This is a genomic window from Streptomyces sp. NPDC030021 (assembly GCF_055574035.1).
This window is the reverse complement of the sequence record NZ_JBVIAH010000008.1, coordinates 1-50,323: the sequence shown is the minus strand read 5'-3', so window position 1 is coordinate 50,323 and position 50,323 is coordinate 1. Positions and strand designations below refer to the sequence as shown.

The following is a 50,323-nucleotide window of genomic DNA, read 5'->3' as shown; positions in this document are numbered from 1 at the left end:
GGGGTCGCTGTCGTGCATGACGACCTTGGGGCCCTTGGGGGACATGGTCAGGTCGGCCTGCAGTCCGGCGCCCAGGTCGACCTGCTTGACCTCGGAGGTGCAGTCGGTCGGGCCGGTCGCTGCCGCCGGCAGCGGGAAGGACTTGGTCGCGCCGCCCTTGGTCGCGGTGAGGGCGTGGCTCTTGCCGCTCTTGACCAGCTTCAGCTCCAGCCCGTTGGCCGAGATGGAGGGCCCGCCCGGGGTCAGCACCCCGAGGGAGCGGGTCGGGAAGGTGTCCGGTTCCCCCGAACCGAGGGCCAGGATCTCGGCCTCCGGGCCGTCGGCGGTGTGCCGCACCATCGCGGCGAACCCGGGCGTGATGTCGATCCGCGTGCCCGCTTCGCGGTCGTTGCCCGAGACGGACGCGGCCGGGACGGCCTGCGGGGCGGCCGCGTACGCGGTGCCCGCGACCGGGGCGAGGAGGGCACCGGCGAGGGCGGCGGTGGAGATGGAGGCACGGAGGGCGGTACGCATAACGACTCCTTGAAGCGTTGTCTCAGGAAAGTGGGGGAGAGTCGCATGCCGCGGTTTTCTCTGTCGGTGAGAGCCGGGTGAGTGTCTGGCGGGCTGCTGAGAACAAAGTTGCGGATCTTGTTCGCGCGGACGATCTTGCTCCTGTCATGGGCTTGTAACGGAGAGTGGAGGTGTCGATTCCATAGCGGATTCCGGGGCGGGGGTGACAGGTCGCTACGCGCGTAGATATGCTCATCTGGTGACCATGCCCACCACCCTCACCGCATTCGCTGACGTGACGACGTCCGACAGTGCGCTGCGCCGCTTCCTGCACGGGCTGCCCGGCGTCGACGCTGTCGGCCTGGAGGCCCGCGCGGCCTCCCTCGGCACCCGTTCGATCAAGACGACGGCCAAGGCGTACGCCATCGACCTGGCCATCTCGATGATCGACCTGACGACGCTGGAAGGCGCGGACACCCCGGGCAAGGTCCGGGCGCTCTCCGCCAAGGCCGTCAATCCCGATCCGACCGACCGTACGACCCCGATGACGGCCGCCGTCTGTGTCTACCCCGACATGGTGGCCACGGCGAAGGCCGCGCTGAACGGCGCCGACGTCAAGATCGCCTCGGTCGCGACCGCCTTCCCGGCCGGCCGCGCCGCCCTGCCCGTCAAGCTCGCGGACACCCGTGACGCCGTCGCCGCCGGCGCCGACGAGATCGACATGGTCATCGACCGTGGCGCCTTCCTCGCCGGCCGCTACCTGGAGACGTACGAGCTGATCAGGACCATCAAGGAGGCCTGCGTCCGCGAGGACGGCAGCGCCGCACGCCTGAAGGTCATCTTCGAGACCGGCGAGCTGTCGACCTACGACAACATCCGCCGTGCCTCCTGGATCGGCATGCTGGCGGGCGCCGACTTCATCAAGACGTCGACCGGCAAGGTCGGGGTCAACGCCACTCCGGCGAACACCCTGCTCATGCTCGAAGCCGTCCGCGACTTCCGCGCGCAGACTGGAATCCAGATCGGCGTGAAGCCGGCCGGCGGCATCCGCACCACCAAGGACGCGATCAAGTTCCTGGTCCTGGTCAACGAGACCGTGGGCGAGGACTGGCTGAGCAACCACTGGTTCCGCTTCGGCGCCTCCAGCCTGCTCAACGACCTGTTGATGCAGCGCCAGAAGCTGAGCACCGGCCGTTACTCCGGTCCCGACTACGTGACGGTGGACTGATCACCATGGCATCTGTATTCGAGTACGCACCGGCTCCCGAGTCCCGCTCGGTCGTCGACATCGCCCCCTCCTACGGGCTCTTCATCGACGGTGAGTTCACCGACGCCGCCGACGGCAAGGTCTTCAAGACCGTCTCGCCGAGCAGCGAGGAGGTCCTCGCCGAGGTCGCCCAGGCGGGCGCCGCCGACGTGGACCGCGCCGTCAAGGCCGCCCGCAGGGCCTTCGCCTCCTGGTCCGCGCTGCCGGGCTCCGAGCGCGCCAAGTACCTCTTCCGCATCGCCCGGATCATCCAGGAGCGCAGCCGCGAGCTCGCCGTCCTGGAGACCCTGGACAACGGCAAGCCGATCAAGGAGACCCGCGACGCGGACCTCCCCCTGGTCGCCGCGCACTTCTTCTACTACGCGGGCTGGGCCGACAAGCTCGACCACGCGGGCTACGGTCCGAACCCGCGCCCGCTCGGCGTGGCCGGCCAGGTCATCCCGTGGAACTTCCCGCTGCTGATGCTGGCCTGGAAGATCGCCCCGGCGCTCGCCACCGGCAACACCGTCGTGCTGAAGCCCGCCGAGACGACCCCCCTCTCCGCGCTGTTCTTCGCGGACATCTGCCGCCAGGCGGGCCTGCCCAAGGGTGTCGTCAACATCCTCACCGGATACGGCGACGCGGGCGCGGCCCTCGTCGAGCACCCGGACGTCAACAAGGTCGCCTTCACCGGCTCGACCGCCGTGGGCAAGAAGATCGCCCGCCACGTAGCCGGCACCGACAAGAAGGTCACCCTGGAGCTGGGCGGCAAGGGCGCCAACATCGTCTTCGACGACGCCCCCATCGACCAGGCCGTCGAGGGCATCGTCAACGGCATCTTCTTCAACCAGGGCCAGGTCTGCTGCGCGGGCTCGCGCCTGCTGGTCCAGGAGTCGATCCACGACGAGCTGCTGGACTCCCTCAAGCGCCGCCTCTCCACGCTGCGCCTGGGCGACCCGCTCGACAAGAACACCGACATCGGCGCGATCAACTCCGCCGAGCAGCTCGCCCGGATCACCGCGCTCGCGGAGACCGGCGAGGCCGAGGGCGCCGAGCGCTGGTCCCCGGCGTGCGAGCTGCCGTCCTCCGGTTACTGGTTCGCGCCGACGCTCTTCACGAACGTCACCCAGGCGCACACCGTCGCCCGCGACGAGATCTTCGGCCCGGTGCTGTCCGTGCTGACCTTCCGTACGCCCGACGAGGCCGTCGCCAAGGCCAACAACAGCCAGTACGGCCTGTCCGCCGGCATCTGGACGGAGAAGGGCTCGCGCATCCTGGCGGTTGCGAACCAGCTCCGCGCCGGAGTCGTCTGGGCCAACACGTTCAACAAGTTCGACCCGACCTCGCCCTTCGGCGGCTACAAGGAGTCGGGCTTCGGCCGCGAGGGCGGCCGCCACGGCCTGGAGGGCTACCTCGATGTCTGAGTCGTCGACCCGTCTGAACGTCTTCAAGACCTACAAGCTGTACGTCGGGGGCAAGTTCCCCCGCTCCGAGAGCGGCCGGGTGTACGAAGTGACGGACTCCAAGGGCAAGTGGCTGGCCAACGCCCCCCTGTCCTCCCGCAAGGACGCGCGTGACGCCGTCGTCGCGGCCCGCAAGGCCTTCGGCGGCTGGTCCGGCGCGACCGCGTACAACCGCGGCCAGATCCTCTACCGCATCGCCGAGATGCTGGAGGGCCGCCGCGAGCAGTTCGTCCGCGAGGTCGGCGAGGCCGAGGGCCTGTCCAAGTCGAAGGCTGGCGCGGTCGTCGACGCGGCCATCGACCGCTGGGTCTGGTACGCGGGCTGGACCGACAAGATCGGCCAGATCGTGGGCGGGGCCAACCCGGTCGCGGGCCCGTTCTTCAACCTCTCCACCCCGGAGCCGACCGGTGTCGTCACGGTCGTCGCCCCGCAGGAGTCGTCCTTCCTGGGCCTGGTCTCGGTGATCGCCCCGGTGATCGCGACGGGCAACACCGCCGTCGTCATCGCCAGCGAGAACGCCCCGCTGCCGGCCCTCTCCCTGGGCGAGGTGCTCGCCACCTCCGACCTGCCCGGCGGCGTGGTCAACATCCTGTCCGGCAAGGCCGGCGAGATGGGCCCGCACCTGGCGTCCCACCAGGACGTCAACGCGATCGACCTGGCCGGAGCCGATACGGCGCTGGCCAAGGAGCTGGAGATCGCGGCGGCCGACAACCTCAAGCGCGTCCTGCGTCCACAGCCTGTGGACGACTGGAGCGCCGACCCGGGCACCTCCCGCATGACGGCGTTCCTGGAGACCAAGACCGTCTGGCACCCCACCGGGTCGCTGGGCGCGGGCGGCTCGTCGTACTAGTCCTCCTGGGACAGGCCCCCGTACGAGACCGGCCCCGGCAGCGTCCCCCGCGCTGCCGGGGCCGGTCTCGCGCCCTTCGCCGTGCCTACTTCTTCGGGAGCACCGGTCCGAGCAGCGAGGAGGCGGCGGCGGTCGGCAGCTCGCCGACCGAGGGCCCCTGCGTCAGGATGCCGGTGACCATCCCGGTCCCCACGGACGGGAAGTCGGCGACCTTCGTGGCGACGCCGTTGTCCAGCGGGTCCACGCCGGTGTGGGCGAGCGGGTTCACCTTGAGGTTCGCGATCGGGTCGGTGACCCCGGCCAGGGCCGCCGGAACGTCGAGCTCACCGGCCTGCGCCCCGCCCGCGGCCAGCGCCAGGGCCGCACCGGCCATCGAGACGGTCAGTCCGGCGCTGCGGAGCCGGTTCGGAAGGGAAGGGGCTGCGTGACGTGCCATGGAGATCCCGCCTGAGGTCGTGGTCGCGTGCGCACGCAGCGTAGTTGAGGTGTGTTCCTGGACACCAACCGGCCACCGGGAGGATCCCCTACCCGGGGGAATGGTTCAGACTGGTGTCCCGTGAGCTCCCCCTCTACTTCGCCGACCCGTGTCGTCCTGCTGACCGGTCCGTCGGGCTCAGGAAAATCCTCGCTGGCCGCCCGCTCAGGGCTGCCCGTGCTGCGCCTCGACGACTTCTACAAGGAGGGCGTCGACCCCACCCTCCCGCTCGTCGACGGCAGTTCCGACATCGACTGGGACTCCCCGCTGTCCTGGGACGCGGACGCGGCGGTCGCCGCGATCGCCGAACTGTGCGCGGCGGGGCGGACCGACGTCCCCGTCTACGACATCGCGACGAGCTCCCGCACGGGCACCGAGAGCCTCGACATCGCCCGCACCCCGCTGTTCATCGCGGAGGGCATCTTCGCCGCCGACGTGGCCGCCCGCTGCCAGGAACTCGGCCTCCTCGCGGACGCCATCTGCCTGCGGGGGCGCCCCTCGACGACCTTCCGCCGCAGGCTGGCCCGTGACCTGCGGGAGGGCCGCAAGTCGGTGCCGTTCCTGCTGCGCAGGGGCCTGCGGCTGATGCGCGCCGAACGCGGCATCGTGGCCCGCCACGTGGCGCTGGGCGCGCACGCCTGCGCCGGCGACGAGGCGCTCGGCCGCCTGGCGGCGGCCGCGGCGGGCCGCCACCGCGCGACGACCCCGGCGTAGGCCCAGCCGCCGGGACCCCTACCGGCGGGACCAGCGGTCCGTCAGGGTGGTGATCGCGGCCGCGGCCCGGTCGAGGCCGCGGTCGTCGCCGCGGAGCGTCTTGTTCAGTTCGACGTGAAGGAACCCGGACTGCCGGTCGGCGGCGGTCCGGCCCTGTTCGTTCTCCCGGCCGGCGAGCTTGCAGCGCGCGGAGTACGCCGTGCAGACCTCCAGGCCGTCGCGGCGCAGCGCGGCGGTCAGCTGTTCCGCGTCCGCCAGGGCGCTGTCGCCGGCTCCGGTGGAGACCACCGCGTCGCGCCCGCGGAACGACTCGTCGGCGAACCCGTGCAGCTGGACCCCCGGCAGGTTCCGCCGTGCCAGCTCCTCCACCACGGCGTGGAAGACCGAGTCGTCGCGGTGTGCGACGTCCGCCGCCCCGTCCTCGCCCGCATCGCGGTGGGCGCCCGCGAGCACCAGCACCCCGCCGGGTGCGCCGCGCAGCACCCGTGCCCCGAGGAGTTCGGTGCGGCTGTCGGCGACGGGGTGGGGGACCTGGACCGACCAGCGTGCGGGCCGGTCCAGGTCGACGTAGAAGCGGCCCCAGCCGCGGCTGGTGTGGCCCGATTCACTCACCCCGTCCGCCACCTCGGCGTACCGGCGTCCGCCGGTGCCGTCCGTGACGGTGCGGAGGGTGAAGTCGATCTCGGAGAAGCCGGTCCGCGCCGCTTCCGGATCGCCGTCGAGCAGGTGGGCGAACGCCCTGGTGAACGCCAGTCGTTCCTGGTCCGTGGGGGTGCGGTACCCGCCGCGTTCGCTGAAGCCGGCGGTGAAGCCGGCGATCCGCCGCTCCAGGCCGGGGTCGGCGGAGCGCTGGGGAGCGGGGCCGGCCGGGCGGGCCGGCGGTGCGCTTCCCGAGCTCGTCGGCCGAAGCATCAAAACGGCACAAAGGGCGATGAAAACGCCGCACAGAACCGCAATCGTTATTCGCCTGGTCGGTGGAGCGCTCATAGTCATACGAAAATAACGGAGTGATGCACTCCGGTTTCCGTCCCTCCGCTCTTCGTCCTGGCCAGCCCGCCACCCGGCGCCGCCGGCGGACCGGCCCGCGCTGACCGGACGCCCCGAGGCCCTCGCGGCACCCGCCGCGCCCCGTAAGCCCAGATCATCACACTCCCTAGGCCGCACCGGCTCCAGGACAGAACGAAGAGGAGCCCGCGTTGGCCGCGTCGCGACCGAAGCGGCGGCACCGGAACCGCCTTCGGGCCGACATGTCGCTGCTGGGCGGCATCCGTCCGCCCATCGCGGCCCTGTCCGCCCTGCTGCTGGCCCTCGCCGCCCTCACCGCGTTCCAACTCGGACACGTGGGCAGGGAGACCGTACCGCCTGCCGTTCTCACCTCCCAGCAGTACTTCGCGGAGGACGGCGCCATCGCCCTGCGCGCCTCCCTGGACGAGAGCATCACGGACATCGGCAGGACCGCCTCCCTGTTCAGCTCCGGCGAACCGGTCTCGCCCGACTCCGTGCTCGACAAGCTCGGCAGCGTCTACCAGAAGTGGCGCGGCACGGCCGTGATCGAGATCAAGTCGGGCCGTCTGGAGGCGCAGCGCGGTGAGAACCTCCCGCTGACCGCCCTCGACCTGACCGCGCTCGACGGGGAGTCCGGCCTCGCCCCCCGCATGGTCCGGCTGGAGAACGGCGAGACCCGCCTGCTCACCCTCGCCCTGCTGTCCTGGCCCGACCGCCCCCAGCAGCTCCTGGTCGCCTCCAGCAGCCTGAAGGTCCCGGGCGTCAGCCTGGGCAGGTCCCGCGCCATCGCCGTCCTCGACTCCTCCGGCCAGGTCCTCGGCAGCGATGGTGTCGGTGGTTCCGGGCAGGAGAAGAAGCAGCTCGCGAAGTTCGCGAAGACCGTCGCCCAGAAGGCCGCGCAGCACCCCCTCCAGGCCAAGGAACCCGGCTCCGGCGGTTTCGCGGGCGTCAGCGGCAGCCTCCTCGGGGACTCCAGGGACGGTCACCGCTCGGTGGCCGGCTATGCGAAGCTCACCGGTTCGCAGCCCGGTGTGGGCACCGACGCGACCGCCCTCGGCCTGACCGTCGTCTCGTTCGTCGGCGTCGCGGAGGAACGTTCCACCGCCGTCGACTCCTTCTTCTGGATCGCCGCGTCCGCCGCCCTGCTCGTGCTCGGAGCACTGGCCGTGGCCCTGCTCGTGACCACCGTGCAGCGCCCGCTGCTCCGGCTGTTCCTGGAGAGCCGCCGGATCGGCCGCGGCGACCTGAACCGGCCCGTCACCGTGCCGAAGTACGGCGAGGCCGCCCGCATCGGCGCCGCCCTCGACCGGCTGCGCCGGCAGCTCCTCGGCGAGCCCGCAGCGGCGACCGAGGGCCCTCGCGGGGGCCGCCGCTCCCGGATCGGGACCCGCGCCCTCCTCGCGGTGTGCGGGATCCTGCTCCTGGTCTGGTCGGCGCCGCTCCTGCTGACGCTCAACCGCGCGGGGGCCTCCGTCGCCGTCCCCAGGACGATCGTCGACGACCAGCGCGAACGCACCGACACCCTGGCCGACCGGGTACGCCGCGCCCTCAACGAAGGACACGCCGACCTCACCTCCGCCGCCTCCGTCATCAGCGACAAGACCACCCCCGCCGACCTGACCAAGCTGCTGGAGCGCACCCGGAACCAGCACGGACGCTACGAATCCCTCTACGTCCTGAACGCCGACGGCACCGTCCTGGCCCGCGCCGGCGGCAAGCCCCACCACCCCGCCGGCCAGGGCCCCTCGAAGCAGCCCGTGACCCTGGTCGACAGCGGCAACCGGCCCGTCATCACCGAGTACGCCGAGGCGACCGGCCTGGCCGGCGCCGCCGTGGTCGGCGAGCTGCGCATCGACTTCCTCAACGCCCTGCTCAAGCGGCCCGGCCTGGGCGAGGTCCGCGTCGTCGACGCCGAACACCGGGTGATCGGCGGCAACAACGGCTACCTGGCCTTCGCACCGCTGTCGGACGCCGAGCTCGACGCCCTGGTGAGCTCCGCCAACGACAAGACCGGCGCGGACGGGAAGAGCGGCGCCGACGAGAAGCCGGACAAGGGCCCGCGCGCCAAGAGCGCCCTGCTCCGCGACGGCGGCGTCGCCATCGCCGCCGCGGCGCCGATGACCGGCGGAGGCGTGGCCCAGCCCCTGGACTGGACCGTCGTCACCCGGCAGCCGGCCAAGGGCCTGGAGATCGCCGCGTACACCGCGCAGAACCGCACCGTCCTGGCCGGACTGCTCGGCCTCACGGGCGCCGTGGCCTGCCTCGGCTGGATCCACATCATCGTGGTGCGGCCGCTGCGCGACCTCGCCCGGCGTGCGGAGGCCTTGGCCGACGGCGACCGCCGCACCGTCGTCTACCCGACCCACCACGACGAGGTCGGCGCCGTCACCCGCAGCCTCGAAGTCATCCGACTGCAGCTGCTGGAGCAGCGCAAACGGGACGCCGCCGGCGGCAGCACCGGCCGGACGCCCGGCCCTGCCACCCCGGCCGGAAGGAACTGATCCGCCGTGCTCTTCCTCTACTGCGTGCTTCTCTTCTGCTGCCTGGTCATGCTCGTCGCGGGCGTCGTCGAGCAGCGCCGGCACTACGCCAACCTCGCGCACATACCGAACCGGGTGCTGGTCAACGGAATCCGCGGCAAGAGCTCCATCACCCGGCTGTGCGCGGGCGCCCTGCGCGGCGGCGGGCTGGTGACGGTCGCCAAGACCACCGGCACCGCGGCCCGCTTCATCCACCCGGACGCCACCGAGGAGCCCGTCTACCGGAAGTTCGGCATCGCCAACGTCGTCGAACAGATCGGCATCGTCCGGCGCGCCGCCGCCTACCGGCCGCACGCCCTGGTCATGGAGTGCATGGCGGTCATGCCCGCACTCCAGGAGATCAACCAGTCCAAGCTGATCCAGTCGACCATCGGCGTGCTGTGCAACGTCCGGGAGGACCACGTCGCCGAGATGGGCCCCACCCTCGACGACATCGCGCGCTCCCTGTCGCGCTCGATGCCGCACGGCGGAATCTGTGTCACCGCCGAGAAGGAGCGCTTCCACGTGCTCCAGGAGGAGGCCGACGCGAGGAACTGCACGCTCGTCTACGCCGACCCCGACACGGTCAGCGACGACGAGCTGCGCGGCTTCAGCTGGTTCACCTTCAAGGAGAACGTCGCCATCGCGCTCACCGTCGCCGAGCTCCTCGGCGTCGACCGCGAGACCGCCCTCCAGGGGATGTACGACGCCCCGCCGGACCCCGGCGTGCTCTCCGTCGAGCGGTACGTGGCCCCCGGCGGCAAGCGGGTGCGCTTCGCCAACGTCTTCGCCGCGAACGACCCCGAGTCGACGCTGATGAACATCAACCAGCTCCTCGACCTCGGCGCCGTCGACCGCCCCCTCAACGTCGTGATCAACTGCCGGCCTGACCGTGTCGAGCGCAACGGCCAGATGGGCGCGATCGTCCCGGACCTGATGCCCGACAAGGTCTTCGTGATCGGGCACCCGGCCAAGAGCGCCATCGACGCGATCCCGGCCGAGTGGCGCGGACGCGCCGTCGACCTCGGCGGCGACCAGCGCGACGGCGAGGAGTTCATGAACGAGCTGCTCGGCCACCTGGGCGAGAGCTCCTCGCTGGTCGCCATCGGCAACATCCACGGCCAGGGCGAGATCCTCCTGGAGCACCTGGCGGAACTCCCCGGCTTCGAGGACGAGCCCGACGGGGAAGAGCACCACGCGGTGGCCCCGGACCGCGAGCCCGCCGTACCCCGGCAGGCCGCCCCCGTCCAGCCGCGCTACGTCCCGCACCTCGACCCGTACGCCGACCTCACCGCCGCCCAGGAAGCCAGGTTCGCGCAGCCCCCCGTGCCGCGGCAGTACGTCCACCCGCCGCAGCAGCACACTCTGCCCGCCCCCCAGGGCCGGCCGCCGTACCAGGCGCAGGGCCCGTACCAGGCGCAGAGCCCGTACCAGGCGCAGGGCCCGTACCAGGGGCAGGGCCCGTACCCGCAGCAGCCGGACGGACCGTGGCACCAGGGCCCCCACCCGCAGCAGCCGCAACCGCACGGGCAGCCCTGGCCGCCCCACCCGTACGAGCCCCACCCGTACGAGCCCGACCCGAACCCGCAGTGGCAGAGCCCAGGAGACCCCCGTTGATCCCCGCAGTCCTCACCCCCGAGATCGCCGCGATCGGCATCGCGCTGGGCCTGCTGTTCTCCCTGCTCTGCTACCTGACGACGAACCTCTCGCCCGGCGGCATGATCACCCCCGGCTGGCTCGCGCTCACCCTCATCGAGGACCTGCAGCGCGCCGCGCTCGTCGTCGGCATCACCGCCCTGACGTACGCGCTCACCCTCGTCACCCAGAAGTTCGTCATCCTCTACGGCAAGCGCCTGTTCGCCGCCGTCGTCCTCATCGGAGTGCTCCTCCAGGCCACGGTGGTGATCGTGCTCCAGATGAAGTTCCCCCTGCTGTACGCGAACCAGACCCTCGGCTTCATCGTCCCCGGACTGATCGCCTATCAGCTCGTCCGCCAGCCCAAGGGCGCCACCCTGCTCGCCACCGGCTCCGCGACCCTCATGACGTACGTCGTCCTGACCTCGGGCATCCTCCTCGGCTTCATGCCACACGCCTGACCGACGCCTGACCGACGCCGGCCCGACCACCCGCACCGCCCGGAGCAAACCGATGACCGCCAAGCCCGCCCGCCGCACCCGCCCCGTCCTGCACGCCGCCGTCGTGGGGATCCTGCTGGCCGGCAGCGCGTACTTCACCTACGAGCTGCGCAAAGAGGAACAGGCCAAGGCCCCCGAGGTGCTGCGCGTCACCGACCAGGCGCAGCAGGCCGGTGCCCAGCAGGGCGCCCAGAAGTGGGAGCGGCTGAAGAACCCGGAGCGCTCGGTCCTGCGCGGCGCGGACGGCGCCGTCCTCGCCACCTTCACGGACGGCGCGCGCACGGCGTCGCTCACCGGCAAGAGCCGTACCTTCACCGAGCCGGCCACCACCAAGACCCGTGTCGTGACCGACAACTGGGTCCGCCTGCTCCCCGAGAGCTGGCGCAGCGGCGCGGAGCGCGAGCAGTGGTTCCAGGACTGGTTCAAGAAGTACTACGGGAGCGAGGAGGACGACCTCTTCGCCATCGCCTTCCAGTACGGGGACCAGGCACCGGTCAAGAAGGACGCGGCCGGCGTCCAGTACGCGGGCGACGCGGCCTTCGGACCGCTCAACCCGAAGGGCTCCGAGGGCAACGACCTCCGCCTGGAGCAGTCGGACTTCTACGACTACCTCGGCATCCCGTACACCTTCCGCAACGGCACCACGGAACAGCCGGAGAAGGCCAAGCACCGGGCCCTGGACTGCTCCGGCTTCATCCGCACGGTCTTCGGCTACCGCGGCCGCTTCCCCCTGATGGCCTCCGACACCGGCGGCAACGGACTCCCGCGCACCGCCAACGGAATGGCCCGCTCGAAGGCCGGCGTGGACATCCTGGCCCTGGGGGGCGTCGGACCGCAGGACCGGCCGGCCTCCGTCGACGTCCTCCAGCCGGGCGACCTGGTCTTCTTCAAGCTCGACGCGCGCACCGGCGACCGGCTGGACCACACCGGCATGTACCTCGGCAACGACACCGACGGGCACAAGATCTTCATATCGAGCCGGGAAGAGGCCAACGGCCCCACCATCGGCGACAAGGGCGGCGCCTCCCGGCTCGACGGCAACGGCTACTACGCCGCCGCCCTGCGCAGCGCCAAGCGCCTGTGACCCGCCCGTCCGCGCGGCCCGCGGGCGCACCGGACATATGAAAAGGCGGGATCAGGCGGACCCCCGTCCGCTCGATCCCGCCTTTTCCCCCCGCGGCCCCCGCCCCACCCCCGTAGGACGGGCCCCCTGGCCCGATGGCTTCTGTGTGTGCCGCGTTACGCGACGAGCTCCTCGAAGGACTCCGCCTCGTCACGGCCGAAGCTGAGCGCCTCGTCCTCCCGCAGGCGGCGCAGCGAACGCCAGATGCTCGACTTCACCGTGCCGACGCTGATGCCGAGGATCTCCGCGATCTCCGGGTCCGTGCGGCCCTCGTAGTAACGGAGCACCAGCATCGTGCGCTGCGGCTCCGGGATACGGGTCAGGGCCTGCCACAGCACCGAGCGCAGCTCCGTACCGCGCATCGCGTCCGTGTCGGAGGCCGTCTCCGGCAGCTCCTCCGTCGGGTACTCGTTCAGCTTCCGCCGACGCCACGCGCTGATGTGCAGGTTCGTCATCGTGCGGCGCAGGTAGCCGCCGACGGCCGCCTTGTCGCTGATCCGGTCCCAGGCGCGGTACGTGGAGAACAGCGCGCTCTGCAGCAGGTCCTCGGCCTCGTACCGGTCGCCGGTGAGGTGGAAGGCCGTCGCGTACAGGGCGGCACGCCGCTCCTGGACGTACGCCGTGAACTCCGCCTCCGAGGTGGAGGAAGGAGTCTGCTCGGCGGCGGGAACCGCCTGGTACTGGTTTGCGTCAATGGCTACGACGTGGGCCGGCCGGGGACGGGCGACCGCCACCGTACGGACACCCGCCCGGCGGTTCACATCGTGCAGCCGCGTGACAACCGCGCTGGTCGTGGTGCTGTGCAGCGTGTTCATCTCGCGCCCCCCGTCGTGGAGTGTGTCTGCTTCGGTCCGTTGTGCGTTGATAGAAGATTGCCCCGCCGACTTAACCGGGGTGTCCGTCGACTGTCACAGCCGTGTCACAGCGACTTCTGACAGGGCCGCGACAGGATCACGTCGCGCGACGGTCGAACTCCCGACTGCCGATGGGACAGAATGAGCCCGTGCCTTTCCTGTTGCTGATCGAGGACGACGACGCCATCCGCACGGCCCTCGAACTCTCCCTGTCTCGCCAGGGCCACCGTGTGGCCACCGCGGCGACGGGCGAGGACGGCCTGAAACTGCTGCGCGAGCAGCGGCCGGATCTGATCGTGCTGGACGTGATGCTGCCCGGGATCGACGGCTTCGAGGTGTGCCGGCGGATCCGCCGCACCGACCAGCTGCCGATCATCCTGCTCACCGCGCGCAGCGACGACATCGACGTGGTCGTCGGCCTGGAGTCCGGAGCCGACGACTACGTGGTCAAGCCCGTCCAGGGCCGGGTCCTCGACGCCCGGATCCGGGCCGTACTGCGCCGCGGCGAGCGCGAGTCGAGCGACTCGGCGAGCTTCGGCTCCCTGGTCATCGACCGGGCCGCCATGACCGTGACGAAGAACGGCGAGGACCTGCAGCTCACGCCGACCGAGCTGCGGCTGCTGCTCGAACTGAGCCGCCGGCCCGGGCAGGCGCTCTCCCGCCAGCAGCTGCTGCGGCTGGTCTGGGAGCACGACTACCTGGGTGACTCGCGCCTCGTCGACGCCTGCGTTCAGCGGCTGCGCGCCAAGGTCGAGGACGTGCCGTCCTCGCCCACCCTGATCCGTACCGTCCGGGGCGTCGGCTACCGCCTGGACTCACCGCAGTGATCCGCGCGTTGCTCGCGGGCCGGCGCTGGACCAGCCTGCGGCTGCGGCTCCTCATGGTGTTCTGCCTGGTCGCGCTGACGGCCGCGGTCTCGGCCTCCGGGATCGCCTACTGGCTCAACCGCGAGGCCGTCCTCACCCGCGTCCAGGACGCGGCCCTCGGCGACTTCCGGCAGGAGATGCAGAACCGGGCCGCCGCGCTGCCCGCCGATCCCACCGCCGAGGAGCTGCAGCGCACCGCCGAACTGATGGCGGGCAGCAGCCCCGGATACAGCGTCCTGCTGGTGCAGGTGGGCAAGGACAACCGGCAGATCTTCGGCGCGGCGGGACCCGACTCCTTCGGGCTGGCCAACGTACCGAAGTCCCTGCAGAACGCGGTGAACGACCGGCAGAAGACCACCGCCGCGAACGACTCCGAGTACCACGTGTACTGGCAGCGGACGAAGCCGCACGGCAATCCGTACCTGGTCGGCGGGACGCGGATCGTGGGCGGCGGGCTCACCGGTTACATGTCCAAGTCCCTCGCGCAGGAGCGGGACGACCTGAACGCGCTCGGCTGGTCGCTGACCATCGCCACCGGTCTCGCGCTGCTCGGCTCCGCCCTGCTGGCGCAGGCCGCGGCCCGTACCGTGCTCAAGCCCGTGCAGCGGCTCGGGGACGCGGCGCGGCGGCTCGGCGAGGGCGAGCTCGACCACCGCCTCGACGTGTCGGGCACGGACGAACTCGCCGACCTGTCGCACACCTTCAACAAGACGGCCGAGGCGCTGGAGAAGAAGGTCGCCGACATGAGCGCGCGGGAGGAGTCGAGCCGGCGCTTCGTCGCGGACATGTCGCACGAGCTGCGGACGCCGCTGACCGCGCTGACGGCGGTGGCCGAGGTGCTGGAGGAGGAGGTCGACGACCTCGATCCGATGATCGCACCGGCCGTGGCGCTCGTCGTCAGCGAGACGCGCCGACTCAACAACCTGGTGGAGAACCTGATGGAGGTCACCCGCTTCGACGCGGGTACGGCCAAGCTGGTGCTGGACGACGTGAACGTCGCCGACCAGGTCACGGCCTGCATCGACGCCCGGGCCTGGCTCGACGCGGTCGAACTCGACGCCGAGCGGGGCATCGTGGCCCGCCTCGACCCGCGCCGCCTCGACGTCATCCTCGCCAACCTGATCGGCAACGCGCTCAAGCACGGCGGCTCGCCGGTCCGGGTGTCGGTCACGGTGGAGGGGGAGTGGCTGGTGATCGCGGTGCAGGACAACGGTCCGGGCATCCCCGAGGAGGTCCTGCCGCACGTCTTCGACCGGTTCTACAAGGCGAGCGCGTCGCGGCCGAAGTCGGACGGCAGCGGGCTCGGCCTGTCGATCGCCATGGAGAACGCGCACATCCACGGCGGCGACATCACGGCCGCCAACGTGGCGGGCGGTGGGGCGCTGTTCACGCTGCGGCTGCCGGTGGACGTGGGAAAGGTGATCGCGGGTGACGAGGATGCGTAGGACTCTGCCGGTGGTACCGGCGGTGCTGGTCCCGTTCGTCGGGGCCCTGCTGCTCGCGACGTCGGCCTGCGGGATCCGGGCGACGACCGTACCGGTGGACGTGGGCGCGGCGCCGTCCCGGGTGTCGTGCGACACGCAGGAGCAGCCGAGCGGGGTGCAGGGCTTCCGGGCCACGGTGGAACTGGTCTGCGGATCGCAGCTGGTGGGCGTGGAGCGAGTGGTTCCGGTGCCCGAGAAGAAGCCCGTACGGGACCCCCTGGCGCTGGTCGCGCAGGCGCTGCTGGAAGCGCTGGAGCGGACGCCGACCACGGAGGAGCGGGACGCCGGCTTCACGAGCGAGGTCCCGGTCGGGCTGTCGGCGGGAGCGCCGAGGGCGGGCGACCCGGCGGGCACGGTGCGGCTCAGCCGCAAGCCGGAGGACCTGCCGCCGGTGGCGCTCTCGCAGATCGTGTGCACGCTGGCGGGCAGCGAGGCCCTGAAGGCGACCCCGGGCCCGGTGACCCTGGGCGGGCCGGACGCCGATCCGCCGCGGACGTGGGAATGCACGGATGCGGTCCGCTCCCGCCCGGAGTCGGTACCGACCCTGGGCGAACTGGTCCGCCCGACGCCCACTCCTTCCTGACGCGCCGCTCGCGCGGCTCGGCGCCGGGGCGCCTCCCCGGCTTCACGCCGCTGCGCCGGCCTCCGGCCGGCGTGCGTCCGGCCCCCGCATACGCCACCGGCCCCCCGAGCCGGAGCTCAAGGGGCCGAGAGGAGTTGATGGCCCGGTCCCGCCGGACGGGGCGGGACCGGGCCGGTGCGGGGAGGGTCAGATTCCCATCGCGGCGGAGAGGTCCTTCTTGATCGCGTCCAGGACCTCCTGGCCGCGGACGCGGGCCGCCGCCAGGTCGGAGGCCTCGGCCACCGGGACCACGACCTCCAGGTAGCACTTCAGCTTGGGCTCGGTACCCGACGGGCGGGCGATGACCCGGGCCTTGTACTCGCCGTCCAGGTAGTAGCGCAGGCCGTCCGTGGGCGGGAGCGCCTCCGTGCCCTTGGACAGGTCCTCCGCTGAGACCACCCGCAGACCCGCCAGCGCCACCGGCGGCTGCGCGCGCAGCGCCGCCATCGCGTCGGCGATGACCGACAGGTCCGAGACGCGCACCGACAGCTGGTCCGTGGCGTGCAGCCCGTGGGCCATCGCCAGGTCGTCCAGCAGGTCCGTCAGGGTGCGGCCCTGCTCCTTGAGCACCGAGGCCAGCTCCGCCACCAGCAGGGCGGCGGTGACGCCGTCCTTGTCGCGGACGCCCTCGGGGTCCACGCAGTAGCCGAGCGCCTCCTCGTAGCCGTAGCGCAGGCCCTCGACGCGGGCGATCCACTTGAAGCCGGTGAGGGTCTCCTCGTAGCCGACGCCCGCAGCCTCCGCGATCCGGCCCAGGAGGCTGGAGGAGACGATGGACTCGGCGAAGACGCCGCGGGCCCCCTTGTGCACCAGGTGGGCCGCCAGCAGCGCGCCGACCTCGTCGCCGCGCAGCATCCGCCAGCCGTCCACGGTGGGCACGGCCACGGCGCAGCGGTCCGCGTCCGGGTCGTTGGCGATCACGATGTCGGGCTGGACCTCGGCGGCCTTCGCGAAGGCCAGGTCCATCGCGCCCGGCTCCTCCGGGTTCGGGAACGCCACGGTCGGGAAGGCCGGGTCGGGCTCGGCCTGCTCGGCGACGAGCACCGGCTCCGGGAAGCCGTGCCGGGCGAAGGCCGCCATGACGACGTCCTTGCCGACGCCGTGCATGGCCGTGTAGACGGTCCGCACGCCCCGGGGGGAGCCGGGGGTCAGGACGGCGTCCGTGCGCGCCAGGTAGGCCTCCAGGACCTCGTCGCCGAGCTCCTGCCAGCCCGCCTCGGGGCGCGGTACGTCGGCCAGCTTCTCGACCGCCGCGATCTGCGCCGCGATCTCGGTGTCGGCCGGGGAGACGATCTGCGAGCCGTCGCCGAGGTAGACCTTGTAGCCGTTGTCCCGGGGCGGGTTGTGGCTCGCGGTCACCTCGACGCCGGCGACGGCGCCGAGGTGCCTTATCGCGTACGCGAGGACGGGCGTCGGCAGTGGGCGGGGCAGGAGGGCCGCGCGCAGCCCGGCGCCGGTCATGACGGCCGCGGTGTCGCGGGCGAAGTCCGCCGACTTGTAGCGGGCGTCGTAGCCGACGACGACCAGGCCGCCGTCGTGGCCCTGGGCCTTCAGGTAGGCCGCGAGGCCCGCCGCGGCCCGGATGACCACGCCGCGGTTCATCCGCATCGGGCCGGCGCCGATCTCACCGCGCAGTCCGGCGGTGCCGAACTGCAGGGTGCCCGAGAAACGGTCCGCGAGCTCCGCGGTGTCGCCGGCCTCGATGAGAGCGGCCAGTTCCGCGGCCGTCTCCGGGTCCGGGTCCTCGGCCAGCCAGGCCTGCGCCCGGATGATCAGGTCGTCCTGTGCCTGTGCCTGTTCCTGCACTGCTTCCGCCTTAGCTCTCGTACGTCGATCAGATGCGGGCGAGGACCTGCGTCAGCAGCGTGCCCATGCGGGCGGCCGAGTCGCGGCCGGCCTGGAGGACCTCTTCGTGGTTCAGCGGCTCGCCGGACAGGCCCGCCGCCAGGTTGGTGACCAGGGAGATGCCGAGCACCTCGGCGCCGGCCTCACGGGCGGCGATGGCCTCCAGGACGGTGGACATGCCGACCAGGTCGGCGCCCATGACGCGGATCATGTTGATCTCGGCCGGGGTCTCGTAGTGCGGGCCGGGGAACTGGACGTAGACGCCCTCTTCGAGGCTGGCGTCGATCTCCTTGCACATCGCGCGCAGGCGCGGCGAGTACAGGTCGGTGAGGTCGACGAAGTTCGCGCCGACGATCGGCGAGGTGGCCGTCAGGTTGAGGTGGTCGCTGATCAGGACGGGCTGGCCGGGCTTCATGCCCTCGCGCAGACCGCCGCAGCCGTTGGTCAGGACGACGGTCTTGCAGCCGGCGGCGACGGCGGTGCGCACGCCGTGGGCGACGGCGGCGACGCCGCGGCCCTCGTAGTAGTGGGTCCGGCCGAGGAAGACCAGGGCGCGCTTGTCGCCGATCTTGTACGAGCGGATCTTGCCGCCGTGGCCCTCGACGGCGGCGGGCGGGAAGCCGGGCAGCTCGGTGACGAGGAACTCGGCCTCGGGGGCGCCGAGCGCCTCTGCGGCGGGGGCCCATCCGGAGCCCATGACGAGGGCGACATCGTGGGTGTCCACGCCGGTCAGCTCACGCAGGCGGGCGGCTGCGGCGTCGGCGGCGGCGAAGGGGTCGGTAACAGATGCGTTCACGCGGACGAGCGTAACTCCTTCGGGCCTACGCGCGTAGATGGCACAGCTCACGGTGTTCGGATCGTTGCCTTGTCGTTTCCGCCGAAACGTCCCCGAGGGGGTGGCCGGGCCGAAGGGCCGGGGCTCCGCCCCGCACCCCGCGCCTCAAACGCCGGCGGGGCTGAAAGAACGCCTCAAACGCCGGCGGGGCTGGAAAAGGTCAGCAGGGGCGTTTGCGGATTTCCATCACGTAGTCGTGGGGGGCGCCTGCCGACTCGGCGGCATCTGCGATCTCGCCGAGGTAGCGCGCCGAGGGCAGGCCGCCCTCGTAGCCGTTCAGGACGTACACCCAGGCCGCCTCCTCGCCGTCCAGCGTGTGCACCCGCACCCGCATCCGGCGGTAGATGTCGAGTCCGACACCCTCCCAGCGGTCCATCGAGTCCTCGTCCAGCGGCGCGATGTCGTACAGCGCGACAAATACCTGGTGGCGCGGGGCTTCGACGATCGTGGCGAGAGCGCCCTCCCAGCCCATCTGCTCGCCGCCGAAGGTCAGCCGCCAGTCGTTGATCCAGCCCGTGCCGCGCAGCGGCGAATGCGGAGCGCGGCGCGTCATCAGCCGCGGGTCGAGGTTGCCGGCGTACGCGGCGTAGAGCGACATGTGGTCGAGAGTACGGGAGGGGTGCCGGTGCACGCGTGCCCGGATGGCGGGACCGGGCGCGAAGCACCTTGAAGCGTGCGGGACAATGGAGCACGGAATGCATCCCCCGGGGAGACCCCCCGGAACACCGGCCGGGGCGGCAGCCGGCCGGGTAGACGTGAGGCGGACTTTTCGTGACCCGGATCGTGATCATCGGCGGCGGACCCGGCGGGTATGAGGCAGCCCTGGTGGGGGCCCAGCTCGGCGCGGAGGTGACCGTCGTCGACTGCGACGGTCTGGGCGGGGCCTCGGTCCTGACCGACTGCGTACCTTCCAAGACTCTGATCGCGACCGCCGAGGTGATGACGACCTTCGACTCCTCGTACGAGGAGCTCGGCATCGTCGTCGCGGACGACACCCCGCACATCGAGCAGGCCGCGCGCGTCGTCGGCGTGGACCTCGGCAAGGTGAACCGGCGTGTCAAGCGTCTCGCGCTCGCCCAGTCGCACGACATCACCGCCTCCGTCACCCGGGCCGGCGCCCGCGTGGTGCGCGGCCGCGGCAAGCTCGGCGGGCCGCAGGGCATCGACGGCACCCGGGACGTCATCGTCACCGCCGCCGACGGGTCCGAGACGATCCTGACCGCGGACGCCGTCCTGATCGCGACCGGCGGCACCCCGCGCGAGATCCCCGACGCCATGCCCGACGGCGAGCGGATCCTGAACTGGACCCAGGTCTACGACCTCGACGAGCTCCCCGAGGAGCTCATCGTGGTGGGCTCCGGTGTGACCGGCGCCGAGTTCGCCGGCGCGTACCAGGCCCTCGGCTCCCGGGTGACCCTCGTGTCCTCCCGCGACCGCGTGCTGCCCGGCGAGGACCCGGACGCCGCCGCCGTGCTGGAGGACGTCTTCCGGCGCCGCGGCATGAACGTCGTGGGGCGCTCGCGCGCCGAATCCGCCAAGCGGGTGGGCGACCGGGTCGAGGTCACCCTCTCCGACGGCCGCGTGCTGACCGGTACGCACTGCCTGATGGCAGTCGGCGCGATCCCCAACACCAAGAACATGAACCTGGAGGAGTCCGGGGTCCGGCTCAAGGACTCCGGGCACATCTGGACCGACAAGGTCTCGCGTACCTCCGCCCCCGGCGTGTACGCCGCCGGTGACGTCACGGGCGTCTTCGCGCTCGCGTCGGTCGCGGCGATGCAGGGCCGCATCGCGATGTACCACTTCCTCGGTGACGCGGTGGCCCCGCTGAACCTCAAGACGGTCTCCTCGAACGTCTTCACCGACCCCGAGATCGCCACCGTCGGCTACACCCAGGCGGACGTGGACGCCGGCAAGATCGACGCCCGCGTGGTGAAGCTCCCGCTGCTGCGCAACCCGCGCGCCAAGATGCAGGGCATCCGGGACGGCTTCGTGAAGCTGTTCTGCCGTCCGGGCACCGGCATCGTCGTCGGCGGTGTGGTCGTCTCCCCGCGTGCGAGCGAGCTGATCCACCCCATCTCGATCGCTGTCGACAACAACCTGACGGTCGAGCAGATCGCAAAAGCGTTCACCGTGTACCCCTCGCTCTCTGGCTCGATCGCCGAGGTGGCCCGCCAGCTGCACACGCGGAAGGCCGCCGGGGAGGCCTGATCCCGGCTAACCGCCGCATACCGTAAGGGGTTTGGGGCGGGGCGCGGATTCGTGGCGAGAAGTTCACACAACTCTCGGGCTGCGTATACCACTAGTCGCCCCGCCTTACGGACAACTTCGGTATTCCGGCGTAAAGAGCTGAAAGCAGACGGTCGTTGGGGTTACTGTCAGTTTCGTGTTCGCTGCAGAACGTCGCCAATTGATCCTCGAAATGGTGCGGGCCAACGGAGCGGTATCGCTCCGGGAGCTCGCCCGCGTCGTCCAGACCTCCGAAGTGACCGTACGGCGGGACGTGCGGGCACTGGAGGCAGAAGGACTCCTCGACCGCCGGCACGGCGGTGCGGTCTTGCCGGGCGGTTTCACGCGGGAGTCCGGCTTTCCGCAAAAGTCCCATCTCGCGACGGCGGAGAAGACCGCCATTGCCGATGTCGCGGCCTCCCTCGTGGAAGAGGGCGAGGCCGTCGTCGTCGGCGCGGGCACCACGACCCAGGAGCTGGCCCGCCGGCTCGCCCGCGTGCCCGGTCTGACCGTCGTCACCAACTCGCTGCTCGTCGCCCAGGCCCTGGCCCACGCGAACCGGGTGGAGGTGGTCATGACCGGCGGCACCCTGCGCGGGTCCAACTACGCCCTCGTGGGCAGCGGAGCCGAACAGTCCCTCCAGGGGCTGCGGGTCTCCCGGGCCTTCCTGTCGGGCAGCGGTCTGACCGCCGAGCGCGGGCTGTCCACGTCCAACATGCTGTCCGCCAGCGTGGACCGGGCGCTGGTGCAGGCGGCGGCGGAGGTGGTGGTGCTGGCCGACCACACGAAGCTCGGTACCGACACCATGTTCCAGACCGTGCCCACCGATGTGATGACGCGGCTGGTGACGGACGAGCCGCCACCGCACGACGACCGGGCGGGTACGGAGCTGCAGGCGCTGGCGGACCAGGGCGTGCAGATCACCGTGGCCGGCGGGGCCGTGGCCTCCGGCGGTGTCGACGGGATGCAGGGGCGGCGGCCGCGCCGCGAGTCGCCGCTGCCGGTGCAGCGGCGGGGCGGGCCGACGGCGCAGCTGCGGAGTGCGGCCGGCGGGATGCTGGAGCCGCAGGCGGAGCGGGCCCGCGTGGCGGACATGCGGCGCCGCTAGCCGCTGCGGGCCATGTGCCGGGGCTCCGCCCCGGACCCCGCACCTCAAACGCCGGCGGGGCTGATCTTTCAGCCCCGCCGACGTTTGAGACGCGGGGGCCCGGGGGCAGAGCCCACGGAGCGCCGCCGCACATGCGAAACGGGGCCCCCGGGGCAGATGCCCCGGGAACCCCGTTCGTCGGACGTCAGTCCTTGATCTCGCAGATCGTGGCGCCCGAGGTGACGGACGCGCCGACCTCGGCGCTGAGGCCGACCACGGTGCCGGAGCGGTGCGCGTTCAGCGGCTGCTCCATCTTCATGGCTTCGAGCACGACGACCAGGTCGCCCTCGTTGACCTGCTGGCCCTCCTCGACCGCGACCTTGACGATCGTGCCCTGCATCGGGGAGGCGAGGGTGTCGCCGGAGGCGGCCGGGCCGGACTTCTTGGCCGCGCGGCGCTTCGGCTTCGCGCCACCGGCGGCGGCGGTGCGGGCCAGGGTCATGCCCAGGGACGACGGGAGCGAGACCTCAAGGCGCTTGCCGCCGACCTCGACGACCACCGTCTCGCGGCCCGGCTCGTCCTCGGTGTCCTCCGCGGCCGGGGCCGTGAACGCCGGGATCTCGTTGACGAACTCGGTCTCGATCCACCGGGTGAAGACGGTGAAGGGGCTGCCGTCCGTGGGGGCGAACGCCGGATCGGCGACGACCGCACGGTGGAAGGGGATGGCCGTGGCCATGCCCTCGATCTCGAACTCGGCGAGCGCGCGGGCGGCGCGCTGCAGGGCCTGCTCGCGGGTGGCACCCGTGACGATCAGCTTGGCCAGGAGCGAGTCCCAGGCCGGGCCGATCACGGAGCCGGACTCGACGCCCGCGTCGAGGCGGACGCCCGGGCCCGACGGCGCGGCGAACTTCGTCACCGTGCCGGGCGCCGGGAGGAAGCCGCGGCCCGGGTCCTCGCCGTTGATGCGGAACTCGATGGAGTGACCGCGCAGGACCGGGTCGCCGTAGCCGAGCTCCTCGCCGTCGGCGATGCGGAACATCTCGCGGACCAGGTCGATGCCGGAGACCTCTTCGGTGACCGGGTGCTCGACCTGGAGGCGGGTGTTGACCTCCAGGAAGGAGATCAGGCCGTCGGCGGAGACGAGGAATTCGACGGTGCCGGCGCCGACGTAGCCGGCTTCCTTCAGGATGGCCTTGGAGGCGGCGTACAGCTCCGCGTTCTGAGCCTCGGTCAGGAACGGCGCCGGGGCCTCCTCCACGAGCTTCTGGTGGCGGCGCTGGAGGGAGCAGTCACGGGTCGACACGACGACGACGTTGCCGTGCGAGTCGGCCAGGCACTGGGTCTCGACGTGGCGGGGCTTGTCGAGGTAGCGCTCGACGAAGCACTCGCCGCGGCCGAAGGCGGCGACGGCCTCACGGACGGCGGAGTCGTAGAGCTCCGGCACCTCTTCGAGGGTGCGGGCGACCTTCAGACCGCGACCGCCACCGCCGAAGGCCGCCTTGATGGCGATCGGCAGGCCGTGCTCCTTGGCGAAGGCGACGACCTCCTCGGACCCGGAGACCGGGTCCGGCGTACCGGCGACCAGCGGCGCCCCGGCGCGCTGGGCGATGTGACGGGCGGCCACCTTGTCGCCGAGGTCACGGATGGCCTGCGGCGGCGGACCGATCCAGGTCAGGCCCGCGTCGATCACGGCCTGGGCGAAGTCGGCGTTCTCGGAGAGGAAGCCGTATCCGGGATGGATGGCGTCCGCACCGGAGTCGGCTGCGGCCTGGAGGACCTTGGAGATGTCCAGGTAGCTGGCGGCCGGGGTGTCACCGCCCAACGCGAAAGCTTCGTCGGCCGCGCGGACGTGCAGAGCGTCCCGGTCCGGATCGGCGTAGACGGCTACGCTCCCGATCCCGGCGTCCCGGCAGGCCCGAGCAACGCGGACAGCGATTTCGCCACGGTTGGCGATGAGCACCTTGCGCACGATGGCTCCCTCCTTGAAACAAGCTGAGTTTAGGGACAGCCCACACGGCCTTTCGACCCTTCCCCGGTGGTGACCTTGCCCACACAGAGTGTGATGCGAGGGCCGATCCGCCGGGGAACCCTTGTGGCGCCCCAGGTCAGGGGGATCCCCGACTGCACAGTAACCCCGTCATGTATCCAAGGTCTCTGTCCCCCTGGTCAGCCGCCCCGGGTGATTCTTTGTCGAGTCCCTACGAACGGCCCACAGTTTCTTTGCGGTCGTGAGAGGAGTTGTCCCCTTGTTTACTGATTGGTAGCCCGGTCGTCCCGCAGGGCGAACAGGGACAACACCGTACCCACAGCGATGCGGCCCGCACGGGCCCGGGCGGGCGGCAGCGCGCCGGGCGTGTCCTACGGATGGACGACATCGGGACCCGCGACGGCGCGGCGGCGGTGATACCGGCGAGTTGACAACCCGGGCGGGCCGAACGGCGTCTTACGGACGGCGTGCAAACGGCGCGCGAACGGCGGCGACGAGACCACGGCGAGACGACGGCGAGACGACGGCGAGACGAGGGCGAGGCACATGGCGTTACAGGACTCCTTCCCGGAGCCCGTTCCCACCCGGTCCGACGCGGCAGAGGCCGGGTGCTGCTCACCGGCCGCCGAAGCGTGAGCGCCGGGACGAAGGCGCCCGCGGATCCGGCCGGGCGCCGGGTCCTGTCGGCGGCGCTGTTCGCGAGCGCCCCGGCGGAGGTGCTCGATTTCCTGCTGCCGCTGTGGGCGGGGTCGACGCTGGGCGCCGGGGCCTCCGTGGTCGGCGCGCTGATCGCCTTCGAGGCGGTGCTGTCGCTGATCGTGCGCCCGCTGGCCGGGGAGCTGGCCGACCGCTTCGACCAGCGGCGGGTGGCCGCGGCCGGTGCGGGTCTGTACGCCCTGTCGTTCGCGGGATACGCGCTCGCCGACTCGCTGGTGGTGGCCTTCGTCGCGGCGGGCCTGGGCGGCGCCGGCGGTGCTCTGTTCTGGGTCGCGCTGCGGGCCTGGACCGGGCAGCGGGCGCAGGACGGTGACGGCACCTCCGCGTACAGCAAGTTGCTGTCGGCGGAGGGTCAGGGCGCCTTCGTCGGCTACCTGGTGGCGTTCTCCCTGCTGGAACGCGGCGGCTACCCGCTGCTGTTCTGGCTGGGCAGCGCCGCCTGCGCGGTGGCCATGGCCTCGCTGCTGCGCGGACCCCGCCGGGAGCGGGCGGGCGCCGCGACCGGGCGCGGTGAGCGGCGGGGTGCGGCGGAGCGCCGGCTGCTGCCGCTGATGGTGGTGTCCGCGGTGACGGCCGCCGCCGAGGCGGGGCTGTGGATGCTCCTGCTGCTCCGGCTGCAGGCGGACCTGGGGCTGTCCCCGAACGAGATCGCGCTGGTCTTCGCCCCCGGCTTCGTGGTGTTCGTCCTGCTGCCGGCGCACGCGCACCACCTCACCGACCGGCTGGGCCGTACACCGGCCATGGTGGCCTCGTTCGCGGCGAGCGCGCTGTTCGCCGCGGGGCTCGCGGTGCTCTCCACACCGTCGGCCATCGCCGTCCTGTGGACCGTGGCCGCCGCCTGTTTCGCCGCGCAGATCCCGGTGGAGCAGGCGACCGTGGCCGCCGCCTCCGGGGGGCGGATCGGCCGGGCCATGGGCTTGTACGAGAGCGCCCGCCTGGCCGGTGTGGTGGCCGGTCCCCTGGTGATGGGCCTGCTCTACGAGGAGGCCGGCTGGGCGGCCGCCTGCGGGGCTGCCGCGGCCACCTCGGTCGTGGGGGCGCTCGTGGTGCCGTACGCGGTCCGCACCCTGGGCCTGGCGGAGGAGAGGAAGAAGGCCGGGCCGCGGACCGGCGGCGCGGCAGAGGACCGAGCGGACCGAGAGGGCATCGACATCGACATGGGCGGGGAGGCGGAAACGGACATGGACACGGACACGGACATGAGCGAGCGGGAAGCGGTGCGGCAGCCGTCGGCGGAGACCGTCCCCGGGCCGAAGGCCCACGCCCGCAAGGAGCGGCGGGACTGGTACGTCCACACGGCCGCGTTCGCGCTGGGGCAGCTGGTCCTGTGGGCCCTGGACTCCAGCTGGCTCGTGTGGCAGATCACGGACGGCGGCGTGCCCGACGGACAGCGCGGACCGCTGGTCTGGGTCGGCCGGATCTGGCTGACGATCTGGGTGATCGACACCATCTGGTCCTGGTCGTACACCGTCTGGCCGCGGGAGAAGAAGCCGAAGCCGTCGTCGTAGTACGGCCGTACGGCGTGCCGTGGGGCGGGAGGCGTCCGCAAGCCGGGTGTGCGGATGTCTTGCCCGCCGGGCTACCCGTTAGTAGCCTCCAGGGCGTCGAACGGGCTTGTGACACGTGGGGGGTGGGGCATCGTGCTGCGAAGACTCGTGGCCGGACTGGCTGCGATCGTGCTCGTCGTGGAAGCGGCGGCGCTCATACTCGTCCACATCGTGCTGGGCCGGACCACGGCGAACCAGTCGATGTCGATCGCGGGCAGCGATCCGGATGTCATGTCCAAGGCGACTTACGCCATGGGGGCGGGCATGGGCGCCTTCCTCGTCCTGTGCGCCGTGCTCGCCGCCGTCACCGCGCTCCGCGACCGCTCCCCGGGCCGCTTCGGCCGCGTCGTGCTCATCAGCGCCGCCGTCACCCACGGGGTGCTCGGCATCCTCTGCGTCGCCCTGGTCGGCTGGGCCGCCTTCGCGACGATGATGCTGATCCTGTGTCTCCTCGTACTGACCCTGACGTCCTACGCCGCCCGGCCCGCCCGGACCGGCGGCGGCGAGGGCGATGCGGGCGGGGACACCCCACCCCTGCCGCCACCGCCGCCGTACGGGGAGCTCAAGCCCACAAGTCCGTGATGGACACGTCCAGTTCGCCCAGCAGGGAACGCAGCAGCGGCAGCGACAGTCCGATGACGTTGCCGTGATCCCCGTCGATGCCGTCGATGAACGGCGCCGACAGACCGTCCAGGGTGAACGCCCCCGCCACGTGCAGGGGCTCCCCGCTCGCCACGTACGCCGCCACCTCCGCGTCCGTGGGCTCACCGAACCGGACCGTCGTCGACGCCGTGGCCGAGACCTGACGGCCGTCCGCCGTGTCGATCACGCAGTGCCCGGTGCGCAGCACGCCCGACCGTCCGCGCATCGACTTCCAGCGCGCGGTGGCCTCCTCGGCGTCCGCCGGCTTGCCCAGCGCCTCGCCGTCCAGCTCCAGTACCGAGTCGCAGCCGATCACCAGGGCGCCGGCGGCCTCGTCCAGCCCCGCCACGACGGCGGCCTTCGCCTCGGCCAGGGCCAGCGCCAGGGCGGCCGGCTCGTCGTGGTTCAGGGTGTCCTCGTCGAACCCGCTGACGATCACGTGCGGGGCGAGCCCAGCCTGCCGCAGCAGGTTCAGCCGGGCGGGGGAGGCGGAGGCGAGGACGAGCTTGCGCCCGGTCGTCGAGGGCTCAGGTGTCGCAGTCATGGGGGCCATCGTAGGCGCGGCCCGCACCCCCGTCACAGGGCCTAGAAGTGGCCCACACCCAGGACGTACACCACCACGAGCATGGCGATGGCGAGCACCAGGGTCAGCCGCCGGATCATCGCCTGCGCGTCGCGCATGTCCTTGGGCGGCTCGTTCTTCGGGTCGGACCAGAGCATGTCTCGATCCTGGCCCGGGAACGGGTGCGGCGCCTGAGTACGGGTACTCAGGCGCCACCGTCCGTTCACATCAAGTCGGGCTACGCGGGCCAGTACGTACGGCCCCAGGCCCGCGGCCCCGGATGCGGAACCCGGCGCCGGGCCACCCGGGCCGGCGCCGACCACTCGTCCGCGACCGGCGGAGCGCCCGACGGAGCCATGGCCAGCACCGCCGCGCGCGCTTGGACCACCGCCAGTGCGGCGGCCAGCTCCTCCGGGGTCGGGTTGCCCTTGACGACCTTGATCACCACAGAGTCCTCCTGGAGCGGCTAGAGCGGGATGTTGCCGTGCTTCTTCGGGGGCAGGGACTCCCGCTTGGTACGCAGCTGCCGCAGCCCCTTCACCACGTGCGCCCGGGTCTCGGACGGCATGGTCACCGCGTCGATGTACCCGCGCTCGGCCGCCGTGTACGGGTTGAGCAGCGCGTCCTCGTACTCGGCGATGAGCCGGGCCCGGGTCTCCTCCACATTCTCCGCCTCCGCGATGGTCCGGCGGTGCAGGATGTTCACGGCCCCCTGCGCGCCCATGACGGCGATCTGCGCGGTCGGCCAGGCCAGGTTCAGGTCCGCGCCGAGGTGCTTGGAGCCCATGACGTCGTACGCACCGCCGAAGGCCTTGCGGGTGATGACGGTGATCAGCGGAACGGTGGCCTCGGCGTACGCGTAGATCAGCTTCGCGCCGCGCCGGATGATTCCGTTGTACTCCTGGTCGGTGCCCGGAAGGAAGCCCGGGACGTCCACGAAGGTCAGCACCGGGATGTTGAAGGCGTCGCAGGTCCGCACGAACCGCGCCGCCTTCTCGGAGGCGTCGATGTCCAGGCAGCCGGCGAACTGCATCGGCTGGTTGGCGACGACACCCACCGGGTGGCCCTCGACGCGGCCGAAGCCGGTCAGGATGTTCGGCGCGAAGAGCGACTGCGTCTCCAGGAACTCCGCGTCGTCGAGCACGTGCTCGATCACGGTGTGCATGTCGTACGGCTGGTTGGCGCTGTCCGGGATCAGTGCGTCGAGCTCGCGGTCGGCGTCGGAGACCTCGGTGTCCGCCTCCTCCGGGAAGGCGGGCGGCTCGGAGAGGTTGTTCGACGGCAGGTACGCGAGCAGTGACTTCACGTACTCGATGGCGTCCTTCTCGTCGCCCGCCATGTGGTGCGCGACGCCGGACGTGCTGTTGTGCGTGCGCGCCCCGCCCAGCTCCTCGAAGCCGACGTCCTCGCCGGTGACCGTCTTGATGACGTCCGGGCCGGTGATGAACATGTGCGAGGTCTGGTCGACCATGACCGTGAAGTCGGTGATGGCCGGCGAGTACACGGCGCCGCCCGCACAGGGCCCGACGACAAGGCTGATCTGCGGGATCACGCCGGACGCGTGGACGTTGCGGCGGAAGATCTCCCCGTACATGCCCAGCGCGCTGACGCCCTCCTGGATCCGGGCGCCGCCGGAGTCGTTGATGCCGACGAGCGGGCATCCGGTCTTCAGCGCGAAGTCCATGACCTTCATGATCTTCTGGCCGTAGGTCTCGCCGAGGGCCCCGCCGAAGACGGTGAAGTCCTGCGAGAACACGGCCACCGGGCGGCCGTCCACCGTGCCGTAGCCGGTGACGACGCCGTCGCCGTAGGGCCGGGTCTTCTCCAGCCCGAAGCTGGTGGAACGGTGCCGGGCGAACTCGTCGAGCTCGACGAAGGATCCCTCGTCCAGCAGCAGGGCAACCCGCTCACGCGCCGTCAGCTTGCCCTTGGCGTGCTGCTTCTCCACGGCACGCGCGGACCCGGCGTGGGTGGCTTCGTCGATGCGGCGCTGCAGATCCGCGATCTTGCCCGCGGTGGTGTGCATGTCGATCGGCTCTGACGGATGTGACATCGGGGTCGCGGCTCCCTGCGTGGTGTCAACTGCCTGGTCAATTGATTGACTACTGCTGGCTACTGGTGCGTAGCGTATCGGCGGGCATGGCGCTCGGCAGTGCGGCGTTTGACACACCTACATTGGGTTGCATGACGCCATCAGATGCCTCAGCAGGAGCTTCCTCCGGTCGCTGGTCGAGCCTGGACCGCCCGCCCCTCAATGCCGCCGCCCTCACGCGGGCGCTCGTCACCGGGGACGGGCTGTGGACCTCCGTGGAGGTCGTCGCCAGTACCGGGTCCACCAATACCGACCTTGCCACCCGGGCGGCCGAGCTGCCCGAGGGGGCCGTGCTCGTCGCCGAGGAGCAGAGTGCCGGGCGCGGGCGGCTGGACCGGAGCTGGGTCGCGCCCGCACGGTCGGGGCTGTTCTTCTCCGTCCTGCTCAAGCCGGGCGACGCGGTCCCGCAGGAGCGGTGGGGGTGGCTGACCCTGCTGGCCGGCGTGGCCACCGCGACCGGGCTGTCCCGGGCGGCCGGCGTGGACACCGCCCTCAAGTGGCCCAACGACCTGCTGGTCAGCGTGGACGGCGAGGAGCGCAAGACCGGCGGGATCCTCGCCGAGCGGGTCGAGGACGGCGTGGTCCTCGGGATCGGGCTCAACGTCAGCCTGACCGAGGACGAGCTGCCGGTACCGGCAGCGGGGTCGCTGGCGCTGGCCAAGGCCTCCGTGACCGACCGTGACCCGCTGCTGCGGGCCGTCCTGCGGTCCCTGGAGGAGTGGTACGGGAACTGGCGCGCGGCCGGCGGCGACCCCGCCGCCAGCGGCCTCCAGGAGACCTACGCGGCGGGCTGCGCGACCCTCGGCCGCCACGTCCGCGCGGAACTGCCCGGCGGGCGCACCCTCACCGGAACGGCCGAAGCGGTGGACACCGATGGCCGCCTGGTGATCCGTACGGCCGAGGACCGGCACGAGACGGTGGGCGCGGGCGACGTCATCCACCTGCGTTCCGTGCACTGACAGGGGCGCGGGTGCCGGGTGCGGTGCCGCCCCGGGGCCGCGGCCCCGGACCCCGCACCCAGGTCGCGGGCCGGCCGGAAGTGGGGAGGGGGAGTGAGCTACGGCACACCTGCCGTATGGTTTAGGCGATCCCGGTGCTCGTGGTGATCAACCGGTTCGCAGGGCAGTGCGCACGGAATGGACAGGAGGCGGCCCTTGACCGTCGACGACCCTACGTCCAGCGCGTCCGCCGGTGGCGGCTCCGCGTCCGGCCCGGGCACCCCGATCGGCCGTGATCAGCACACTCCGCACCACGAGGTCGATCACACGGCCCAGCCGACGGCGGATCCGCTCGCCATCCGGCTGGAGCAGCTGATCCTCGGTGCCGAGCGCCGGTACACGCCCTTCCAGGCCGCCCGGAGCGCGGGCGTGTCCATGGAGCTGGCCTCGCGCTTCTGGCGGGCCATGGGCTTCGCCGACATCGGGCAGGCCCGGGCGCTCACCGAGGCCGACGTGCTGGCCCTGCGCCGGCTGGCGGGTCTGGTGGAGGCCGGGCTGCTGTCCGAGCCGATGGCCGTGCAGGTGGCGCGGTCCACCGGGCAGACCACGGCCCGGCTGGCGGAATGGCAGATCGACTCGTTCCTGGAGGGGCTGACGGAGCCGCCGGAGCCGGGCATGACCCGTACGGAGGTCACGTACCCCCTGGTGGAGCTGCTGCTCCCCGAGTTGGAGGAGTTCCTCGTCTACGTGTGGCGGCGCCAGCTGGCGGCCGCGACCGGGCGCGTGGTGCAGGTGGCCGACGACGACGAGATGGTCGACCGGCGGCTCGCGGTGGGCTTCGCCGACCTGGTGGGCTTCACGCGCCTGACGCGGCGGCTGGAGGAGGAGGAGCTCGGCGAGCTGGTCGAGTCCTTCGAGACGACCGCGGCGGACCTGGTGGCCGCGCACGGCGGCCGGCTGATCAAGACCCTCGGTGACGAGGTGCTGTACTGCGCCGACGACGCGGCGACCGCCGCGGAGATCGCGCTGCGGCTGATCGAGACGATGGAGCTCGACGCGCAGATGCCCGAGCTGCGGGTCGGGATCGCCTTCGGCACGGTCACCACCCGGATGGGCGATGTCTTCGGGACCACGGTGAACCTGGCCAGCCGGCTCACGTCCATAGCCCCCAAGGACGCGGTGCTGGTGGACGGGGCGATGGCCGAGGAGCTCTCCCGGACCGGGGCCGCTCCGGTGTCGGAGAAGGAGGCCGAGACGGCCCCCGACGAGGGGGCGTCCTACCGGTTCGCGCTGCAGCCGATGTGGCAGCGGCCGGTGCGCGGGCTCGGCGTCGTGGAGCCCTGGTCGCTGACGCGCAGGAAGCCCAAGAACCCCGCCTGACGCGACTGCGGGCCCTAGGGGGTGTCTTGCCGATCATGCCGGGCTCGCGGGGTCTGGCACCGCACCTCGCCGCGTTGTCCTCGGTCGTCGATGCTCCGCATGGACTCCCTCGTCCGCCTTGCGATGCACAGCACCAGACCCCGCTCCCTGATCCGGCCTGATCGGCAAGACACCCCCGAGCGGACGGGCGGCCCCGTGCCTCCTGCCGGCGGGCCGGGGCGCAGCCGTGCCCCGCAGCGGCTCAGCCTTGACCCGGTGGCCTCCCCGCGCACTAGAGTGCGGCGATAACGCTCGTTAACCGGGAGGGTCGCAAGCATGTCTGAGCAGCGCTTCGGAGAGTTCGTCGCGGTACGTCGGGAGGGCGACGGGCACGTCGCGGAGCTGGCGATGGACCGCCCCAAGGCGATGAACGCGGTGTCGACGGAGATGGCCCGGTCGATCGGCGCCGCCTGCGCGGCGCTCGCGGCGGACCCGTCGGTGCGGGTGGTGGTGCTGTCCTCCACCGCGGAGCGGGCCTTCTGCGTCGGGGCGGACCTCAAGGAGCGGAACTCGCTGTCGGACGCCGAGCTGGTGCGGCAGCGGCCGACCACGCGGGGGGCGTACGGGGGCGTGCTGGAGCTTCCGGTGCCGACGGTCGCGGCCGTGCACGGTTTCGCGCTGGGCGGCGGCTTCGAGCTGGCCCTGGCCTGCGACGTGATCGTCGCCGACGAGACCGCGGTGGTGGGCCTGCCCGAGGTGTCGGTGGGCGTGATCCCCGGCGGCGGAGGTACGCAGCTGCTGCCGCGCCGGGTGGGTGCGGCGCGGGCCGCCGAGCTGATCTTCACGGCGCGCCGGGTCGAGGCGGCCGAGGCGCTGTCCCTGGGGCTGGTGGACTCGTTGGTCCCGGCCGGCCAGGACAGGACCGAGGCGCTGGCGCTGGCGTCCCGGATGGCGGCGAACTCCCCGGTGGGTCTGCGGGCGGCCAAGCGTGCGCTGCGGCTGGGGCACGGGATGGACCTGGCGGCCGGTCTGGAGATCGAGGACGCGGCCTGGCGGACGGTGGCCTTCTCGGGCGACCGGGCGGAGGGCGTGGCGGCGTTCAACGAGAAGCGCAAGCCGAACTGGCCGGGGGAGTAGCCCGCCCCTGTCCGCCTGTCCGCCTGTCCGCCTGTCCGCCCGTCCGGCGGGTCCCGGGCGATGTCTCCCGAGCGGCGTCAGGCGTACCAAATCAGACAAAACTCCCTAACCTGGGGTGATGGGAGTTGACGGGCGGCTGCGAGCCGTGGTGGGACTCGCTCAGGCGATGGCCGCGGCGTGCGCGCCGCGGGACAGCGTGCGGGCGGCCGCGCGGGGGTCGCGCGTGGCGCTCGACGGCTCGTTCGCCGCGATCTCCGCGTGGGAGCGGGAGCGGGGGCGCCTGCGGGTGCTCGTGAACGAGGGCGAGCGGCGGGCGGGCGAGGAGGAGTTCCCCGAGGACGAGTCCTACCCCGTGCACGACTTCCCGGAGATCACCGAGTTCCTGCACGAGCTCTGGGTGGGCGGCGGCGGCCCGCACGCCTGGGTCGAGAGCGCCGTGGGCGACCGGCCGGGGCGGCGCGGGGAGGCCCTGCGCCGCCGCGGCCGCGGGACCTGTGTGGTCGCGCCCATCGTGCTCAGCGGCCGCGCCTGGGGCGAGCTGTACGTCGCGCGGGACGAAGGGCTGCCCGACTTCGACGAGGACGACGCCGATTTCGCCACCGTGCTCGCCGCCGTGGTCGCGGCCGGTCTCGCGCAGAACGAGCGGCTGGAGGAGGCCCGGCGGCTCGCCTTCACCGACCCGCTGACCGGGCTCGCGAACCGGCGGGCGGTCGACATGCGGCTCGACGAGGCCCTGGAGGAGCACCGGCGGACCGGGGTGGTCGTCAGCCTCGTCGTCTGCGACCTGAACGGGCTGAAGAAGGTCAACGACACCCTCGGCCACGCCATGGGCGACCGGCTCCTGGAACGGTTCGGGTCGGTCCTGAGTCTGTGCGGGGCGATGCTGCCCGGATCGCTGGTGGCCCGGCTCGGCGGCGACGAGTTCTGCCTGGTCGGGGTCGGCCCGACGGCGGACGAGATCGTGCGCGTCACCGAGGAGGTGTGCACCCGGGCGGCCGAGCTGGAGCTGGGTGAGGGGGTGGCCTGCGGCGTGGCCTCCACCGGGGACCCGATCGGGCTGGTGAAGTCCTCCCGGAGGCTGTTCCGGCTGGCGGACGCAGCCCAGTACAAGGCGAAGGCCGCGCGCTCGCCGAAGCCCGTCGTGGCGGGCCGGGACACCGCTGTGGTCCGGCTCGCGGACGCCGCGGCCGAGGAGGCCCCCGGGGAGCGGCGCCGCTTCCGCGGCCGTCAGTGAGCGGCCGCCCGTGGCGTCGGCCCGTAAGGGGTCCAGCCGCGTCGCGATCGTGACAGTTCAAGCTAGTGACATGAAGCGATTCAATCCGTAGGGTGCTGAATATGGATATGCACACTGTCGTGGTGGGGACGTCCGGGACCACCGCCGAGGACGTCATCGCCGTAGCCCGCGGCAACGCACGCGTCGAGCTCTCCACGGAGGCCCTCGACGCCCTCGCCCGGGCCCGCGAGATCGTCGACGCCCTGGCCGCCAAGCCCGAGCCCGTCTACGGCGTGTCCACCGGGTTCGGTGCGCTCGCCTCCCGGCACATCAGCCCCGAGCTGCGTGCCCAGCTCCAGCGCAACATCGTCCGCTCGCACGCCGCCGGCATGGGCCCGCGCGTCGAGCGGGAGGTCGTCCGCGCGCTGATGTTCCTCCGCCTCAAGACCGTCGCCTCCGGTCACACCGGCGTACGCCCCTCCGTCGCGCAGACCATGGCCGACGTGCTCAACGCCGGGATCACCCCCGTCGTCCACGAGTACGGCTCCCTGGGCTGCTCCGGCGACCTCGCGCCGCTGTCCCACTGCGCGCTCGCCCTCATGGGCGAGGGCGACGCCGAGGGCCCGGACGGCACCGTCCGCCCCGCCGGTGAACTGCTCGCCGAAGCCGGCATCGAGCCCGTCGTGCTCCGCGAGAAGGAGGGCCTCGCCCTCCTCAACGGCACCGACGGCATGCTCGGCATGCTGGTCATGGCCCTCGCCGACCTCGGCAAGCTCTACACCTCCGCCGACATCACCGCCGCCCTCACCCTGGAGGCGCTGCTCGGCACGGAGAAGGTGCTCCAGCCCGAGCTGCACGCCATCCGTCCGCACCCGGGCCAGGGTGCCTCCGCCGCGAACATGGCCGCCGTCCTGAAGGGCTCCGGGCTGGTCCGCCACTATCAGGAGGAGACCGCCCCGCGCGTGCAGGACGCCTACTCCGTGCGCTGCGCCCCGCAGGTCGCCGGCGCCGGCCGCGACACCATGGCGCACGCAGCCCTGGTGGCCTCCCGCGAGCTGGCCGCCGCCGTCGACAACCCGGTGGTGCTGCCCGACGGGCGCGTGGAGTCCAACGGCAACTTCCACGGGGCCCCGGTCGCCTACGTGCTGGACTTCCTCGCCATCGCGGCCGCCGACCTCGGGTCCATCGCCGAGCGCCGCACCGACCGGCTGCTCGACAAGAACCGCTCGCACGGCCTGCCGCCGTTCCTCGCGGACGACGCCGGCGTGGACTCCGGTCTGATGATCGCCCAGTACACGCAGGCCGCCCTGGTCAGCGAGATGAAGCGGCTCGCGGTGCCGGCCTCGGCCGACTCGATCCCCTCCTCCGCCATGCAGGAGGACCACGTCTCGATGGGCTGGTCGGCCGCGCGCAAGCTCCGTACCGCCGTCGACAACCTGACGCGGATCATCGCGATCGAGCTCTACGCGGCCACCCGCGCCATCGAGCTGCGCCACGGCCTGACCCCGGCCCCGGCCAGCCAGGCCGCGATCGCGGCCGCCCGCGCGGCGGGTGTGCAGGGTCCCGGGCCGGATCGTTTCCTCGCCCCCGACCTGGCCGCCGCCGACGCGTTCATCCGTACGGGCGGCCTCCTGGCCGCGGTGGAGCCGGTGACGGGTCCGCTCGCCTGACCGCAGGCCGCGTACGCGGCGAAGGGTCGCCCCAAGATCGCTCCCGGGGCGGCCCTTCCCGTGTCTACGGCGCGTGCGAGCGGCGGACCGAGAAGGCCACGAAGCCCGCCCCGACGCCGAGGAAGAGGGTGCCGCCCAGTAGGTAGGGGGTGGTGTCCACGGATCCGGTGTCGGCGAGCAGGGGCTGCGGGCGCGAGGCCGGTCCGGAGGCCGTTCCCGTGACCGTCCCGGGGGTGTCGGAGTCGGCGGAGCCGGTCGCGTCGGTGGTCGTCCCGGTGGTGTTCGCGCCCGCGGGCACGCCGGAACGGGTCTCCTCGGCACCGGCTGAGGTGGCGCCCGCCGAGGGTACGAACCACAGGGCGGCGAGGAGGGTGGTCGCTCCGAGAGCGGTGAGCAGCGGTCGGCGTGCGGACACGGTGCGATCCCCCTTGTGGCAGCAGCGAATTGGCCGTGTGCGGTGATGCTACGGAAAGGGGCGGGTCGTGGGAAAGTCGGGGCTTCCTCGGGCTTACTCTCCGTCGTATGAACGCTTCTGAGACATCACGTTACGTACGACTTCGGGTTGATTTGGTGCTGGAAGTGCCGGACGTCCAGGCACTCACCGGAGCCGCGCTCGACCACATCAAGGCCGACGAGTTCATGCCGGACGAGGAGCGCGGCCACGCCGAGTCCGCCGTCCGCGAGGACGAGTCGGAGGCCCTCGCCTACCTCGTCGACCCCACTGACCTGGTCGCGGACATCCCCGGCGTGGAGCTCGCCCAGGCCTCCTGGAGCAGCGAGCCCGTCGAATACGACCCCGAGTCCATGGAGTGGGACCTGGACGAGGAAGATGGGGACTTCGACGAGGAACCCGACAACGCCTGACCGTGTGGTGGACCACATCCGAACGGAATGTGGAACCGGCCGGTGCCGTTAACGCGTTGTCAGGACCAGGCAGGGGGTCTGCCCCCTGCCCGGCCAACCCCGGGGACGGCCAGCCTCCGGGGTATCCGGCAACGATGGAGTGGCGTGTGAGGACGGACAGTATGCGGCGGAGAAGGTCCCTGGTGGCCATATCCGCCGTGCTCGGTGGGGTACTGATGCTCACGGCATGCGGCGGCGGAGACGACGCGAAGCCGAAGGGATCCGAGGCCGGAAAGGCCCAGGCGGACGCCGACGCGGCGGCCGCCAAGGACACCTCCAAGGCCAAAATAACCATCACGCCGAAGGACGGGGCCACGAACGTCGGCCTCAGCGACGCGGCCAACGTGGCCGTCGCCGACGGCACCCTCACCCTGGTCGAGCTGAAGACCAGCGAGGGCACGGCCGTGGCCGGCAAGATCGCCGCCGACGGCAAGAGCTGGAAGCCCGACGCCGCGCTGAAGCGCTCCACGAAGTACGCCCTGGCGGCGACCGCCAAGGACGCCGACGGCAAGGAAGCGCACGAGAACGCCTCCTTCACCACCATCTCCCCGGAGAACAGCTTCGTCGGCTCGTTCATACCGGACGAGGGTCAGACGGTCGGCGTGGGCATGCCGGTCTCGATCACCTTCAACAAGCCGATCCAGGACAAGAAGGCCGTCCAGGCGGCCATCTCGGTCAGCTCCAGCAGCGGTCAGGAAGTCGTCGGCCACTGGTTCGGCACGCAGCGTCTGGACTTCCGCCCGGAGAACTACTGGCAGGCGAACTCCACCGTCACCATGAAGCTGGCGCTGGAGGGCGTCCAGGGCGCTCCCGGCGTCCAGGGCGTCCAGAACAAGACCGTCACCTTCAAGATCGGCCGCAGCCAGGTCTCCGAGGTCGACGTGAAGAGCAAGAAGATGACGGTCACCCGGGACGGCGCGGTCATCAAGACCATCCCGATCTCGGCGGGCTCCCCGGAGAACCCGACCTACAACGGTCAGATGGTGATCTCCGAGAAGTTCAAGGAGACCCGGATGGACGGCTCCACCGTCGGCTTCAAGGACAGTGAGGGCAAGGGCGAGTACGACATCAAGGACGTCCCGCACGCCATGCGGCTGTCCCAGTCCGGCACCTTCATCCACGGCAACTACTGGGGAGCCGACTCGGTCTTCGGCAGTGCGAACACCAGCCACGGCTGTGTCGGCCTGAACGACGCCAAGGGCGCGGGCGACCCGAACCAGCCCGCCGCGTGGTTCTTCGACAACTCGCTCATCGGCGACGTGGTCACCGTGAAGAACTCCCCGGACAAGACCATCAAGCCCGACAACGGCCTCAACGGCTGGAACATGGGCTGGGCGGAGTGGAAGGCCGGCTCGGCCGCCTGACCTCCCGACCGCACACCGCGAACGGCGGGGATCCCTCACGGGGTCCCCGCCGTTCGTCTTGGGCGCGTGTTCCGGTGGCTCGGTGGCTCGGTGGCTCGGCGGCTCGGCGGCTCGGCGCGCGTCGCGCGGCGCGGGCGGGGCCGTGCCGGTCAGGGCCGGGTGATGGTGGCCGAAAAGGGCTCAACGGTGGCCCCGGAGCGCGTCTAGTGTCGGGGACATGATGATCCACTCCCTCGACCTGCCTCCGTCCGACGACGCGGTCGACGCCTGGCTGGCGGTCCTGACCGACGCCGGGGCCGCCGATCTGCCGCAGCTGCCCGCGCCGTCCCGCAGGGAGGTCGCCGGGCGGCTGTGCGTCAGGCCGGCGCGCGGCCGACCCGTGCTCTGGGCGGTGGAAGGGGGTGCGGGCGTAGCGGCCCTGGTCCTGTTCCTGGACGAGGGCAACACGCACACCGCGTTCTTGGACGTGCTGGCCGTACGGCCGCCGGAGCGGCGGCGGGGCGTGGGCACCGCCCTGTGGGAGCGGGTCCGCGAGGAACTGCTCGCGGACGGCCGGACCTCGGTCGCCACCCTGATGGACCTGGGAGGCCCGGGGCAGGCGTTCGCGGAGTCGCTGGGATTCGAGAACGTCCTGCCGATGGCCTGGTACGAACAGGAACTTCCCGCCGACGGTCCCGCGCAGGTCCCGGCCAGCCCCGGGTACGAGCTCGTCACCTGGCACGGTCTGGTCCCCGACGCCTGGGCGCCGGCTGCCGCGGCGGCCCACGAGGCGATGGAGGACGCTCCGATCGGGGACATGGACGAGCGGACCCCGGTCTGGACGGCGCAGTGGCTGCACGCCATGCAGCAGGTGATCATCGACCGGGGCTGGGAGCAGATCACGGTCGCAGCCGTGACCGAGGCCGGCGAGGTGGCGGCGTACACCGAACTCGTCCTGCCGGACCCCTCCGGCCCACGCGCCCTCCAGTACGAAACGGTGGTCGTCCCCGGCCACCGCGGCCACGGCCTCGGCCGCGCCGTGAAACTGCGCATGGCGGCCGAAGCCGCCGCACGCTTCCCGGCGCTGCGCCGCATCGCCACGACGGTGGCCGACGCGAATACCCGGATGCGGGCGGTGAACGAGTCCATCGGCTACCGGCGAGGGCGCGAGGTGGGCATCTTCCAGCTCAAGCTGTAGCCGGATCCGGGACACCGGCCACCGTCGACCGTGCCGCCGACTGCGCGCCGGTCACCGTGTGGCCGAGCGATCCGCCGACGATTCCGCCGAGCGCGCGGGCGCCTGACCGGGCGCCTGCGCGGCCCGCACCCCGGCCCCCTCCGACGGGGCCGACCACGACGCCAGCAGACGCAGGGCGTCCGCCGACGGGGAGCCGGGGGCGGCGTGGAAGGTGACCAGCGACTGCGCCGGGTCGTCCGGGAGCTTCAGCGTCTCGAAGGACAGCCGCAGCTCACCCACGATCGGATGCCGCAGCAGCTTCTCCCCGTGCGTCTTGTCCGCCACAGTGTGCGCCGCCCACAGCCGCCGGAACTCCTCGTTCTTCACCGACAGCTCCCCGACCAGTGCCGACAGCTGCTCGTCGTCCGGGTGCTGGCCCGCGTACATCCGCAGGTTGCTCACCACCTCGCACGCCCGGCACTCCCACTCCCCGTACAGCTCCGCCGTCGCCGGGTCCAGGAACACCAGCCGCACCAGGTTCCGCTCGGCGGCCGGCAGCGCCCCGAAGTCCCCGAAGACCGCGGCCGCCAGCCGGTTCCAGCCGATGACGTCCTGCCGGTGCCCCACCAGGTACGCCGGTACGCCGTCCATCGCGTCCATCAGCGTGCGCAGCTCCGCCCGCACCTGCTGCGGGCGCCGGCTGTGGCGGCGCCGGTGCGCCTTCGGCCGCGCCAGGTCCATCAGGTGCGCCCGCTCGCTCGCGTCGAGGCGCAGGGCCCGCGCGAGCGCGTCCAGGACCTCCACCGACACGTTGTGCCCGTCGCGCTGCTCCAGCCGCGTGTAGTACGCGACCGACACCCCCGCCAGCTGCGCCAGTTCCTCCCGGCGCAGCCCGGGCACGCGCCGGTGACGCCCGTGGTCGGGCAGACCCACGTCCTCGGGGCGCAGCCGTGCACGGCGGGAACGGAGGAACTCGCCGAGGCAGGCTCGCTGATCAAGCTGGTCCATCCCGTCAGTATCCCCGGGCGGCGCGTCCCGGTGCAGGCCTGAGCCTGACCCCGCCAGGAGTAGGTTCACCGGGCGTAGGCAGGACAGGGGGATGGCTGCCCACCGGACGAACCGGCAGCGTGGGGACCACCGCAGAGGCACGACCCCGTTCGAGGAGCACCCGCATGTCCGTCACCCAGGCCACCCACGGCACGCAGACCACGCAGACCACGCAGGCCACCCGGGGCACGCAGGTCGCCGCGTACGCCGCCCCCGCCGCCAAGGCCCCGCTGGAACGCACCACCATCACGCGCCGCCCCGTCGGCGCCCACGACGTCCTCATCGACATCAAGTACTCCGGCATCTGCCACTCCGACATCCACCAGGTGCGCGACGGCTGGGGCGAGGGCATCTACCCGATGGTCCCCGGCCACGAGATCGCCGGTGTCGTCTCCGAGGTCGGCCCGGCCGTCACCCGGTTCTCCGTCGGGGACCGGGTGGGCGTCGGCTGCTTCGTCGACTCCTGCCGCCGTTGCGAGTACTGCCTGCGCGGCCAGGAGCAGTACTGCTCCGAGGGCATGACCGGCACCTACAACGCCCTCGACCGCAGCGGCGAGCCCACCTACGGCGGCTACTCCACCCACCTCGTCGTCGACGAGAAGTACACCGTCCGCATCCCCGACGGCCTCGGCCTCGACGTGGCCGCCCCGCTGCTGTGCGCCGGCATCACCCTCTACTCCCCGCTCAGGCACTGGCAGGCGGGCCCCGGCAAGAAGGTCGCCGTCGTAGGCCTCGGCGGCCTCGGCCACATCGGCGTGAAGATCGCGCACGCACTCGGCGCGGAGGTCACCGTCCTGTCGCAGACCCTGCGCAAGAAGGAGGACGGCCTGAAGCTGGGCGCCTCCCACTTCTACGCCACCAGCGACGAGGCCACCTTCGAGGAACTGGCCGGCCGCTTCGACCTGATCCTTTCCACCGTCTCCGCGCCGCTCGGCCTGGACGCCTACCTGGGCCTGCTGAAGGTCGACGGCGCGCTGGTGAACGTCGGCGCCCCGGAGGAGCCCGTCGCGCTCAACCTCTTCTCCGTCATCGGCGGCCGCAAGACCCTCGCCGGATCGATGATCGGCGGGATCGCCGAGACCCAGGAGATGCTGGACTTCTGCGCCGAGCACGGACTGGGCTCGGAGATCGAGCTGATCACCGCCGGGCAGATCAACGAGGCGTACGAGCGGGTGCTGGCGAGCGACGTGCGCTACCGCTTCGTGATCGACGCGTCGACGATCTGACCCGGGAGCGGGAGCGGGAGCGGGACCGGCGGCCGGCGGCGGTGTCACACAGTCTTCATGCCGCGTGCATGGCCTTCACGGCGCACGGCCGCGGATGATCTCCACACACCGACCGCCACCCGCAACCGTGCAGGAGTCCGCCATGCCCAGCCGCCGCCACTTCCTCGCCGGATCGGCGGCGGCCGCCGCCGGCCTCGCGGCCCTGCCCCAACTGGCCGGCCCCGCACCGGCGTCCGCCGCCGAGAGCGCGGCGCCGCCGCCCCACCTGGTGGTGATCCTGGCCGACGACCTCGGCTACGGCGACCTGGGCGCGTACGGCCAGAAGCTGATCACCACCCCGCACACCGACCGGCTCGCCGCCGAGGGCCTGCGCTTCACCGACGCCTACTCCGCGGCCGCCGTCTGCGCCCCGTCGCGCGCCGCACTCCTCACCGGCCTGCACACCGGCCACGCCGCCGTCCGCGCCAACCCGGCCGCCGGCGGCCAGGGCAGCCTCGCCGCCGGGGACACCACCTTCGCCGAGGTGCTGCGCGCGCGGGGCTACCGTACGGGCCTGTTCGGCAAGTGGGGCTTCGGGCCGGAGGCCGCGGACCAGCCCAGTCACCCGGGCGCGCGGGGCTTCGAGGAGTTCTACGGATACATCGACCACAGCCACGCCCACCAGTACCGCCCCGCGTACCTATGGCACAACGACACCAAGGAGACCCTCCCCGCGGGCGCCTACGCCCCCGACGCGATCGCGGCGCGCGCCCTCGACTTCATCGACACCCACGCGGCCGGACCCGACCCCTTCCTGCTCCTCCTCGCCCCCAACCTCCCGCACGCGCCCAGCGAGATCCCCGACGTCGGCCCCTACGCCGCGCAGTCGTGGACCCAGGCGAACAAGGCCCACGCGGCCCAGATCAGCCTCCTCGACGCGCAGGTCGGCGCCGTCGTGGACCGGCTGCGCGCACGCGGGATCGCGGAGCGGACCGTGGTCCTGGTGGCCTCCGACAACGGCCCGCACGAGGAGGGCGGGGTCGACCCCGACCTGTTCGACGCCAACGGCCCGCTGCGCGGCTACAAGCGCAACCTCTACGAGGGCGGCGTCCGGGTCCCGCTGATCGCCTGGTCCCCGGGCCGCATCGCCCCCGGCACCACCAGCGCCCGGCCCACCCCCCTGTACGACGTGCTGCCCACCCTCGCCGAGCTCGCCGCGGCCCCCGCCCCCACCGACATCGACGGCCTCTCCGCCGCCGCGGTCCTGGGCGGCGCGGCCGCCCTGGCCCCCCTCCACGGCCACCTGTACTGGTACCGCGACGAGCAGGGCGTCACCGCCCGGGCCAACACGCAGGACGGGGGCCGGGCGAAGCAGGTCGCCGAGGCCATCCGCAAGGACCGGTGGAAGGCCGTACGGTTCGCCCCCGGGCGGGACCGCACGGTCGCCGACTCCGCGTGGGCGTTCGAGCTCTACGACCTGGCCGCAGACCCCGGCGAGAAGAACGACGTGGCGGCCGGGAACCCCTCAGTGGTCGCCTCGCTGACCACCCTGCTGCGCGCCTCGTGGACCGACACCTATGTACGCCGCCCGTGGGGCCTGACCGCGGTCGCCGACCCGTCGGCCTCGACGCTCACCACCACCGTCTCGAACGGCAGCGCCCGCCCCTGGCCCGACGTACGCGTCACCCTCCCGCTCCCGTCCGGCTGGACGGCCACGCCCGCCGGCCCGGCGGCCACGGCCTCCCTCGCCCCGGGCCAGGCCCTGACCACCACCTGGCGGGTGGGCGCGCCCTCCTCCGCCCCGGCCGTGCTCCTCCCGCAGGCGACCACGTCCTCATCCTTGCGTTTCACGGCGGCGGCGCGGTTCACCCCGCTCCCGGCGCCGCCCGCCCGGGACAGCCACCTCAGCGACCTCCCGTGGGTCTCGGCCACCAACGGCTGGGGCCCGGTGGAGATCGACCGCTCCAACGGCAAGCAGGCGGCGGGCGACGGCACACCGATCGCCTTCGGCGGCGTGACCCACGCCAAGGGCCTCGGTGTCCACGCCCCCTCGGAGATCGTCTACCACCTGGGCGGGCGCGCGTCCCGCTTCACGGCCCTCGTCGGCATCGACGACTTCTCCACGAACCAGTCGACGGCCGGCGCCACCCGCGCCGTCGTCCGCGCCGACGGCCGGACCCTGCTGACCACCGCCACCCTGACCGGAGCCACCGGCCCCACCGCCATCGACCTCGACGTGACCGGCGTCCGCCTCCTCCACCTGCTGGTCGAGGACGCGAACGCCCGATCCTCCTTCGACCACACCTCCTGGGCCCGCCCCTACGTGACGGTCGTCTGACCCGCCCCGGCCGGCCTCAGTGCCCCGGGGATGCGCGGACAGCCGGCTTCGATTCCGGCAGGCTGTGGAAACGCACCCACCAGTGGGCGTACGCCGTCTTCAGCTCGCGCGGGAACAGCGGGCCGGGGGGCCTGTGCTCCCGCCACGGACGGGTCAGCCCCTCGTCCGCGGAGCCGACGACGGGGGCAAACTCACGCCCCGGGGGCCTTCGCCACACCGATCGGGCAGGACACGCCCGTGCCGCCGATGCCGCAGTAGCCGCCCGGGTTCTTGTCCAGGTACTGCTGGTGGTGGGCTTCCGCAGGCCAGAAGGGGCGCTCCGCGGCCGGCAGCACCGCTGTGGTGATCGGGCCGTAGCCCGAGGAGGCCAGGACCTGCTGATAGGCCGCGCGGGAGGCCTCCGCCGTCGCCTGCTGGTCGGGGGAGTGGGTGTAGACCGCCGAGCGGTACTGGGTGCCGACGTCGTTGCCCTGGCGGAAGCCCTGGGTGGGGTCGTGGGACTCCCAGAACAGCTTCAGCAGCGCGGCGTAGGAGACCTGGGACGGGTCGAAGACCACGCGGACCACCTCGGTGTGGCCGGTCAGACCCGAGCAGACCTCCTCGTAGGTCGGATTCTCGGTGAAGCCGCCCTGGTAGCCGGCCAGCGTGGTCCACACCCCGGGGGTCTGCCAGAACTTGCGCTCCGCGCCCCAGAAACAGCCCAGACCGAAGTCGGCGACCTCCAGGTGCGCGGGGTAGGGACCGGACAGCGGGTTGCCCAGCACGGTGTGCCGGTCGGGCACGGCGAACAGCGGCTCCGCGCGGCCCGTCAGGGCCTCCTCGCGGGTGGGGAGCTCGGGCGTACGGCGGTACGAGAACATGGATTCCCTCCTTGTGGGAGTGACAACGTGCGAAGGGCGGGCCGGGATTCCCCGACCCGCCCTCCGCCGCCGCACGGGTCACAGACCCGGCGTCACCTCGCGTACCGCCCAGTCCCGCGCGTGCACGTAGCGGGACTTCGGCCAGTAGTACCAGGGCATCGCCCCGATGTGTCCGTCGATGTGGCGGAACTGCTCGACCGCCTCCGCGTCCCGGTCCTGCCAGAACAGGAACCACGCGAGCGGGTGACGCAGCCGGATCGACCGCCAGTCGTCCGGATCGGCCGCTGCCAGGTCGACGAGGGCGGCATCCACCGCCGCGACGATCTCCGGCTCCTTGAAGAAGGTCTCCGGCTTGAGCTCCGACTCGTGCAGTTCCTGCTCGATGTAGGCGATCAGCGGCAGCACGGACAGCAGCTCACCCGGCTCGGCCCCGGCGGCGCACTCGCGGGCGAAGGCGAGCGCCAGCTCGTGCGAGCCGCGCCACTTCTGGCTCCAGTACTGCATGGCGTTCGTGTGGGCCGAAAGGATCTTCGGGTCACGCTTCATGATCTGCGACCACAGCTGCTGGTACCGCTCGTGCGGGTAACCCAAGCCCAGGCTGATGTTCTGCTCCACCATGTACGGAACCGGGTCCGCGGGGTCCGCCAGCCGCTGGGCCTCCAGCGTCTGCTCCTGCGCCTTGACCAGCAGCTCGCGGAAGATCCGGAACTGCTCCTGGGTGGTGTGGCTGGCCCGCGCGGAGCCCCGCACGTTCCACGCCACCATGATGCCCGTGTCCGCGTTCACCAGCGCCGCGGACGCGTCCGACGGCCTGGCCGCGCGCCACGCCAGCAGCCAGGCGTCGTCCTCGGAAGCCAGCTCGGACAGGACGCGGACGCGCTGCCAGCGCTCCTCCCAGTCCTGCCCGGCCGCCCCGAGATAGGCCGCGCCCGCTTCCCAGTCGCCGGCCTTGACCGCCGCGACGGCGGCGGTCTGCTCGGGCGACACGGGCAGCGCGTTGTCCGTGTCGAGCTCGTCCTCCGGTACGAAGCCCAGCGCGACGACCGCCGCGGCCTGCTGCGCCTTCCGCTCGGCCTTGACGGCGGCCGTCTCGGCGTTCGTGGCCTCGGTCCGGCCCTCGATGACGGCAATCTCCGCCTCCAGCCGCTTCGCCTTGCGGATGAAGTAGACGCCGCGCAGAACCTTGAACGCGCCGAACAGCAGCATGGCGCCGAGGATGTAGAGGCCGATCACGGGGCAAGCACCAGCTTCCGCAGGGGTTCGGTGTCGGGCAGGTCGGCGACGGCCGCGTCCAGGGCCGCGCCCAAACGGTCCTCGAAGCCGTCGGCCGGGTAGCTCAGGGAGGCCGAGTCGGACCAGGACAGCTGCCAGCGGGCGGCGCCGCGGGCCGTCAGTTCGACGGTGACCAGCTGGTTCAGCGCGCGCCGGACGACCGGGCGGGCGAACTCGCGGGCCGTGCGGCCGGTGGCGGCCTCCGCCTCCTCCGACTTCGGGAAACGGCCGGCGATGCGCCAGCGCACCGCCGGGTCGGCGTCGAACGCGTCCAGCACGGCGTCGAGCCCGGGGCCCGCGCCCTCGGCGGCGAAGGCCTCGCGGATGTCCTCCGCGCCCTGGCCGACGTACACGGTCATGGACTCATGGACGAGGTCCTCCCAGTCGACCCGCTTGAGCGCGAGCGCCTCCGGGGTGAGGACGACCTGCTCCAGCGCGGCCAGCGCCGCGTCGGCGTCGGCCAGCAGCTCCAGGGCCGGCCGGGCGGCCTGCCCGGAGCGGCCGTCGTCGGGCAGGGCCTCGATGCGGGCCACGCGCTCGGCGAGCGCGGGGTGGGAGTCGTAGGGGGAGGTGGGCTCGGTCGACAGTTCCTGGCGCAGCTCGTCCAGGTCGGCCGAGCGCGCGTCCAGGAGCCGGCGCAGGCCGCCGAAGACCTCGCCCGGGCGGGGCAGCAGGCCGGCGCCGACACCGAGGGTGGCGTAGGAGCCCATGTAGAAGTCGTGCGCCGAGTCCAGGGCGTTCAGCTCGCGCAGCGCGGACGCGGCGGAGTCGCGGCCGGCGACCCGGACCGAGGCGAGGTCGGCGGCGAGCTCCTGGCGGCGGGAGGTGGAGCGGGTCGCGCGCATGTAGAAGTTGCCGTACGCGATGTAGATCTTGGCCATGGCGCGGTACATCGCACCCTCGCCCGCGGTGTCGACGCCCTTGGCCTTCTTGCCCTTCGCGATCCGCTTCTCGTCCTTGCGCTCCTGCTTCGCGCGCTCCTTGGCCACCTTCTTGTCGGCGCGGTCGTGGAAGTAGCCGATGGTGCGGATCAGCTGGGCGCGGCCGCGGGCGATCAGCGGGGTGAGACGCGTGTCGAAGTTGGCGTAGTGGCCCATCTCGTGGGCGAGCACGGCGCGCAGCTGCATCTCGTCCAGGCCCGTCATCAGCGGCAGGCCGAGGTAGAGGCGGCGGGTGCCGGGCCGCAGGCCCAGCAGCCTGGCGTCCTCGCCGACGGCCGCGTTCACCTCGTCGATCAGCACGATCTCGTCGGGGGCGCGGGTGCCGACCTGTTGGGCGATGTCACGTACGACCGCCCACAGCTCGGGCTCCTGCGCCTCGCTGACCGTGACACCGGCCAGGGGCTCGCCCCGGGGGGTGCGCAGCATGAACATGCCGCGCACGATCGGGACGGTGAGAACCAGGGACGCGAGGACCAGCTTGGCCACGATCGGGCCGTGCAGGGTGGTGACGACGGCGTAGTCGATGCCGCCGAGCGCGGCCAGCAGGAACACGCCGAGCAGGTAGAAGCCTGCGAGCAGGACGAGAGCGCGCAAGGCGCGCAGTGAAGCGCCCATATGGACAGATCCCCCCACGGGAACGAAAAAGAATGGGTGGCAGGGCAGAAGGCCACGGCCACCGCCGCATCATGCGGCCTGTGATTACTTACAGCAACTTTATTCGCCCGGATCCCCGCGGGGCAGCCGGGGTGGACGCACCGGGCAGTGCGCTGTGGGGTGGGGGCACTCCGGGACGTCCCCGCAGGCCGAGCGAACCCACCGCCGCCCGACGGGCCGGTCCGGCTCAGGGTTCGCGAGCCGAGGAGACGTCCCGGAGGGCCCCCGCCCCACCCTGCGGCGGGCCGCCGCCCGGCGGGCAAAGCAGAGCCGCAGATCCGCCGACCCGCCGGGAGGGCTACCGCGCCAGGGTCGCCGGCGACCCGCCGTTCGCCTCGTACCCCGCCACCGCCATCGCCCGGTACAGCGCGTACGCCGCGGCCGGGTTGTCCGCCTCCGACCACGGCTGCGCGCCCACGTACCCGTCCACGTGCCGCACCTGTTCCATGGCCTCCGCCCAACGCTCCATGCAGACCAGGAACATCAGCAGCATGTGCCGTACGTGCACCACCATCGGGTCGTCCTCCCGCGCCGTGTGCACCGCGTACAGCGCGCCCTCCACCGCCCGTGTGACGACCGCGCCCCGGTAGAAGGTCGGGCTCAGCACGATGTCCGGCTGGTTCTCGCGCAGCGCGAACATCGGCAGGGCCGCCAGCAGCGAGCCCTGGGGGGCGCGCGCCGCGGCCGCGTGCGCGAAGGTGTCGGCCTTCTCCCGAGAGCCGTGCCACTTCGCGCTCCAGTAGTGCAGCGCGGCGAGATGGGCACCCATGTGCTCCGGGGCCCGGTCGACGACCTTCGCCCACAGCTCGTCGAACTCCGCCTCCGGGTACGCCAGTCCCCGCGCGATCGCCAGCTCCGTGATGTACGGGACCGGGTCCCCCTGGGCCAGCAGCGCGGCCTTGCGGCACGCGTCCCGGGCCTCCTCCAGGATGATCCGGTGGTCCTCGGAACCGACGCCGCCCGAGTGCCGCCACGCCTGCTGCACCAGGAGCTCCGCGTGCACCTGCGCGCCGCCCGGGTCCTCCTCCGCCTCCAGCCGCCACGCCCTCAGCCACTGCGCGCCCGTCCCGGGCTGCGCCATCAGTTCCAGGGCCGCGGCCCCGCCGAAGGCCTGCACGCGCTGCCAGCGCCGCTCGCCCTCCCGCGGGGTTCCGGCGAGCAGCTGCGAGGCCGCCTGCCACCGGCCGGTGAGCCGTACGTTGTCGAGGGCGTCCATCAGGTCCTGGTCGGGCCCGGGGATGCGGATCTCGAGCTCTTCCTGCCGGTCGAATCCGTAGTTCGCCGGGTCGGCGGCGTCGGGGCTGCCCGGCGCGACCAGGCGGATACCACCGCGCCGCCGCCGTATGTACGGACCGAGAATGAACACGATCATGAGCATCGCGAACACCAACCACAGAATCTCCATGCCTCCAGCGAACCAGACCGAGGGGGGAGCAGGCCAATAGGGGGGCGGGCGCCGGGCGGGCATAGCATCGGACCATGAGCGACGACAGCCACGAGCACCAGAGCTTCGAGACCCGCGCGATCCACGCGGGCAACACGGCGGACCCGCTGACCGGCGCGGTCGTGCCCCCGATCTATCAGGTTTCCACCTACAAGCAGGACGGCGTCGGAGGGCTCCGCGGCGGCTACGAGTACAGCCGCAGCGCCAACCCGACCCGGACCGCGCTGGAGGAGAACCTCGCGGCCCTGGAGGGCGGCCGTCGCGGTCTCGCCTTCGCGTCCGGACTCGCCGCCGAGGACTGCCTGCTGCGTACGCTGCTCGCCCCGGGCGACCACGTGGTCATCCCGAACGACGCGTACGGCGGCACCTTCCGCCTCTTCGCGAAGGTCGTCTCCCGCTGGGGCGTGGAGTGGTCGGTGGCCGACACCTCGGACCCCGAGTCGGTGCGGGCGGCCCTCACCCCGAAGACGAAGGTCATCTGGGTCGAGACCCCCTCCAACCCGCTGCTCGGCATCACCGACATCGCCGTGGTCGCCGGCATCGCGCGCTCGGCCGGCGCCAAGCTGGTCGTGGACAACACCTTCGCCTCGCCGTACCTCCAGCAGCCCCTGGCGCTGGGTGCGGACGTGGTCGTGCACTCGCTGACCAAGTACATGGGCGGGCACTCCGACGTGGTCGGCGGCGCGCTGGTCGCCGCGGACGCGGCGCTGGGCGAGGAGCTGGCCTACCACCAGAACGCGATGGGCGCGGTGGCCGGTCCGTTCGACTCCTGGGTCGTGCTGCGGGGCATCAAGACCCTGGCCGTGCGCATGGACCGGCACGCGGAGAACGCGGGCAAGATCGTGGAGCTGCTCAAGCGGCACCCGAAGGTCACCAACGTCCTCTACCCGGGCCTGCCCGAGCACCCGGGTCACGAGGTCGCGGCCAAGCAGATGCGCAACTTCGGCGGCATGATCTCCTTCCAGGTCGCCGGCGGCGAGGAAGAGGCCGTCGCGGTCTGCGGCCGCACCAAGATCTTCACCCTGGCCGAGTCCCTGGGCGGCGTCGAGTCCCTGATCGAGCACCCGGGCCGCATGACGCACGCGTCGGTGGCCGGCTCGGCGCTGGAGGTCCCGGCGGACCTGATCCGCCTGTCGGTCGGCATCGAGAACGCCGACGACCTCGTAGCGGACCTGACCCAGGCCCTGGGCTAGCCCGCCCCCCCGCCGGGCCCACCCGGGCCCGGCGGCCCCCGACCACTCCGGCCTGCCCCGCCTCCCGGGCCCGGCCCTCCCGGCTGCGCCGGGCAACTCCAGCGTGCCGGTCCGACCCGGCTCCGCCGAGCCGACTCCAGCCTCGCCGAGCCAACTCCAGCCTCGCCGGCGTTTGAGGCGCGGGTCCGGGCGGAGCCCGGTGCCCGGCGGAGCCGGGTTTCCTGGGGCTCCAGATCGG

Annotated in this window: 44 protein-coding genes; 26 read left to right on the top strand and 18 right to left on the bottom strand. The window is 72.2% G+C overall.

Annotated features, from left to right (window positions below):
• On the bottom strand, window positions 1-513 hold a 513-nt coding region (locus tag ACZ4YL_RS17415), incomplete at its 3' end, for a hypothetical protein (protein ID WP_468117354.1).
• Window positions 514-757: 244 nt separating this feature from the next.
• Here ACZ4YL_RS17415 and deoC point away from each other — a divergent pair.
• The 3 genes from deoC to ACZ4YL_RS17400 are packed head-to-tail and all read left to right on the top strand — an operon-like array spanning window position 758 to window position 4,051.
• On the top strand, window positions 758-1,720 hold the full coding sequence (gene deoC / locus ACZ4YL_RS17410) for a deoxyribose-phosphate aldolase (RefSeq protein WP_189970981.1): 963 nt from the start codon (window positions 758-760) through the stop codon (window positions 1,718-1,720).
• A gap of 5 nt (window positions 1,721-1,725) precedes the next feature.
• Entirely contained in the window at window positions 1,726-3,162 is a 1,437-nt protein-coding gene (locus ACZ4YL_RS17405) for an aldehyde dehydrogenase family protein (protein ID WP_468117352.1), read from the top strand.
• A complete protein-coding gene (locus ACZ4YL_RS17400) occupies window positions 3,155-4,051 on the top strand; it encodes an aldehyde dehydrogenase family protein (protein ID WP_468117350.1) in 897 nt (298 codons plus the stop codon). The genes ACZ4YL_RS17405 and ACZ4YL_RS17400 overlap by 8 nt, the downstream gene beginning before the upstream one ends.
• An 85-nt stretch (window positions 4,052-4,136) precedes the next feature.
• Here the strand turns inward: ACZ4YL_RS17400 and ACZ4YL_RS17395 are convergent, their stop codons facing one another.
• Window positions 4,137-4,487 carry a hypothetical protein gene (locus ACZ4YL_RS17395; protein WP_468117348.1) on the bottom strand — a complete coding sequence of 117 codons (351 nt, stop codon included), beginning with the start codon at window positions 4,485-4,487 and terminating at the stop codon, window positions 4,137-4,139.
• A 51-nt stretch (window positions 4,488-4,538) separates the two neighbouring features.
• Between ACZ4YL_RS17395 and ACZ4YL_RS17390 the strand changes: the two genes are divergently transcribed.
• Window positions 4,539-5,240, top strand: coding sequence for a uridine kinase family protein (locus tag ACZ4YL_RS17390; RefSeq protein ID WP_078851016.1), 702 nt, complete (start codon window positions 4,539-4,541; stop codon window positions 5,238-5,240).
• Between the two features lie 18 nt (window positions 5,241-5,258).
• Here the strand turns inward: ACZ4YL_RS17390 and ACZ4YL_RS17385 are convergent, their stop codons facing one another.
• Complete coding sequence (locus tag ACZ4YL_RS17385; protein ID WP_468117346.1) at window positions 5,259-6,152, bottom strand: hypothetical protein; 894 nt, start codon at window positions 6,150-6,152, stop codon at window positions 5,259-5,261.
• A gap of 335 nt (window positions 6,153-6,487) precedes the next feature.
• On the opposite strand from ACZ4YL_RS17385, the gene ACZ4YL_RS17380 reads away from it, so the two are divergent.
• From ACZ4YL_RS17380 to ACZ4YL_RS17365, 4 genes are read left to right on the top strand one after another with little or no spacing between them, the layout of a single operon-like run.
• Window positions 6,488-8,746 carry a HAMP domain-containing protein gene (locus ACZ4YL_RS17380; RefSeq protein WP_468117726.1) on the top strand — a complete coding sequence of 753 codons (2,259 nt, stop codon included), beginning with the start codon at window positions 6,488-6,490 and terminating at the stop codon, window positions 8,744-8,746.
• A gap of 6 nt (window positions 8,747-8,752) precedes the next feature.
• Window positions 8,753-10,381, top strand: a complete 1,629-nt coding sequence (pgsB, locus tag ACZ4YL_RS17375) for a poly-gamma-glutamate synthase PgsB (RefSeq protein WP_468117344.1) — start codon at window positions 8,753-8,755, stop codon at window positions 10,379-10,381.
• Complete coding sequence (locus tag ACZ4YL_RS17370) at window positions 10,378-10,860, top strand: poly-gamma-glutamate biosynthesis protein PgsC/CapC (RefSeq protein WP_030009641.1); 483 nt, start codon at window positions 10,378-10,380, stop codon at window positions 10,858-10,860. The genes pgsB and ACZ4YL_RS17370 overlap by 4 nt, the downstream gene beginning before the upstream one ends.
• A gap of 52 nt (window positions 10,861-10,912) precedes the next feature.
• Complete coding sequence (locus tag ACZ4YL_RS17365; protein WP_468117342.1) at window positions 10,913-11,983, top strand: C40 family peptidase; 1,071 nt, start codon at window positions 10,913-10,915, stop codon at window positions 11,981-11,983.
• Window positions 11,984-12,138: 155 nt separating this feature from the next.
• Here ACZ4YL_RS17365 and ACZ4YL_RS17360 read toward each other — a convergent pair whose 3' ends face one another.
• Window positions 12,139-12,837 carry a SigE family RNA polymerase sigma factor gene (locus ACZ4YL_RS17360; protein WP_468117340.1) on the bottom strand — a complete coding sequence of 233 codons (699 nt, stop codon included), beginning with the start codon at window positions 12,835-12,837 and terminating at the stop codon, window positions 12,139-12,141.
• Window positions 12,838-13,025: 188 nt separating this feature from the next.
• Here ACZ4YL_RS17360 and afsQ1 point away from each other — a divergent pair, with 188 nt between their 5' ends.
• From afsQ1 to ACZ4YL_RS17345, 3 genes are read left to right on the top strand one after another with little or no spacing between them, the layout of a single operon-like run.
• A complete protein-coding gene (gene afsQ1, locus ACZ4YL_RS17355; protein ID WP_063754818.1) occupies window positions 13,026-13,703 on the top strand; it encodes a two-component system response regulator AfsQ1 in 678 nt (225 codons plus the stop codon).
• Window positions 13,704-13,756: 53 nt separating this feature from the next.
• On the top strand, window positions 13,757-15,187 hold the full coding sequence (locus ACZ4YL_RS17350) for a sensor histidine kinase (protein WP_382549852.1): 1,431 nt from the start codon (window positions 13,757-13,759) through the stop codon (window positions 15,185-15,187).
• Window positions 15,180-15,809: a hypothetical protein gene (locus ACZ4YL_RS17345; protein WP_468117338.1), complete on the top strand. Its 630-nt coding sequence runs from the start codon at window positions 15,180-15,182 to the stop codon at window positions 15,807-15,809. The genes ACZ4YL_RS17350 and ACZ4YL_RS17345 overlap by 8 nt, the downstream gene beginning before the upstream one ends.
• A gap of 186 nt (window positions 15,810-15,995) precedes the next feature.
• Here the strand turns inward: ACZ4YL_RS17345 and ACZ4YL_RS17340 are convergent, their stop codons facing one another.
• The 3 genes from ACZ4YL_RS17340 to ACZ4YL_RS17330 form a co-directional block, all read right to left on the bottom strand.
• Complete coding sequence (locus tag ACZ4YL_RS17340; RefSeq protein ID WP_468117336.1) at window positions 15,996-17,654, bottom strand: phospho-sugar mutase; 1,659 nt, start codon at window positions 17,652-17,654, stop codon at window positions 15,996-15,998.
• A 28-nt stretch (window positions 17,655-17,682) separates the two neighbouring features.
• Window positions 17,683-18,489, bottom strand: a complete 807-nt coding sequence (locus ACZ4YL_RS17335; RefSeq protein ID WP_030012483.1) for a purine-nucleoside phosphorylase — start codon at window positions 18,487-18,489, stop codon at window positions 17,683-17,685.
• Window positions 18,490-18,688: 199 nt separating this feature from the next.
• On the bottom strand, window positions 18,689-19,126 hold the full coding sequence (locus ACZ4YL_RS17330; RefSeq protein ID WP_030012228.1) for a gamma-glutamylcyclotransferase family protein: 438 nt from the start codon (window positions 19,124-19,126) through the stop codon (window positions 18,689-18,691).
• 173 nt (window positions 19,127-19,299) lie between these two features.
• Here ACZ4YL_RS17330 and ACZ4YL_RS17325 point away from each other — a divergent pair, with 173 nt between their 5' ends.
• Window positions 19,300-20,739: an NAD(P)H-quinone dehydrogenase gene (locus ACZ4YL_RS17325; protein WP_030012229.1), complete on the top strand. Its 1,440-nt coding sequence runs from the start codon at window positions 19,300-19,302 to the stop codon at window positions 20,737-20,739.
• 175 nt (window positions 20,740-20,914) lie between these two features.
• Window positions 20,915-21,865 (top strand): DeoR/GlpR family DNA-binding transcription regulator, encoded by a 951-nt coding sequence (locus ACZ4YL_RS17320; RefSeq protein WP_189733088.1) that lies wholly within the window; start codon window positions 20,915-20,917, stop codon window positions 21,863-21,865.
• Between the two features lie 184 nt (window positions 21,866-22,049).
• Here the strand turns inward: ACZ4YL_RS17320 and ACZ4YL_RS17315 are convergent, their stop codons facing one another.
• Entirely contained in the window at window positions 22,050-23,813 is a 1,764-nt protein-coding gene (locus ACZ4YL_RS17315; protein WP_468117333.1) for an acetyl/propionyl/methylcrotonyl-CoA carboxylase subunit alpha, read from the bottom strand.
• A 650-nt stretch (window positions 23,814-24,463) separates the two neighbouring features.
• On the opposite strand from ACZ4YL_RS17315, the gene ACZ4YL_RS17310 reads away from it, so the two are divergent.
• Entirely contained in the window at window positions 24,464-26,056 is a 1,593-nt protein-coding gene (locus ACZ4YL_RS17310; RefSeq protein WP_468117331.1) for an MFS transporter, read from the top strand.
• Between the two features lie 132 nt (window positions 26,057-26,188).
• Window positions 26,189-26,677, top strand: coding sequence for a hypothetical protein (locus ACZ4YL_RS17305; RefSeq protein ID WP_468117329.1), 489 nt, complete (start codon window positions 26,189-26,191; stop codon window positions 26,675-26,677).
• Here the strand turns inward: ACZ4YL_RS17305 and ACZ4YL_RS17300 are convergent.
• From ACZ4YL_RS17300 to ACZ4YL_RS17285, 4 genes are all read right to left on the bottom strand, one after another.
• Window positions 26,658-27,281, bottom strand: a complete 624-nt coding sequence (locus ACZ4YL_RS17300; protein ID WP_382542441.1) for a Maf family protein — start codon at window positions 27,279-27,281, stop codon at window positions 26,658-26,660. The two genes, ACZ4YL_RS17305 and ACZ4YL_RS17300, sit on opposite strands and share 20 nt — an antisense overlap.
• Before the next feature lie 41 nt (window positions 27,282-27,322).
• Window positions 27,323-27,457, bottom strand: coding sequence for a morphogenic membrane protein MmpB (gene mmpB, locus ACZ4YL_RS17295; protein WP_266817120.1), 135 nt, complete (start codon window positions 27,455-27,457; stop codon window positions 27,323-27,325).
• 80 nt (window positions 27,458-27,537) lie between these two features.
• Window positions 27,538-27,744, bottom strand: a complete 207-nt coding sequence (locus ACZ4YL_RS17290) for an acyl-CoA carboxylase epsilon subunit (RefSeq protein ID WP_301374521.1) — start codon at window positions 27,742-27,744, stop codon at window positions 27,538-27,540.
• Between the two features lie 21 nt (window positions 27,745-27,765).
• A complete protein-coding gene (locus ACZ4YL_RS17285; RefSeq protein WP_468117326.1) occupies window positions 27,766-29,352 on the bottom strand; it encodes an acyl-CoA carboxylase subunit beta in 1,587 nt (528 codons plus the stop codon).
• Between the two features lie 131 nt (window positions 29,353-29,483).
• Between ACZ4YL_RS17285 and ACZ4YL_RS17280 the strand changes: the two genes are divergently transcribed.
• From ACZ4YL_RS17280 to hutH, 5 genes are all read left to right on the top strand, one after another.
• Window positions 29,484-30,350 (top strand): biotin--[acetyl-CoA-carboxylase] ligase, encoded by an 867-nt coding sequence (locus ACZ4YL_RS17280; RefSeq protein WP_468117324.1) that lies wholly within the window; start codon window positions 29,484-29,486, stop codon window positions 30,348-30,350.
• Window positions 30,351-30,545: 195 nt separating this feature from the next.
• A complete protein-coding gene (locus ACZ4YL_RS17275) occupies window positions 30,546-31,709 on the top strand; it encodes an adenylate/guanylate cyclase domain-containing protein (protein WP_301367019.1) in 1,164 nt (387 codons plus the stop codon).
• Between the two features lie 315 nt (window positions 31,710-32,024).
• Window positions 32,025-32,825 carry an enoyl-CoA hydratase/isomerase family protein gene (locus ACZ4YL_RS17270; RefSeq protein WP_468117322.1) on the top strand — a complete coding sequence of 267 codons (801 nt, stop codon included), beginning with the start codon at window positions 32,025-32,027 and terminating at the stop codon, window positions 32,823-32,825.
• A 118-nt stretch (window positions 32,826-32,943) separates the two neighbouring features.
• A complete protein-coding gene (locus tag ACZ4YL_RS17265) occupies window positions 32,944-34,059 on the top strand; it encodes a GGDEF domain-containing protein (protein ID WP_468117320.1) in 1,116 nt (371 codons plus the stop codon).
• A 107-nt stretch (window positions 34,060-34,166) separates the two neighbouring features.
• Window positions 34,167-35,708 (top strand): histidine ammonia-lyase, encoded by a 1,542-nt coding sequence (gene hutH, locus ACZ4YL_RS17260; protein ID WP_468117725.1) that lies wholly within the window; start codon window positions 34,167-34,169, stop codon window positions 35,706-35,708.
• Between the two features lie 64 nt (window positions 35,709-35,772).
• Here the strand turns inward: hutH and ACZ4YL_RS17255 are convergent, their stop codons facing one another.
• Window positions 35,773-36,123: a hypothetical protein gene (locus ACZ4YL_RS17255; RefSeq protein WP_468117318.1), complete on the bottom strand. Its 351-nt coding sequence runs from the start codon at window positions 36,121-36,123 to the stop codon at window positions 35,773-35,775.
• A gap of 155 nt (window positions 36,124-36,278) precedes the next feature.
• Between ACZ4YL_RS17255 and ACZ4YL_RS17250 the strand changes: the two genes are divergently transcribed.
• The 3 genes from ACZ4YL_RS17250 (at window position 36,279) to ACZ4YL_RS17240 (ending at window position 39,152) form a co-directional block, all read left to right on the top strand.
• A complete protein-coding gene (locus tag ACZ4YL_RS17250; RefSeq protein WP_468117316.1) occupies window positions 36,279-36,572 on the top strand; it encodes a hypothetical protein in 294 nt (97 codons plus the stop codon).
• Window positions 36,573-36,706: 134 nt separating this feature from the next.
• Complete coding sequence (locus ACZ4YL_RS17245) at window positions 36,707-37,975, top strand: L,D-transpeptidase (RefSeq protein WP_468117314.1); 1,269 nt, start codon at window positions 36,707-36,709, stop codon at window positions 37,973-37,975.
• A 217-nt stretch (window positions 37,976-38,192) separates the two neighbouring features.
• Window positions 38,193-39,152, top strand: a complete 960-nt coding sequence (locus ACZ4YL_RS17240; protein ID WP_468117312.1) for a GNAT family N-acetyltransferase — start codon at window positions 38,193-38,195, stop codon at window positions 39,150-39,152.
• 51 nt (window positions 39,153-39,203) lie between these two features.
• Here ACZ4YL_RS17240 and ACZ4YL_RS17235 read toward each other — a convergent pair whose 3' ends face one another.
• Entirely contained in the window at window positions 39,204-40,139 is a 936-nt protein-coding gene (locus ACZ4YL_RS17235) for a helix-turn-helix domain-containing protein (RefSeq protein WP_468117310.1), read from the bottom strand.
• Window positions 40,140-40,303: 164 nt separating this feature from the next.
• Between ACZ4YL_RS17235 and ACZ4YL_RS17230 the strand changes: the two genes are divergently transcribed.
• Window positions 40,304-41,404, top strand: coding sequence for an NAD(P)-dependent alcohol dehydrogenase (locus ACZ4YL_RS17230; protein WP_468117308.1), 1,101 nt, complete (start codon window positions 40,304-40,306; stop codon window positions 41,402-41,404).
• 142 nt (window positions 41,405-41,546) lie between these two features.
• Window positions 41,547-43,721 carry a sulfatase-like hydrolase/transferase gene (locus ACZ4YL_RS17225; RefSeq protein WP_468117306.1) on the top strand — a complete coding sequence of 725 codons (2,175 nt, stop codon included), beginning with the start codon at window positions 41,547-41,549 and terminating at the stop codon, window positions 43,719-43,721.
• Window positions 43,722-43,912: 191 nt separating this feature from the next.
• On the opposite strand, the gene msrA is transcribed toward ACZ4YL_RS17225, so the two are convergent.
• From msrA to ACZ4YL_RS17205, 4 genes are all read right to left on the bottom strand, one after another.
• Window positions 43,913-44,581, bottom strand: a complete 669-nt coding sequence (gene msrA, locus ACZ4YL_RS17220; protein WP_468117304.1) for a peptide-methionine (S)-S-oxide reductase MsrA — start codon at window positions 44,579-44,581, stop codon at window positions 43,913-43,915.
• A gap of 78 nt (window positions 44,582-44,659) precedes the next feature.
• Window positions 44,660-45,814 (bottom strand): hypothetical protein, encoded by a 1,155-nt coding sequence (locus tag ACZ4YL_RS17215; RefSeq protein WP_468117302.1) that lies wholly within the window; start codon window positions 45,812-45,814, stop codon window positions 44,660-44,662.
• Complete coding sequence (locus tag ACZ4YL_RS17210) at window positions 45,811-47,409, bottom strand: M48 family metallopeptidase (RefSeq protein WP_468117300.1); 1,599 nt, start codon at window positions 47,407-47,409, stop codon at window positions 45,811-45,813. The genes ACZ4YL_RS17215 and ACZ4YL_RS17210 overlap by 4 nt, the downstream gene beginning before the upstream one ends.
• Before the next feature lie 337 nt (window positions 47,410-47,746).
• Entirely contained in the window at window positions 47,747-48,853 is a 1,107-nt protein-coding gene (locus tag ACZ4YL_RS17205; protein WP_468117298.1) for a hypothetical protein, read from the bottom strand.
• Window positions 48,854-48,927: 74 nt separating this feature from the next.
• Here ACZ4YL_RS17205 and ACZ4YL_RS17200 point away from each other — a divergent pair, with 74 nt between their 5' ends.
• On the top strand, window positions 48,928-50,085 hold the full coding sequence (locus ACZ4YL_RS17200) for a cystathionine gamma-synthase (RefSeq protein WP_468117296.1): 1,158 nt from the start codon (window positions 48,928-48,930) through the stop codon (window positions 50,083-50,085).
• The last annotated feature ends 238 nt before the right edge of the window (window positions 50,086-50,323 follow it).

Coding starts and splice junctions, on each gene's coding strand:
- ACZ4YL_RS17235 (WP_468117310.1), bottom strand. CDS start 40,139: ATGGACCAGCTTGATCAGCGAGCCTGCCTCGGCGAGTTCCTCCGTTCC.
- ACZ4YL_RS17200 (WP_468117296.1), top strand. CDS start 48,928: ATGAGCGACGACAGCCACGAGCACCAGAGCTTCGAGACCCGCGCGATC.
- ACZ4YL_RS17205 (WP_468117298.1), bottom strand. CDS start 48,853: ATGGAGATTCTGTGGTTGGTGTTCGCGATGCTCATGATCGTGTTCATT.
- mmpB (WP_266817120.1), bottom strand. CDS start 27,457: ATGCTCTGGTCCGACCCGAAGAACGAGCCGCCCAAGGACATGCGCGAC.
- ACZ4YL_RS17230 (WP_468117308.1), top strand. CDS start 40,304: ATGTCCGTCACCCAGGCCACCCACGGCACGCAGACCACGCAGACCACG.
- ACZ4YL_RS17225 (WP_468117306.1), top strand. CDS start 41,547: ATGCCCAGCCGCCGCCACTTCCTCGCCGGATCGGCGGCGGCCGCCGCC.
- ACZ4YL_RS17365 (WP_468117342.1), top strand. CDS start 10,913: ATGACCGCCAAGCCCGCCCGCCGCACCCGCCCCGTCCTGCACGCCGCC.
- ACZ4YL_RS17280 (WP_468117324.1), top strand. CDS start 29,484: ATGACGCCATCAGATGCCTCAGCAGGAGCTTCCTCCGGTCGCTGGTCG.
- ACZ4YL_RS17380 (WP_468117726.1), top strand. CDS start 6,488: ATGTCGCTGCTGGGCGGCATCCGTCCGCCCATCGCGGCCCTGTCCGCC.
- ACZ4YL_RS17400 (WP_468117350.1), top strand. CDS start 3,155: ATGTCTGAGTCGTCGACCCGTCTGAACGTCTTCAAGACCTACAAGCTG.
- ACZ4YL_RS17240 (WP_468117312.1), top strand. CDS start 38,193: ATGATGATCCACTCCCTCGACCTGCCTCCGTCCGACGACGCGGTCGAC.
- ACZ4YL_RS17405 (WP_468117352.1), top strand. CDS start 1,726: ATGGCATCTGTATTCGAGTACGCACCGGCTCCCGAGTCCCGCTCGGTC.
- ACZ4YL_RS17210 (WP_468117300.1), bottom strand. CDS start 47,409: ATGGGCGCTTCACTGCGCGCCTTGCGCGCTCTCGTCCTGCTCGCAGGC.
- ACZ4YL_RS17285 (WP_468117326.1), bottom strand. CDS start 29,352: ATGTCACATCCGTCAGAGCCGATCGACATGCACACCACCGCGGGCAAG.
- ACZ4YL_RS17385 (WP_468117346.1), bottom strand. CDS start 6,152: ATGCTTCGGCCGACGAGCTCGGGAAGCGCACCGCCGGCCCGCCCGGCC.
- ACZ4YL_RS17330 (WP_030012228.1), bottom strand. CDS start 19,126: ATGTCGCTCTACGCCGCGTACGCCGGCAACCTCGACCCGCGGCTGATG.
- hutH (WP_468117725.1), top strand. CDS start 34,167: ATGCACACTGTCGTGGTGGGGACGTCCGGGACCACCGCCGAGGACGTC.
- ACZ4YL_RS17300 (WP_382542441.1), bottom strand. CDS start 27,281: ATGACTGCGACACCTGAGCCCTCGACGACCGGGCGCAAGCTCGTCCTC.
- ACZ4YL_RS17270 (WP_468117322.1), top strand. CDS start 32,025: ATGTCTGAGCAGCGCTTCGGAGAGTTCGTCGCGGTACGTCGGGAGGGC.
- ACZ4YL_RS17345 (WP_468117338.1), top strand. CDS start 15,180: ATGCGTAGGACTCTGCCGGTGGTACCGGCGGTGCTGGTCCCGTTCGTC.
- deoC (WP_189970981.1), top strand. CDS start 758: ATGCCCACCACCCTCACCGCATTCGCTGACGTGACGACGTCCGACAGT.
- ACZ4YL_RS17245 (WP_468117314.1), top strand. CDS start 36,707: ATGGAGTGGCGTGTGAGGACGGACAGTATGCGGCGGAGAAGGTCCCTG.
- ACZ4YL_RS17395 (WP_468117348.1), bottom strand. CDS start 4,487: ATGGCACGTCACGCAGCCCCTTCCCTTCCGAACCGGCTCCGCAGCGCC.
- ACZ4YL_RS17360 (WP_468117340.1), bottom strand. CDS start 12,837: ATGAACACGCTGCACAGCACCACGACCAGCGCGGTTGTCACGCGGCTG.
- msrA (WP_468117304.1), bottom strand. CDS start 44,581: ATGTTCTCGTACCGCCGTACGCCCGAGCTCCCCACCCGCGAGGAGGCC.
- ACZ4YL_RS17265 (WP_468117320.1), top strand. CDS start 32,944: ATGGGAGTTGACGGGCGGCTGCGAGCCGTGGTGGGACTCGCTCAGGCG.
- ACZ4YL_RS17350 (WP_382549852.1), top strand. CDS start 13,757: ATGGTGTTCTGCCTGGTCGCGCTGACGGCCGCGGTCTCGGCCTCCGGG.